We start from the raw sequence: 57,671 nt of genomic DNA, 5'->3' as shown, positions 1-57,671 counted from the left end.
TTTCGTCGACGAACTCACCAGAGCGGATCTGCAGACCGGCACCACGCATGATGCCTATGCGCGAGAACTGTTCGAAGCGAGCTTTATCGAGGCTTGATATCCTCGATCGCGGTGGGTTCAGCGACCTTCCGTTACGGCAGACATATGCCTGACGGCCGCGACGCTGCCCCTTTCGACGAGATGGCAGGCAAGCTCGACCCGCCGCCGCGGCGCCGCAAGGCCGAGCATCATGTCGCGCAAAAGATCGAGCGCAGTGGCGCCAAGTTCGCGCATCGGAATATGCACCGTCGAGAGCGGCGGATTGAGAAAGGCCGACTGCGGCAGGTCGTCTATGCCCATGACCGAGATGTCCTGCGGCACGCCATAACCCATTGCCTGCAATCCGCGCACCGCGCCATTGGCAAGACTGTCGCCCGCCGTCAGTATGGCGGTGAAGGAGAGGCCTTTCTCGCGGACAAGACGGGTAATCGCATCGGCGCCAAGTTCCGGCAGCCAGTCGTCGACCTCAAGCACCAGATCGGCATCGGCGGTCAGCCCATGATGCTGGAGGGCATCGCGCCAGCCCTCGAGGCGCCGCTCGATCGTCCGTCGCCCCGGCCTCAGCATGAACAGGATGCGTTCATGCCCGGCCTTGATCAGCCGCTCGGCGGCAATGAAGGCGGCCGAGCGGTTGCAGGGCGTCACACTGGAAAGCCGCATATAGGGATCGTCGCTGTTGACCAGCACGACGGGCTTTCCGAGATCAGCCGCCGCCGCCAGCATCTCCTCTTCGTCGACGGTCAGGATCAGCATGCCGCCAAAGCTCGGATCGTCACGCATCTCGGCGACGACGCGGGCTTCATCCCCCTTGTCGGCGACCGGGCGCATCGCCAGTTCGATGCCGAGGGCGGCGGCGCGCGCATTCAATCCTTCGAGCACGTAGACCGTAAACTGGTTGCGGACATAGTCGATCATCGCCGCGCCAGAGGCGACGAGCATGACCTTCTTGCCGGCAACGCTCGCCGGCAGGGCGTAGCTGACCGCACTTGCCGTTTCCAGCACCAGCTTGCGAATTTCCGGCCTGACCCCCTTTTCGCCGGCCAGCGCACGCGACACCGTGCTGATCGAGACGCCGCATCGGGCGGCAATGTCGTCGAGGCGCGTGCGCCTGCCTTTTTTCTCTTCCGCCGTCATGTCGTCTCCTCGCGCCCCGCTAGTATGCAAAAATCTTTCAGATTGCGCAAATGGATTGCCTGTGCACAATCGTTGCCTGAGGAGTCCGCGACAAGCGGCAGAGCAGGGAGGCTTTGAAGATGCGGCTTGAGGGTCAATCCGTGCGTCGGCGTTCTGTCCGGCGTACCAAGGCTTGAGCGGGCTGAAGCATGACCGCTGAGCAGCAATCCCATCTCCGCCGTGGAACGGCCAAGGCCAGCCCGATCGTCTACTGGCAGCTCGCCGACCTGTGGCAGCAGCGCTACGATGTCGCCGACCGCCCGATGGAAGGCAGCATGGATCCGTTTTTCTTCGTCACCAAGACGAAGAACTTCATTCCGCATGAATATCCCTGCCGCACCGAATTCAAAAAATCCTTCTCCGACCGTCGGCCGCAACCGGCTGCCGAATTCGAGGCGGTCCGCTGGTGGCTTCCCTTTGCCTCCCCGCGTGTCGATCTCTCCGGCTTCTGGTTTCGCCCGACACGCATCGGCTGCTGGGCGCGCACCTTCCTCGATGCCCGCGCCGCGGGACGTGCCACGCTTCGGCTGTCGACCTGCGGCGGCGCGATCCTCTTCGTCAATGGCAGCGAGCAGGGCTTCATGGCGCCTTACGGGCGCAATCTCGAAGCCGAGCAGCTGTTCGAGGTCGAACTCACGGCCGGCCTGAACGAAATCCGCGTCTATTTCGACGATCTCGCCGAGCGCGACGCCCGCTTCTATTTCCAGCTGGATTATGTCGAAGGGCCGGAAGTTGAAACTGCCGTGCCTGTTCCCATCGCCGCCGGTGATGCGGATGCGCTGGAGGCGATCCTCGAAGGCATGTGTTTCGACCGCACCGCCTATCTCGGCGAAGACGTGACCATCCTTTTTCCCACGCCGCTGCCGGTGGCGCTGAGCTGCCATGTCGAGATCGAAGGCGACTTCATGTCGATCGAGCGCTTCGACTATGATTTCGATCTGGAAGCGGGGGCAACGAAACTGGCGCTCGGCACCTCGGCGGATATGCCCGCCGATTTCCGCCATTTCCGCATCACCTTCAAAGCAGGTACGCTTTCGCTCGGTCGCACGCTCGGTGTCGAGATCTGTCATCCGGAGCGGCAGGGGGAGGCACCCGCCGCCCTTGAAGACCGCGTCGCCGAGGCGCTGGCCGAGGTTGCCGCCCATTCCGAGCCCGACACGGTCTGCGCTTTCGCGCGCCTTGCGCTGGGCCAAGGCGGCGAGGAAACCGAGGCGATGATCTCGGCGATGCTGCCGGTCATCGAGGATTGTCACGACTGCGCCGATTTCGTGCTGGTGCCGCTGCTCTTTGCCTATACGCGCTGGAGCGATCTGCTGTCACCCGCGCTGTGCGACAGGATCGAGCATGCCGTCCTCAATTACCGCTACTGGATGGATGAGCCCGGCAACGATGTTCAGTGGTATTTCTCGGAAAACCACGCGCTTCTCTTCCATACGGCCGCCTATCTCGGCGGCAGGCTTTTCCCCGATGCCGTCTTCGTTCGTTCCGGCCGCACCGGCACCGAGCAGATGAAGGTCGGCGAAGAGCGTGTCCGCGCCTGGCTCGATCATTTCGAGCGCTGGGAAATGGCCGAGTGGAATTCCGTTCCCTATTTCCCGATCGACCTTAAGGGGCTGACGGCGCTGGCCGCCTGCGCGCCGGATGATACGATCCGCAACCGGGCGAGTGCCAGCATCGTCCGCCTGATGGAGATCGTCGCCCGCTCGGCCCATCACGGCATGCTGACTGGCAGCCAGGGCCGCTCCTACGAACATACGTTGCGCCCCGGCCGCTCGGTCGAACTCTCCGCCATTGCCCGGCTGCTCTGGGGCCGCGGCTGGTACGGCCGGCGTGTCCACGCTTTGCCGCAGCTTGCCGTCTGCATCCGCGATCATGGCCTGCGTTTTCCAGAAACGCTGGCCGCGATCGCCGCGCACCAGTCCGACGACGCGCAGGAATGGACCTTTTCCCAGGGCGAAAACCGTTTCGCCGCCCTCTATCACTATAAAACCCGCGACACCGCGCTCGGCACCATCGCCCGTTATCGTCCCGGCGCCTGGGGCTACCAGGAGACGGTGCTGCACCTGCGTCTCGGCAGCCGGCCGGAAGCGCAGATCTGGATCAATCATCCCGGCGAATCCATCCAGTTCGGTTATGGCCGGCCGAGCTTCTGGGGCGGCTGCGGAACGCTGCCGCGGGTACATCAGTATCGCGATCTGGCGATCCTCGATTTCGAGATCCACGAAGGCCAGCCGGATTTCACCCACGCCTGGTTCCCGCTCGAGGCCTTCGACGACACGGTGGTTGACGGCAATCTGGCGCTCGCCCGTTCGGGCAACGGCATTGCGATGCTGATCGGCAACGGCGCACTGGAGCCGGTAAAGCAAGGCCCGACGACGGATATCGAGCTGCGTCTGGCCGGCCGCAACGGCCGCTGGATCGTCCGTCTCTCCGATCTCGGGCGCGAGGGTAGCCTTGAAGAAATGCAGGCGCGTTTCGCCACGCTTTCGGCCCGCCGAGACGACGAGGGCGCATTGCTCGTCGTCGATCCGGATTATGGCCGGGTCGTCTTCGAAGAAGACGGCACTGTGCGCGCCGAAGCCCGTATTCTTCGCCCGACGGACTGGTCGGTGCGGGGAGACGCGGTACATCTGAAGATACCGGCCAGGCAGCCTCGGCGCGCTGCCTCGTAGACGACATGTCCGGCAGGTGGAGGACCGGCCGGGCGCATGAATATATCGGTCAAGAGGAGGAGAAAATGACCAGAATGAAATCGATCGGCGCGGCTTTTGCTGCAATTCTGTTGAGTTCTGTTGCCGCCCATGCCGGCGACGTGCGCATCATGTGGTATTCCGACGGCGGCGAAGGCGAGGTGATCAAGGATCTGCTGTCGCGCTTCTCGAAGGCCAATCCCGACGTCAACGTCATCCTCGACGAAGTCTCCTACGACGTCGTCAAGGAACAGCTGCCGGTGCAGCTCGAAGCCGGGCAGGGGCCGGATATCGCCCGCCTCACCAATCTGAAGGCGCCGGCGCAGCACTGGCTCGATCTTCGCCCCTACCTCACCGACGCGAAATACTGGGAGGATAATTTCGGCGCCCAGGCAGACTGGATGCGTCCGGACGGATCGACTGCCATCACCGGCTTCATGACCCAGCTGACGCTGACCGGCGGCTTCGTCAACAAGACGCTGTTCGAGCAGGCCGGCGTCGAGATCCCCGGCCCGAAAGCCACCTGGGACGACTGGGCGGCGGCGGCCAAGAAGGTTGCCGACAGTCAGAAGGTCTTCGCCATGGCGATCGACCGCTCCGGCCACCGCGTCTCCGGCCCGAATATCTCCTACGGCGCCAACTATATCGCCGCCGACGGCAAGCCGGCGCCGATCGATCAGGGCGCCAAGGACTTCCTCAGCCGCTTCGTCAAGTGGAACGAGGACGGCACCATGAACAAGGATGTCTGGGTCAGTGCTGCCGGCACCACCTACCGCTCCGCCGCAGAGGACTTCATCAATGGCGGCCTTGCCTATCTCTATTCGGGCAGCTGGCAGGTTTCGGGCTTCGCCCAGAAGATCGGCGACAATTTCGACTGGGTGATGGCGGGCAGCCCCTGCGGCACGGCCGCATGCTCCGGCATGCAGGGCGGCGCCGGTCTCGTCGCCGTCAAATACACCAAGAACCCGAAGGACGTCGCCAAGGTGATGGATTACCTGGCAGGTGCCGACGTGCAGAAGGAATTTGCCGAACGCAGCCTGTTCATTCCCGCGCATAAGGGTGTCGCGGCCGGCCAGATGGACTTCAAGACCGACAATCCGCATGTGCAGGCGGCGCTAAAGGCTTTCGTTGAGGCGGCCGGCCAGACGGCGGCACCCGCCATAAAGCTGCCAGGCTGGAAGTGGTCGGATGCCTATTACAGCGCCATCGTCGCCCGCATCAGCCAGGTGATCGCCGGCGAAATGAAGCTCGACGATGCCTATGCCCGCATCGACGAGGACATCAAGGCCAAGGTCGCCGGCAACTGACGGAAGAACAGATGACGGCGAAAACGGTTTCTTCTGAACCACCTGTCAAAACCGGTCTCCGGCAGGCGCTGCTTGCACCTGTCCGGCTTGTCATGGGGATCGTCGACATTCCCATGCGTGGCTGGCAGAAGCTGACCGGGCTTAACGGCATGGCGGGCGTCTTCCTGGCGCCCAACATGCTGATCTTCACCGTCTTCGTGCTGCTGCCGCTGGTCATCAACTTCATCTATTCGACGACGAGCGGCAGCGCCATCTTCCTGCAGAACAGGACCTATATCGGCGCCGACCAATACCGCATCCTCTTCGATTGCGGCAGCTATCTCGACCCTTCGACCTGTGCCGCCGACACCTTCTGGGCGGCGGTGCGCAACACCGCCGTCTTCGTCGTCTTCCAGGTGACGGTGATGCTGATCGCAGCGCTCGCAACGGCTTTGATCCTCAACCGCGAGCTTTCCAATCGCGGCTTCTGGCGCGCCGTCTTCTTCTTTCCGGTGCTGCTGTCGCCCGTCGTCGTCGGCCTGATCTGGAAATGGATCCTGCAGCGTGAGGGCCTGTTGAACTATGCGCTGAGCCCCTTCGGCTTCGAACCCTTCTCCTGGCTCAGCGATCGTTTCTGGGCCTTCTTCTTCGCCGTCTTCGTCTCGGTCTGGGCGCATATGGGCTTTTATGCGCTGATCCTGCTCGCCGGCCTGCAGGCGATCCCGCGCGATCTTTACGAGGCGGCGGCGATGGACAGCGCCCGCCCGACCCGCATCTTCCGGCGCATTACCCTGCCGCTTCTGATGCCGAACCTCATCGTCGTGCTGGTCTTGGCGCTGATCCGCGCCGTGCAGATTTTTGACGAGGTCTTCGTGCTCACCGGCGGCGGACCGGGCACCAGCACCATGTACATCACCCAATATATCTACGAGACCGGCTTTGCGAGTTCGCTGCGCAATCCGGGACTGGCGTCGGCCGCCTCGATCCTGATGGGCATCGTGCTCGTCATCTTGACCCTGGTCCAGCTCGGCGTCAGTAGTCGCAACGAGAAGAAGGGAGCACGCCAATGAGCGCCGTTTCTGCCTTTCTGCTCCGCCGGCGGGGTCGCGGCTGGCATTGGACGGATGTCGTCACCTGGATCTGGCTGATCTCGGGCGTCTTCCTGATGTTCGGCCCAGCCGTCTGGCTGGTCTTCTCCTCGTTCAAGACCCCGGCGGCCCTTGCCGAATTCCCGCCCTCCTTCCTGCCCTATGTCACCGAACAGGCCGTGGTGCCGGGATACGACAAGCCGCTGCCGCTCTATAATGTCGCAATGCCGGATGGCAGCACCCGTGTGCTCGCCGAAGTCCGCCGCATCGGCATCATCGGCCAGATGGTCGATCCGAAACAGCCGGGCGAAATCGTCAAGGCGAATATCAAGGACCGCACGCCGGTGCGCCAGGTCGAATTCGCCGGCGGCAATTACACCGAACCGTTCCAGCGCTTCGATTTCTTCCTGTTCCTGCGCAACTCCGTCTTCGTCACCGTCGTGGCGACGGCGATTACGCTGCTCGTCAATTCCATGGCCGCCTTCGCGCTGTCGAAATACCAGTTCCCCGGCCGCACCGCTGTCATGCTGATGATCCTGGCGACGCTGATGGTGCCGCTCTCGGTCATCGTCGTGCCGCTCTATTCCGTCATCGGCACGCTGAACCTCTTCGACAGCCTCTGGGGTGTCATCCTGCCGACGGTCGCCACGCCGACGGGCGTCTTCCTGCTCAGGCAATACATGCTGACGATCCCCGACGAATTGCTCGACGCCGCGCGTATGGACAAGGCTAGCGAATGGCAGATCTACTGGCGCATCATCCTGCCGCTGTCGGCGCCGGCGCTCGCCGTGCTGGCGATCTTCTCGGTCGTCTGGCGCTGGAACGACTTCCTCTGGCCGCTGATCGTGCTGTCGCGCAAGGAACTCTATACGCTGCAGGTCGGCCTCAACGTCTATGCCGGCGAGCTCAATGTGCAATGGCACTACATCCTCGCCATGACCGTCGTCTCGATGATCCCGGTCGTGCTGATCTTCGTCTTCCTGCAGCGCTTTATCACCACGGGCATTGCCGGCTCGGGGCTCAAATAGGCCAGCTATAATTTGAAAGAGGCCAGCTTACATATGAAACAGGAGAGTGCATGAGCGGGCTTGAGCTCAGGAACATCGTCAAGAACTTCGGCGCCGTCGAGGTCATTCGCGATGTCTCGCTTCATGTCAACGACGGCGAGTTCGTCGCTTTCGTCGGCCCATCCGGCTGCGGAAAATCGACGCTGCTGCGCCTGATCGCCGGCCTCGATAAGCCGACTGGCGGCAGCATCGCCATTGACGGCAAGGATGTTACCGCTATCAGCGCCGCCGATCGCGGCCTGGCCATGGTCTTCCAGTCCTATGCGCTCTATCCGCATATGAGCGTCAGGGAAAACCTCGCCTTCGGTCTCGAGAACACCAAGGTAGCGAAAGCCGAAATCGAAGCGCGCATCACCGACGCCGCGCGCATGCTGGAGATCGAACCTTTCCTGCAGCGCCGTCCGGGCCAGCTCTCCGGCGGCCAGCGCCAGCGCGTGGCGATCGGCCGCGCCATCGTGCGGCGGCCGGATGCCTTCCTGCTCGACGAGCCGCTATCCAATCTCGACGCCGAACTCAGGGTCAGCATGCGTGCCGAACTGGCGGCCCTTCACGCCCGCCTGAAGGCGACGATGATCTACGTCACCCACGATCAGGTCGAGGCGATGACGCTGGCCGACCGCATCGTCGTCTTGAGAAGCGGCAGGATTGAGCAGGTGGGAACCCCGCTGGAACTCTATAACAAACCGGCCAACCGCTTCGTCGCCGGCTTCATCGGCGCGCCGCACATGAATTTCCTCGAAGGTGCGATCGTCGGTCACGACGGCGGTTTCGCTGAGGTCGAAACCGTCGGCGGCCATCGCCTTTCCGTCATTGCCAAGGAGACCCGCCCGGCGGGCGAAAGGGTCAGCATCGGCATTCGGCCGCAGCATATCACCCTTGCCGATGCCGGCTCCGCGAGCAGGCTGGATACAAGCGTCACGCTTGTCGAGGAACTGGGCTCGGAGACCGTCGTGCACGCCGAGGCGGCCGGAAAGAAGCTGATTGCGGTCTTTGCCGGCCAGCAGCGCATGAAATCCGGCGACAGCCTGCCGCTGCATCTCGATCCCGATATACTCCACCTCTTCGGCGAGGACGGCCGGCGCCTGTCTTAACGAATGTCGCGCTAAAGTGGGCAGCGGTTTTCCATTCGAAAAGAGCGGGATGAGGAAGCGGACCGGGCGGGCAGGGAACTCGTCTGCCACTGCGTTGGCCACCGGGAGAAAGCGGAAAAATCCCGATGTTCTCCAGTACCGCTGTGTCCGCTTGGCGTGGCCCGCAACCTCGGTCCGAAAAATACGCATATCGGCGAAAAGGTTCCAGGAAAACAACCGCATTCCCCAATGCCGGAAGCCTCGATGCGGCTCGTCGGCTCTTTCCAAATCGACAGCTCGCTCTAGCTTAAAAGGGACGTGACGAAAGGAGAAAACCATGACCGACGCACCGAATACGGCGACCCCGGCGCGAAGAGTGTTGCGTGGCCGCCCCTACAGCATCGGCGAATTTGCCAGGAAATACCGGTTGGATGACAAGGAGGCAAAGCGCCTCTACGACAAGTTCGGCCCCTCCGCCACCGAACTCGACCTGTTGATGGCGGCAAAGCAGCGCCCGCCGGGCCTGCCGACCAATCTCGACGCCTGACGGTCCGACATGAAAATCCGAACCGGAAGCTGCCTTTGCGGGGCGGTCGCCTACAGGGTGGACGGCGAACCGCTTCGCGTCGGCCTTTGCCACTGCGCCGATTGCCGCAAATCGAGCGGCTCCGCCTTCACCTTTTTCGCGGTCTGGCCGCGCCAGGCTTTCTCCCATAACGGCGAGATCGCCACCTTCGCCGGCCGCAGCTTCTGCCCCGCCTGTGGCAGCAGGCTTTTCTGCCTTAGGGATGACGAGGCGGAAATCCGCCTAGGGTCCCTGGACACTCCGCCGACCGACCTTGCGCCTGGCTATGAAGTCTGGATCAAGCGGCGCGAACCGTGGCTGCATCCTTTGCCGGGCGCGGGCCAATATGCCGAGGACGCGGATTGATAGACGCTTCGGGCGCCTGAACCAGCCTTTCCTTACCAATATTTCATTTCACCCATCCGCAATTCCGTGCCAGTTCGGCGGCACGCTAATCGCCGGTTCATCTGCGTTGTGATTATTTCGCCGCAGAGGCAGCAGGCGGCCACTGACGAATTGAGGACGACATGAACAAAATCGTAAGCGGCAGCGAGACCGGAGCAAAGACAGGCGTAGCGTCCGATCTCGCCGCGGTCCTTGCCGCATCGGGACGGCAGGGCAAGCGGAGCCGCTGGCGCGGACGCCTGCTCATCCTGCTGATCCTCATCGCTGCCGCAGCAGTCGCCGCCTATTTCTATATGGCCCGCGGGCAAAGCGAAGTGAGCTATGCCACCCAGCCGGCAAAACGCGGCGATCTGACGGTGCTCGTCACCGCCACCGGCTCGGTGCAGCCGACCGAGCAGGTGGATATATCGAGCGAACTGTCCGGCACGGTCCGCGACGTCAATGTCGACTACAACAGCACGGTCAAATCAGGCGAAGTGCTCGCCCTCCTCGATACCAACAAGCTCGAGGCGGATGTGAAAAGCTCGCGCGCCAAGCTCAATTCGGCCAAGGCGAACGTCGTCAAGGCCGATGCCGATATGCAATCGGCAAGCACCTCGCTCGAGCGGTTGAAGAGCCTGGTCAGGAGCAATGTCTCCACCCAGCAGAGCCTCGACGACGCCAGCTACAAATATGATTCTGCCGTTGCCGCCAAACAGATCAACGAAGCCGAGGTCCTGGCCTCGGAAGCCGACCTGCAGCTTGCCGAAGTCAATCTCGCCAAGGCGAAGATCATCTCGCCGATCGACGGCGTCATCCTCACCCGCTCCGTCAATCCGGGCGCCACGGTCGCAGCCTCGCTTTCGGCCCCGATCCTTTTCACCATCGCCGGCGATCTGAAGAAGATGGAGCTGCAGGTCGATGTCGACGAGGCCGATGTCGGCCAGATCGCCGTCGGCCAGAAGGCGAAGTTCACGGTCGACGCCTATCCCGACCGGACCTTTCCCGCCGAGATCGAGCAGATCCGTTTCGCCTCCGAAGTGGTCAACAATGTCGTGACCTATAAGGCGGTCCTGTCGGTCGACAATGCCGACCTGCTGCTGCGCCCCGGCATGACGGCGACGGCCGATGTCACCGTCGAGGCCGTCAAGGACACGCTGATGGTGTCGAACGCCGCGCTGCGCTATGCTCCGGCGCAGGCCGAAAGGCGTGGCCGCGGCATTTTCGGCATCTTCGGCCCGCCACGTCAGCGGAACAACAATGCCGGTTCGGCGCTGACGGGCACGCAACGCCGTGTCTGGGTGCTGCGCAACGGCCGCCCGGTGCCTGTTGTCATCCAGGTCGGCTCATCCGACGGCCAGTTCACCCAGGTCGTCTCCGGTGACCTCAAGCAAGACGACGCACTGGTGATCGACGCCACGGCGCGTGCGAACTAGGCGGAGAGACGGATGGCAAGCCCGCCGCTCATCGAATTCAGACAGGTCTCGAAAGTCTATGGCGAGGGCGAGGCGGCGATCCGCGCGCTCGACCACGTCGACCTTGCGATCAACGCCCATGAATTCGTCGCGATCATGGGGCCGTCTGGCTCCGGCAAGTCGACGGCCATGAACATTCTCGGTTGCCTCGACGTGCCGAGTGCCGGCGACTACATCTTCGAAGGCATTCCGACCAGCGGCTTCGACCGCAGCCAGCTGACGCTGCTGCGCCGCCACATGCTCGGCTTCGTCTTCCAGGGCTTCAATCTTCTGTCGCGCACCTCCGCCGTCGAAAATGTCGAGCTGCCGCTGATCTATCGCGGCATGGCGGTGCGCGAGCGGCGCGAGCGGGCCCGCGAGGCGCTAGCGCTGGTCGGATTGACCGGGCGCGAACATCACAAGACACAAGAACTGTCAGGCGGCCAGCAGCAGCGCGTCGCCATCGCCCGCGCCATCGTTACCGAGCCGGCACTGCTGCTCGCCGATGAACCCACAGGCAATCTCGATACGAAGACCAGCGTCGAGATCATGGATCTGATGACGCGGCTGAACCGCGAGCAGGGCATCACCATCGTCATGGTCACCCACGAGCCCGATATTGCCGCCTATGCGCAGCGGCTGTTGCGTTTCGTCGACGGCAAGCTGGAGACGGAAGTCGAGCATCGGAGGAGGGCGGATCATGTTCTTTGAGACGCTGAAGCTGGCGCTGCGGGCCATCAGCCGCAATATGCTGCGCTCGTTCCTGACCGTGCTCGGCGTCGTCATCGGCGTTGCCGCCGTCATCGCGCTGGTGACGATCGGCAACGGCACCACCGCACAGGTCTCGACCGAGCTGTCGCGGCTGGGCACCAACATGCTGTTCGTCCGCCCCGGCCAGTTCGGCCCCGGCCGGGCAAGTTCTGAGGCCAAGCGCTTCAGCGTCAAGGACGTCGCGGCGATCCGCGACCAGATCGGCGGCCTCAGGGCCGTGGCGCCGCTCAACCAGTCCACGGCGACGGTGATTTTCGGCGGCCAGAACCATTCCACCAGCGTCTCCGGCACCACCAACGACTATTTCATCGCACAGGACTGGAACCTGGCGCTCGGCCGCAATTTCACCCCCGCCGAGGAACGCGGCCAGGCGCGCTGCATCATCGGCGAGACAGTGCGCTCGCAGCTCTTCGGCAGCGCCGACCCTACAGGCCAGCAGATCCGCGTCGGCAAGGTCTCATGCCCCGTCATCGGCGTGTTGGCCAAGCGCGGCCAGTCCGGCATGGGCAACGACCAGGACGATGTCGTCATCATGCCGGTCAAGGTGTTCCAGCGGCGCATCAGCGGCAGCAGCAACGTGCCGCAGATCATCATCTCGGCGCGCGACGGCGTCTCCACGGCCAAGGTGCAATCCGATGTCGAAAATCTCCTGCGCGAACGCCGCAAGATCGTGCCCGGCCGCCAGGACGATTTCAACGTCAACGACATGACCCAGATCGCCGCGGCGATGACCGGCACGACGACGTTATTGACCGGCCTGCTCGGCGCCGTCGCGGCCATCAGCCTGCTCGTCGGCGGCATCGGCATCATGAACATCATGCTGGTCTCCGTCACCGAGCGCACCCGCGAAATCGGCATCCGCTTGGCGATCGGCGCGCTCGAAAACCAGGTGCTCACCCAGTTCCTGGTCGAGGCGGTGGCCCTGTCGCTGTTCGGCGGCATCACCGGCATCATACTGGGCCTCGGCCTCGGCTTCGGCACCGTGACGCTCCTGAAAGTCCCCTTCGTCTTCAGCCCCCTAATGGTCGCCGTCGCCTTCCTCTTCTCCGCGGCGATCGGCATGATCTTCGGCTATTTCCCGGCGAGAAGGGCCGCGCAGTTGAACCCTATTGAGGCGCTGCGGCACGAGTGAGAGACGCCGCAAGCGCTATAGCGATGCGAGGGCGCGTGCCATGCGTCCGAGCGCTTCCTTGAGGATTGAGCGCGGACAACCGACGTTTAGGCGGATGAATCCTTCTCCACCCGGGCCATAGACCCGCCCGTCGTAAAGGTTGACCCCGGCCCGGTCGACGAAGAATCGATGGATTCCTTCCACTTTTACGTCCAACTCTCGCGCATCCAGCCACACCAGATATGACGCGTCAGGTCTCATGGGTGTGATACCCGGAAGATTGCTGCCCGCTATGATCGAGACGAGATTGACGTTTTCGCGAATATAAGGTGTAAGGCTGTCAAGCCATTGATCGCCCGAGCTATACGCGACTTCAAGAGCCAGCCGCCCGAAATAGTGAGCGTTCAGCATGAACGATGCTTGCATGACCTGGAACAGTTCCTCGCGGCGCTTCCGGTCAGCAACGGAAACGGTAGCCGCAGGTACGCCGGCCAGGTTAAATGTCTTGGTTGGTGCTGTGCAGATGAAGGATTTTGCCGCAGCGGCTTCATCGAGAGAGGAGAATACGATATGAGGACGATCGCTTAGTCGAATGTCGCAGTGAATGTCGTCGGAGATGACCAGGATGCCGTAGTGCTCACATATGGTGTCGAGGCTCTTCAGCTCCTCACGTGTCCAGGCCTTTCCGGCAGGGTTGTGCGGATTGCACAATAAAAATGCGCGGGCGCCGTTCGCAGCTTGCCGTTCGAAGTCCTCCAGATCGAGCTCGTACGCGCCGTTCGTAAGTCTCAGGCGGTTGATCAGGAGCTTCCTGCTATTCTCGCGGACGACTTGGAAATATGGGGAATAGACCGGTGCCTGGACGATGACGCCGTCACCAGCTTGCGTAAAGGTCCGCAAGATGGCTGCGACGGAGGGCATGATTGCCGGAGCAGGAAGCAGCGTCTCGATATCCACATTCCAGCCGTGGCGGCGCTTGAACCAGGATTTTATGATTTCGTAGTGGTGCGGATCGCGCTTGGTATAGCCATAGATGCCATGATCAACGGCCTCGCGCAGGCGTGCAATCACCGGTTCCGGCGCACGAAAATCCATGTCGGCCGTCCAAAGCGATATCAATCCGTCACCCTCGACGCGGGGAGAGAATTCGTCCCATTGATTGGCCCATTTCGCCGAGCCGAATTGGCTACGGTCGTGGACAACGTCAAAATTCGGCTCCTCGGCGCCCAGTTTCCTGGTCGCCGGTGCACGGGAATGTGTCATCGGTTGGATTCCTAGTGCCAATGTGTGCGCAAGCCGCGCGTTGAATGAGCGGGACAATCGCCTCTGTCGCAGGAACTGCCCAGCGGCTGCTGTGATGTCGCCAGCGGCGTCTACTTCGGATTGTTCAACATCCGCACTTCCTATGATTTGTGACCGCGCGCGAGATGACTTTCCACGGACATGGAATACCGAGACATCCCGAAACAGAAGATCCAGTAGATAACCGCCGCGAAAAGATAACCGGTTGACGAGATAGTCGGTCCCGCCCAGTTCGGATCGATACGGGCGGTTTCGACCGCTCGCAGAAAGTCTGCAATGCCGACGATTGCGACGAGCGTCGTGTCCTTGAATAGTCCAATGAATGTCGAAACGATGCCGGGAATGACGATCGCGAGCGCTTGAGGCAGGATGACGAGCCTCATGCTCGTGAAGTACCCGAGGCCCAGCGCCTGAGCCGCTTCATATTGCCCTTTGGAGATTGCCTGCAGTCCGGCACGAACGACTTCCGCCATGTAAGCCGCCGAGAAGAGGGCGGTGCCGATCATTGGGCGAAGAAGCCTGTCCGGCGTGAGCGCCTCGGGCACAAACAGGGGCATCATGAAGTTCGCCATGAACAGTACGGTGATGAACGGTACGCCTCGCACAACTTCGATATAAAAGACGCAAACGGCCTTGACGATCGGGAGCTCGGAACGTCTGCCGAGTGCGAGAACGATTCCGAGCGGCAGCGAAAACACGATCCCGACGATGGACATCAACAGCGTGATCATCATTCCGCCCCAGAGGGTGGTGTCTACTATCGGTAAGCCCATAGATTCAACGCCACGAAGCAGCGCAAACGTCGCAATGGGATAAATTCCAAAAAACAGCGATGCCGCCATGTTACGATGTGGCGCGCTCCGCCATAGGAGCCACCCGACCAAGGCAGCACCAATCAGCTGCGTTACGTCGACCCGCCAGCGCTCGGTTGCCGGATATGCGCCGTACCGTAGATAGTTCAGTTTAGCGGCGACAAACAACCAGCATGCGCCGTCTGGATTGGCACGGCAGGTTTCGCTGTCACCGCTCCACACGGCATTTATCAAGGCAAAGCTCAGGAATAGCCAAACGAGCCAAACCGCCAGCCCGGTGAAGCACACGGTTAAAAGGCATGAGAAGGGACTCGAGAACAGGTTCGTCTGCACCCAAGTCATAGGGCCGGGCTGGATTCCGGGCGGCGGAGCGACAGCAGGAATGTATTCATGTCGATATGCAGCCGGCGCATGAAGAGCTTCATTCATCTCATCTCTCCACGAGCGCAAAACGTTGGTTAAAGGCGTTCATGGCGGCCGATGTGATCAAAGAGATGACGAGATAGACCGCGAGCGTTATGGCCATCACCTGGACCGCCGCCCCCGTTTGATTGAGGACCGATCCCGCAAAGACCTGAACGAGGTCGGGATAGCCAATAAAAACAGCAAGCGATGAGTTTTTGATCAAGTTCAGATATTGACTGGTCAGTGGCGGAATGATGATCCGCAATGCTTGCGGAACCACAACCAGGCGTAACGTTTTGCCGTCCGGCAGACCGAGCGCATGGGCCGCTTCTGTCTGTCCCTTCGAAACGGCTTGAATGCCGCCGCGGACGATCTCAGCGATAAATGACGCCGTGTAAACAGAAAGGCCGATGAGCAGGGCGGCAAATTCGGGGTAGATTTGCTGGCCACCACGGAAGTTGAAACCCTTCAACTCCGGATAGGTGAAGGTCACGGGACTGCCCATTGCTAAATAAGCAAGCAGCGGTGACCCAACGAGGGCGAGTATGCTGACTAGGAGGATTGGAAGCTGCTTGCCGGTTCGCTTCTGGACGGTCCGGGCGTAGGCCCCGAATGCAACAGCAACAGCTATCCCGACAGCGATTGCGACGCCGACCCAGCTGGCGCCGGCCTGAAGTTCAACCGCTGGCATTATGACCCCGCGATTGTTGAGGTATATTCCCCCTGGAAGGGAGATCGATGCCTTTGGAGCGGGCAGCGGCTTGAGGACTGCGTTGTACCAGAACAGAAGCTGAAGCAGCAGCGGGATATTTCGGATGACTTCGACAAAGGAGGTCGCGACTTTGGCCGCTATCCAGTTGCGGGAAAGGCGTGAAACGCCGATCAGGAAACCGATAATCGTAGCAAAAACGATGCCGAGTACACTTACCAGGAGCGTGTTCGCAACACCTACCCAAAAGGCCTGTCCATAGGTGGACAGGGTGTCGTATGGGATCAGCGTCTGGTTGATCTGAAATCCTGACGTTTGGTTCCAGAAATCAAATGTGAGAGGAATGCCGCGTCGTTTCATGTTGGAAACGGTTTGGGTTGCAACCGCAGCGAGGATCACTGACAGGCTCACCGCCAACGCGGCTTGATAGGCGATGCCACGGACCTTTTTGTCATGCAACGAGAAGGTTTTGCGCACATAAATTGGCTGAGATATGTCAACCATTCGTTCCTCCCAACTAGGAAGAGGCCGCCGATTCTCCTGGCGGCCTCGTATCAACGGATGGGAGGCGCGTACTGAAGGCCGCCGGCGTTCCAGAGAGCATTCACACCACGTTCTATCTTCAAGGGAGATTCCTTGCCGATCGAACGCTCGAAAATGTCGGAATAATTGCCGACCTGCTTGATGATGTCCTGAGACCAGGTCTCACCGAGCCCGACGTCTTTGCCGAAGCTTCCTTCGACGCCCAGGAGACGGCGAATATTCGGATCGTCGGAATTTTTCATCTCGTCGACGTTTTTCGAGGTTATGCCGAACTCTTCTGCAGCGAGCATGACATTGAGAGTCCACTTGGCGATGTTCAGCCAATGGTCGTCACCTTGGCGGACGGCTGGCCCCAGCGGCTCCTTCGAAATGATTTCCGGGAGCACGACGTTCTCGTCGGGCTTCGCCATACGGATACGCGCAGCGTTCAGGCTCGAAGTGTCTGCGGAGAAAACGTCACAACGCCCTTCCTCATAGGCCTTGATAACAGCCTCTTCATCCGCGAAACCGACGGCGCTATAGGTCATGCCGTTGATGCGGAAATAGTCGGCCAGATTCAATTCGGCGGTCGTCCCCTGCGAAACGCAAATCGATGCGCCGTCCAGACCCTTGGCGGACTGAATATTCTCCGACTTGCGAACCATGAAGCCCTGGCCGTCATAAAAATAAACTCCAGCGAAGATGATGCCGAGGGAAGTGTCTCGCGAGGACGTCCAAGTCGCATTGTGAGCCAGGATGTCGATCTCACCGGATTGGAGCGCGGTAAACCGATCCTTGGCGTTGAGCGGGATAAACTTGACCTTCGTTGCATCCCCGAGGATGGCAGCGGCCACGGCGCGGCAGTAGTCGACGACGAAGCCTGTCCACTTCCCATCGTTGTCAGGAACGCTGAAACCCGCCGTTGCCGGGTTCGTCCCGCATGTGAGGATGCCCTTTGCTTTGACATCGTCTAAGGTTCCCGCCGAAACGGGATATGCACAGGCGGCAATTACCGCGCCGAGAATACCAGCCACTAAATTTCGCATAAATGGATCCCCTTTTTTGAATTCTGCCAAAGAGGGTGGCTCGCTGAGGACTAAACTGTCAAATTGGTTGTCGTCATTCGATTTATGAATGAGATTCATACGAACATCAGGCCCCGGTGGATGCGTCAAAGCTGACGACCTAGTTGGCGCTCCTCGTCACGCGATAACGTTGTTTGCCAATATGGCTTCATTTTTTCTGATTTGAGCCGCGTGATACAGTTCAGTTATGAGGCGACGCAACCAAAGGCTTCCCTGATCGGCAGCCATCTGCCGGTGAACCACGAGACTTGCGCTGACGGAAGGAATGGGTATGGGCGGAGAGAGAAGTGTTATCTCGTTTGCTTCGTCAAGAATCTGAAAAATACCGTCGCCACAATGCGTGATCAGGTCCGTCCCCCTGAGCGCCAACGGCATCACTAGGTAGTTCGAAATGGTTGCTACGACCTTTCGCCTAAGCCCACGCTCTTTAAGTGCAGCATCTGCCAAACCCTCAGATAAACCATCGGCGGAAATTTGAAGGTGAGATGCCGAAAGATACTGCTCCAAACCTAATGGAGCCCTGGCGATCTGGCTGCCACTCCAAACAGCGCAGAGGATTCTGTCCTGCCCGAGCTCGGTTTTAGTCAGGTTGGGGTCGTCCTTCAGACTCGCGCCCGTCAAAGTGCAATCAACCTGTCGGAAGTAGTCTGCGCTTTCGGATTCAGCCCGATTTGCAGGTATGACATTCAGGGTCGCATATGGCGCCTGTCTGGAGAATTCTCGAATGAGGCCTGGGATGAAGATCATCGCATGATAGTCAGTGAGCCCCATGCGAAACTTTCGTTCTGTCGTTGCAGGGTCGAAGACATTATACCGCCCAATCAACGTGCGAATTTTTCCGAGAGAGTCAGATAGGTCCCCGATAAGCTCCAATGCGCGAGGCGTGGGCCTCATCAATCCGCCGTCGCGTGTGAACAGCTCGTCCTTAAATACGATGCGCAATTTCGAGAGCGAGTGACTGACTGCGGATTGGGTCCGGCCCAATTGATCGGCAGCGCGCGTAACGCTCCTTTCCCGCATCAGAACATCAAAGACGCGCAGGAGATTAAGGTCAACGTTGTCGGGAGACATTGCGAGCTCCATGAAACCGGTTCATGAGGAGCATCGAAGCATTTCGCCAGGCGCATGACAATCGTAAGGTGACAAGGGACAATTTCTGTTGAGATACGATGGCGCGGACCGCCGGTCCGCGCTGTCACGAAGACGCCCCTTCGTCGGAGCACTCAATCTTGAGAGCGTCCATTCATTTATCTCCGTGGGGATATACCAGTACGGCTTGCCGTGCGTTTTCCAGCATGCCAGAATTTGATATATCAGTGGGGCACGGTTGTTTGCATGCAGACTTCACAAAGCCATCTTGCCTATCTCGCGCTGGAGCATCTGATCGTGACGCTGGCGTTGAAGCCCGGCGCGCTGGTCACTGAAAAGCAGCTGATCGATATGGCGGGCCATGGGCGTACGCCGGTGCGCGAGGCGATCCAGAAGCTTGCCTGGCAGGGGCTGATCCTGGTGAAGCCGCGCGTCGGGCTGCAGATCGCCGAGATCGCGGCTGAGGATCATCGCAATGTCATGCAGGTGCGCCGCGAGCTGGAGCCGATCGCGGCAAGCCTTGTTGCTGAACATGCAAGCGACGAGCATCGCGCGCGCCTCATCGATTGCGCCCGCGCGATGGAGGAATGCGCCGTCACCGGCGATCTCGCCGGCTTCTTCGCCGCCGACAAGGCCTTCGACGAAATCCTTGAAGATGCCTGCCCGAACGGCTTCATCACGGCAGCACTCGGCCCGGTGCAGACGCATTCGCGCCGCCTCTGGTACTCCAAGGCGAGCCCGGAGCGCATGGATCGCGCCATCGCGCTACACGTCGCCGTCATCCGCGCCATCCATCAGGGCAGGTCGGATGAGGCGCGCGCCGCCATGGCGGTCCTGATCGATTACCTCAGCCAGACATAGAAGCCGCTCCGTTTCCGGAGCCGCCACAGGTCTGATTGTCAGAAATGTTTTAGCCGACGAAAGCGCGCTCGATGACGAATTCGGCGGGCTTGCTGTTGGCGCCTTCATCGAGGCCGGCCTTCTCAAGCAGTTCCTTGGTATCCTTCAGCATGGCCGAGGAACCGCAGATCATGCCGCGGTCGATCGCCGGGTCGAGCGGCGGTACGCCGAGATCGGTGAACAGCTTGCCGGAGGAGATAAGGTCGGTGATGCGGCCGCGATATTCGAAATCCTCGCGCGTCACTGTCGGATAGTGGCGCAGCTTGTCGCCGACGACTTCCTTCAGCAACTCGTCGTTCTGGATTTCGTGCACGAGATCGAAGCCGTACTTCAGTTCGGCGACATCGCGTGTCGTATGGGTAAGGATGACTTCCTCGAACTTCTCATAGGTCTCGGGATCGCGGATCAGGCTGGCGAAAGGCGCAATGCCCGTTCCCGTCGAGAACATGTAGAGACGACGGCCGGGCGTCAGCGCATCGAGCACCAGCGTGCCGGTCGGCTTCTTGCGCATCAGCACCTGGTCGCCCGGCTTGATCGCCTGCAGATGGGAGGTGAGCGGACCGTCCGGCACCTTGATCGAGAAGAATTCAAGCTCTTCGGCCCAGGCGGGGCTGGCGATCGAATAGGCGCGGAACACCGGCTTGCCCTCGACCATCAGGCCGATCATCGCGAATTCGCCGGAACGGAAACGGAAGCCCTGCGGCCGGGTCATCGTGAAGCGGAAGAGCCGGTCGGTATAGTGCGTGACATCGAGCACCGTCTCGGCATAGACGCCGGCGGGGATGGACAAGGCGAAGTCTTCGGTCTTTGCAGGCGCGTTCATTTCGGTAGCGGATCCCGTTTCGTCGGATGAACTTTCGAATGCGAGCGAGATATTACAAATCCGGCCGGAATTAAAGGCATTCCATTCCACGCGACGCTTCTAAAGGGAAATATGCATGTCATTGTCAGGATTCAATGGGGAGCAAGGGCAGGCGGGGAATGTCGTATTTCCCGCTGGCGAAGCCCGGCAAAGGATGCATATTAGAGCATCGCGCCGCAAACGGATACCGGTTTTCGACAAAAACGGTGCGACAACAAAGACCTACGGCGTCGAACCCGATTCAGCAACAGGGTCCGGCGATGGTGGCGAAAAAAAAGATGCTTGCCGGGGCGAGCGCGATAGGGCGGTCGGGGAATATGAAGATTTTCAACTACAAGCGAGTTCCTTATGCGGAGATGCGCGCCTTTTCCGTCCATATTCTGACCGCATCCGGCTCCTTTCTTGCGTTTCTCGGCGTCGTTGCCGCCGCCGAGCACCGCTTCATCGACATGTTCTGGTGGCTGGGCCTCGCCCTTCTGGTCGACGGCATAGACGGGCCGATCGCCCGCAAGGTGCGCGTCAAGGAAGTTCTGCCGAACTGGTCGGGCGATACGCTCGACAATATCATCGACTACGTCACCTATGTGCTTCTGCCGGCCTTCGCGCTCTATCAGAGCGGCATGATCGGCGAGCCCTGGTCCTTCCTCGCCGCCGGCATGATCGTCGTCTCCAGCGCCATCTACTATGCCGATATGGGCATGAAGACGGACGAGTATTTCTTCTCCGGCTTCCCCGTGGTCTGGAACATGATCGTTTTCACGCTGTTCGTCATCGATGCCAGCGCCACGACGGCGCTCACCGTCGTCATCGTTTCGGTGGTGCTGACCTTCCTGCCGATCAATTTCCTTCACCCGGTCCGGGTCAAAAGGTTGCGCCCGCTCAATCTCGGCGTCTTTTTCCTGTGGTCGGCGCTCGGCATTTTTTCGCTGCTGATGCATTTCGACACACCCGAATGGGCGCTCATTCTCTTCATCGTAACCGGCGCCTATCTTTACGTCATCGGCGCGGTGCTGCAATTCTTCCCCGCCCTTGGGCGCGAAGCATAGGACAGGCAAGATGACCAAGACGCAGGCGGTTTCATTTTCGAGGACGGGCGGGCCGGAGGTTTTTGACTATGTTGAGATCGATCTTCCGCCGCCATCGACAGGCGAAGTGCAGATCAGACAGGCGGCGGTCGGGCTCAATTTCATCGATGTCTATTTCCGCAACGGCACCTACAAGGCGCCGCATCTGCCCTTTGTCACCGGCAAGGAGGGCGCCGGCACCGTGACATCGGTCGGCCCCGGCGTCGAGGATTTCAAGGTCGGCGACCGTGTCGCCTACGCCAGCGCCGACGGCGCCTATAGCACCGAACGCAATATTGAGACGCGGCATCTGGTGCATGTGCCTGACGGCATAGAACTCGAAACGGCGGCGGCGATGATGCTGAAGGGCATGACCGCCGAATATCTCCTCAACCGCACCTTCAAGGTCGGCCCTGAGACCGTCCTGCTGTTTCACGCCGCAGCCGGCGGCGTCGGCCTGATCGCAGGCCAATGGGCTAAGGCGCTCGGCGCCACCGTCATCGGCACGGCGGGCTCCGAAGACAAGATCGAGTTGGCGCTCGCCCATGGCTACGATCATGTGATCAACTACAAGAGCGACAGCTTCGCCGATCGCGTTCGCGACATCACCGGCGGCAAGGGCGTGGATGTCGTCTACGATTCGATCGGCCGGGATACTTTTCCACAATCGCTCGATTGTCTGAAGCCGCGCGGTCTTTTTGCCTCCTTCGGCCAATCTTCCGGTCCGATCGAAAATTTCACCCTCGCAATGTTGGCGCAGAGGGGTTCGCTCTTTGCGACACGGCCGACGCTCTTCACCTATATCGCCGCGCGTCAGGAGCTGATCGACAGCGCCAAAGCGCTATTTGATATTGTGCAAAGCAACAAAGTGCGTATCAATATCAATCAAACCTATCCGTTGCGTGAGGTTGGGCGGGCTCACGTGGATCTGGAAACAAGAAAAACAACAGGAACGACGCTGCTGATTCCATGAGATCCGAACGGACCGGTTGGCAGAAGAAATGAGGGGAACGTGTCGCCATTGAATGTGCCGGATTCCGGCGCGTTATTATCGGTCCAGAAGCTGACGAAGTTCTTCGGTGGCTTTGCCGCCTGCAATGAAATCGATCTCGATATTGCGCCGGGCGAAATTCATGCGCTTCTCGGCGAAAATGGTGCAGGCAAATCCACCCTGGTGAAGATGCTGTTCGGCGTTCTCGAGCCGACGGGCGGGCAGATCCTCTGGCAGGGTCAGCCGGTCGCGATCACGTCGCCGGGTGAAGCCCGCAAGCTCGGCATCGGCATGGTCTTCCAGCATTTTTCGCTGTTCGAGGCTCTGACGGTTGCCGAAAACATCGCCCTGTCGCTGGATGACGCCATCCCGATCGACAGGATCGCCGAGGAGGCGAGGGCGCTGTCCATCGCCTACGGCCTGCCGCTCGATCCGCATGCCCATGTCGCCGATCTCTCGGTCGGCGAGCGCCAGCGCATCGAGATCGTCCGCGCGCTGCTGCAGAACCCGAAGCTCATTATCCTCGACGAGCCGACCTCGGTGCTGACGCCGCAGGAGGCTGACAAGCTGTTCGAGACGCTGTTCAAGTTGCGCGCCGAAGGCCGTTCGGTTCTCTATATCAGCCACCGCCTGGAAGAGGTGCAGCGCATCTGCGATCGCGCCACCGTCCTGCGTCATGGCCGCGTGACCGGCGCCTGCGATCCGAAGCGGGAAACGCCTGCCTCCCTCGCTCGCATGATGGTCGGCAGCGAAGTGGCGACCGTGACGCATCCGGAGCGCAGCGACAGGGGCGAGGTGCAGCTTGCCGTCGCCAGTCTTTCCGTTGCCGCGCGCACCCCTTTCGCCATGGCGCTGCGCGATGTGTCGATGGCGGTCCGCTCCGGCGAAATCCTCGCCATTGCCGGTGTCGCGGGCAACGGGCAGAGCGAGCTCTTCGACGCACTGTCTGGCGAATATCCGGTCGCCTCAGCCGAGGCGATCGTCATCCGCAAGAAACCGGTCGGCAACCAGGGCATTACCGCCCGCCGTCTTCTCGGCGCCGGCTTCGTGCCGGAGGAGCGCCACGGCCACGCCGCCGTCTCCGCCATGAAACTGTCGGACAATCTCGTCCTTGCCCGCAGCCAGTCCGACCGCAAGGCGTTTCTGGGCCTCTTCGGCATCATCCGCCACGCTGCGGTGAAATCCGCAGCCAGGCGCATTTCAGAAGCGATGGATGTCCGCAAGAGTGGCGAGGATCCCGCCGCCGGCTCCCTGTCCGGCGGGAACCTGCAGAAATTCATCGTCGGCCGCGAGCTCGACCGCCAGCCGGCGGTGCTCGTCGTCAACCAGCCGACCTGGGGCGTCGATGCCGGGGCGGCAAGCCGCATCCGCCAGGCGCTCGTCGATCTCGCAAGAAGCGGTTCGGCTGTCGTCGTTATCAGCCAGGATCTCGACGAAATTTTCGAGGTGGCGACAGATATCGCCGTCATCTCCGAAGGCCGCCTTTCCAGACCTTTCCCGGCGGGCGAACTGACGCGTGAAAAGATCGGCCTGCTGATGGGCGGCCTGCACGAGAGCAGCTCTGCTCCGGAGGCGCCCCATGCGCATTGAACTCGAAAAACGCCCCGACGTCTCGAAGCTCTTCGCTTTCGTCTCGCCGCTCTTGGCCCTTGTCCTGACGCTGGTGTTCGGCGCCATCATGTTCGCCATGCTCGGCAAGGACCCGGTCGCCGCACTCTACGCCTTCTTCGTCGAACCGCTGCTCGAGGTCTGGTCGCTGCATGAGCTGGCGATCAAGGCCGCGCCCCTGATCCTGATTGCCGTCGGCCTCACCGTCTGTTATCGCTCGAATAACTGGAATATCGGCGCCGAAGGCCAGTTCACCATCGGCGCCATCACCGGCTCCTATCTGCCGATCGTCTTCTACGACTGGCATTCGCCGCTGGTGCTGCCGCTGATGCTGATATTGGGTGCGCTCGGCGGTGCGCTCTTCGCCGCCGTTCCGGCGCTGCTGAAGGCGCATTTCAACACCAATGAGATCCTGACATCGCTGATGCTGGTCTATATCGCCCAGCTCTTCCTCGACTGGCTGATTCGCGGCGCCTGGCGCGATCCGAAAGGCTTCAACTTTCCGGTTTCGCGTGATTTCGCGACGGAAGCGGTGCTGCCGGCGATCTGGGAAGAATCGGGCCGCGCCCATTGGGCCTTCATCTTCGCCATCATTGCGGCGGTCGCTGCCTGGTTCATGCTGCGCTACACGCTGAAAGGCTTCCAGATCGTCGTGCTCGGCCAATCCGAACGGGCAGGGCGCTTTGCCGGCTTCTCGTCGAAAAAGATGATCTGGTTCAGCTTTCTCTTCTCGGGCGCTCTTGCCGGCCTTGCCGGAATAGCCGAGGTCTCCGGCTCGATCGGTCACCTGCAGCCGGCGATCTCGCCGGGCTATGGCTTTACCGCCATCATCGTCGCCTTCCTCGGCCGCCTCAATCCGCTCGGCATCATTGCATCGGGCCTGGTGCTGGCGCTGACCTATCTCGGCGGCGAGGCAGCACAGCTTTCGCTCGGCGTTTCCGATAAGGTCACTCGCGTCTTCCAGGGGCTGCTGCTCTTCTTCGTGCTGTCGTGCGATACGCTGATCTATTACAAAATCCGCCTGGTCTGGTCGCGGGTCGGGGGCAGGGCGGCATGAGCATCTTCGAAGCGATTCTGCTGACCGTCATCACCGCCTCCACGCCGCTCGTCATCGCCGCGCTCGGCGAACTCGTGACCGAGCGCTCCGGCGTTCTCAATCTCGGTGTCGAGGGCATGATGATCATGGGCGCGGTCGGTGCCTTTGCCACGGCACAGCTCACCGGCTCGGCCTATATCGGCATTGTCGGCGGCATTGTCAGCGGCGCGCTGTTTTCGCTGCTCTTCGCCTTCCTGACGTTGACGCTCGTCGCCAATCAGGTGGCGACAGGCCTTGCGATGACGATCCTTGGCCTCGGCGCCTCCGGCATGCTCGGCGAGGCCTTCGTCGGAGCGCCCGGCGTCCGTTTGCTGCCGATCGAAATTCCGGTGCTTTCGGCCATTCCCTATGTCGGAACGGTCCTCTTCAAGCAGGATCTGATCTTCTACCTGTCGATCCTGCTCGTTATCGCCGTCAACTGGTTCCTCTTCAAGAGTCGCACCGGCCTGAAGATCCGCGCCATCGGCGATAATCACGCCTCGGCGCATGCGCTCGGCATCGATGTCATCCGCATGCGCTACCTCGCCGTGATGTTCGGCGGCGCCTGCGCCGGCCTTGCCGGCGCGCAGCTGTCGTTGATCTATACGCCGCAATGGACTGAGAACATGTCAAGCGGGCGCGGCTGGATCGCGCTGGCGCTCGTCGTCTTCGCCTCCTGGCGGCCTTGGCGCCTGCTGGCCGGCGGTTATCTCTTTGGGGCGGTAACGATCCTGCAACTGCACGCCCAGGCCTTCGGCATCGGCATTCCCTCGCAGTTCCTCTCGATGCTGCCCTATGCGGCGACAGTTGTGGTCCTCATCATCATCTCGCATAATCGGCGCACGACGTTGATCAATACGCCGGCCTCGCTCGGCAAAGCCTTCGTGCCGGACCGGTGAACGACAACAAACAAGACGGTTTTCGAAACTTCCAACCAACAGGGATCAATATGAAAAAACTTGCACTTGCTCTCGCAGCGACAGCTGCCCTCGTCCTGAGCATCGGTTCGGCTGCCGAGGCGGCTGACAAGACCAAGGTCTGCTTCGTTTATGTCGGCACGCGCACTGACGGCGGCTGGACGCAGGCCCATGAGAACGGTCGCCTCCAGCTCGAGAAAGAATTCGGCGACAATATCGAGACGCCCTACCTCGAAAGCGTTCCGGAAGGCCCGGATGCCGAACGCGCCATCGAGCGCATGGCCCGCTCCGGTTGCTCGCTGATTTTCACCACGTCCTTCGGTTTCATGGACCCGACTATTGCCGTTGCCAAGAAGTTCCCGAAAGTGAAGTTCGAGCATGCGACAGGCTTCAAGGCCGCCGACAATGTCGCGACCTACAATTCCCGCTTCTATGAAGGCCGCTACATCAGTGGCATTATCGCCGGCAAGCTCTCGAAAACCGGCACGGCCGGCTATATCGCCTCCTTCCCGATTCCTGAGGTGGTGATGGGCATCAATGCCTTCGAAACTGGCGCCAAGTCGGTCAATCCAAACTTCAAGATGAAGGTTATCTGGGTCAACACCTGGTTCGACCCGGGCAAGGAAGCCGATGCCGCCAAGGCGCTGATCGACCAGGGCATCGATATCCTCACCCAGCACACCGACACGACCGCTCCAATGCAGGTCGCCGAGCAGCGCGGCGTCAAGGCGTTCGGCCAGGCTTCCGACATGATCAAGGCTGGCCCGAACGTCCAGCTGACCGCGATCATCGACACTTGGGGCAATTATTACGTCAAGCGCGTCAAGGCGCTTCTCGACGGCACCTGGAAGTCAGAGCAGAGCTGGGATGGCCTCAAGGACGGTATCCTGACGATGGCGCCCTACACCAACATGCCCGACGACGTGAAGAAACTCGCCGAGGAGACCGAAGCCAAGATCAAGTCAGGCGAACTGCATCCCTTCACCGGCCCGATCAACAAGCAGGACGGCACGCCCTGGCTGAAGGCCGGCGAGAAGGCCGATGACGGAACGCTGCTCGGCATGAACTTCTATGTCGAAGGTGTCGACGACAAGCTGCCGGGTAAATAGTCGCGCAGCTATCTCGCAGTTGCGAAGAGCGCCCTTCTGGGCGCTCTTTTTTTGCTGCAATGCATCCCAAGATTCCGATTTACAAAAGTAATACTATATGATTTTTTGACCCTGCGCCGCGAGATGCGGCATTGGGAGGAAATCATGAAATTGAAGACTGCACTTTTGAGTGCCACGATTCTGGCTGCCTGCATGTTCGGTTCGGCTTCGGCCGCCGGCCTCACTGTCGGCTTCTCGCAGATCGGCTCGGAATCGGGCTGGCGTGCGGCTGAAACGACCGTGACCAAGGAACAGGCCAAGAAGCGCGGCATCGATCTGAAATTTGCCGATGCGCAGCAGAAGCAGGAAAACCAGATCAAGGCTCTGCGCTCCTTCATTGCTCAGGGCGTCGATGCCATTCTCATTGCTCCGGTCGTCGAAACCGGCTGGGAGGACGTTCTCAAGGAAGCCAAGGAAGCCGAAATCCCGGTCATTCTTCTCGACCGTACCATCAAGGCTCCTGATGATCTCTATCTGACGGCTGTTACGTCGGACCTGGTCCATGAAGGCAAGGTCGCAGGCGACTTCCTGGTCAAGACCGTCGGCGACAAGAAGTGCAATGTCGTCGAGCTTCAGGGCACCACCGGTTCGTCGCCGGCCATCGCCCGCAAGAAGGGCTTCGAAGAGGCTCTTGCCGGCCACGACAACCTCAAGATCGTTCGCAGCCAGACCGGTGACTTCACCCGCACCAAGGGCAAGGAAGTCATGGAAAGCTTCCTGAAGGCCGAGAATGGCGGCAAGGATATCTGCGCTCTCTACGCCCATAACGACGACATGGCCGTCGGCGCTATCCAGGCAATCAAGGAAGCCGGCCTGAAGCCCGGCAAGGATATTCTGGTCGTCTCCATCGACGCCGTTCCTGACATTTTCAAGGCGATGTCCGAAGGCGAGGCCAATGCCACGGTCGAGCTGACGCCGAATATGGCAGGTCCGGCCTTCGATGCGCTCGAAGCCTATCTGAAGGACAAGAAGGCTCCGGCGAAGTGGATCCAGACCGAGTCGAAGCTCTACACGCCTGCAGACGAGCCGATGAAGGTCTACGAAGAGAAGAAGGGTCAGGGCTACTGATCTGATGTGACACCGCTGCATCATTGCTGAAACCGGAATCGATTTCAGGGTAAAATCATGCAGCAATTCAAAGCGCTACAGCGTCCTCTACGCATCTGAAAAGACGAGGCGGCACTGTAGAACCGCACCGGCCCGTCATGGACCGGTGCGGAACTGCCTTTGCCGCCTTGGGACGTCATGTCCGGCCGCGGCGCGGCTTTTGCCGTCAATATCAGGAAAACAAACCCGTATGATTCACGATTTCGAGAACGTTCTCGCGGCCTCCGGAATATCGAAATTCTTTCCCGGCGCAGTGGCGCTGGATAAGGTCGATTTCACGCTCCGCAGAGGCGAGGTGCATGCATTGCTGGGCGAAAACGGTGCCGGCAAGTCGACGCTGATCAAATGCATCACCGGCGCCTATCATCGTGATGAGGGCAGCCTGACGCTGGACGGCCAGGAAATCAATCCGGCCAATACGCTCGCCGCCCAGAAGCTCGGCATCGGCACGGTCTATCAGGAGGTCAATCTCCTTTCCAATCTGAGCGTCGCCGAAAACCTCTTTCTCGGCCGCCAGCCGAGGCGCTTCGGCATGACCGACGTCCGTGCAATGAACCGCAAAGCGCGCGACCTGCTCTCCGGCTACGGCGTCGATATCGACGTCACCGCCGAACTCGGCCGTTTCTCCGTCGCAGTCCAGCAGGTGGTCGCCATCGCCCGTGCCGTCGATCTCTCCGGCAAGGTGCTGATCCTCGACGAGCCCACCGCAAGTCTCGACAATCAGGAAGTGGCGCTGCTCTTCCGCATCATCGACGACCTCAAGAAACGCGGCCTCGGCATCGTCTTCATCACCCATTTTCTCGAGCAGGTCTATGCGATCAGCGACCGTATCACCGTGCTGCGCAACGGCAAGCTCGTCGGCACCCGCGACGTCGCCGATCTGCCGCGCCAGGGCCTGATCGCCATGATGCTCGGCCGCGAACTGGCCCATGTCGAGGAGACGGTGCGGGAACGCAGCCTTGTAGCAGGCGACGTCCGATATCGTTTTTCAGGCTACGGCAAACGCGGCAAGATCAAACCATTCGATCTTGAGGTGCGCGCCGGAGAGGTGGTCGGCGTTGCCGGGCTGCTGGGCTCCGGCCGCACCGAAACCGCCGAACTGCTTTTCGGCATCGAACATGCCGATAGCGGCAGCGCTACGATCGACGGCCAGCCGGTGACGCTTTCGAGCCCGCGCGCCGCGATCGCAAAAGGTTTCGGCTTTTGCCCCGAGGACCGAAAGACCGATGGCATCATCGGCGACCTGTCGATCAGGGAGAACATCGCACTGGCGCTGCAGGCCCGCCGCGGCTGGACGCGGCCGCTGTCGCGCGCTGAGCAGAACACGCTTGCCGACCGCTACATCAAGGCGCTCGATATCCGCACCACCGATCGCGAAAAACCGATCCGGCTACTGTCAGGCGGCAATCAGCAGAAGGCGATCCTCGCCCGCTGGCTGGCGACCAATCCGAAGTTTCTGATCCTCGACGAGCCGACCCGCGGCATCGATGTCGGCGCCCATGCCGAGATCATCCGGCTCATCGAAGAGCTCTGCGCCGGCGGCATGTCGCTGATCGTTATTTCCTCGGAACTTGAAGAGCTTGTCGCCTATAGTTCACGTGTCATCGTACTTCGCGACAGACAGCATATCGCCGAACTGACAGGCGAGCGTATCACCGCTGCCGGCATCGTCGAAGCCATCGCCGCCGCCGAACACAAGATGGAGGATGCATGAGGTCCTCGCTGAAAGCGCTGGCATATCGCCTGGCGCCGCAATTGATTGCGCTGGTTGTCATTCTTCTGTTGAATTTCATCACGTCGCCGCAGTTTTTTAATGTCGTGGTTCAGAATGACCGCCTCTATGGCAGCCTGATCGACGTGCTGAACCGCGGCGCGCCGGTGGCGCTGCTGGCGATCGGCATGACGCTGGTCATCGCCACCAAGGGCATCGACTTGTCCGTCGGTGCGGTCATCGCCATCTGCGGCGCCGTCGCCGCTTCGTCGATTGTGTCAGGAAATTCAGTTGCTTATACTATTATCTTGACGCTAGCGATCGGGCTTGCCTGCGGCGTCTGGAACGGGTTCCTGGTGGCGGTCCTCAATATCCAGCCGATCATCGCCACGCTGGTGCTGATGGTCGCCGGCCGCGGCATCGCCCAGTTGATCACCGAAGGCGCCATCCTGACCTTCAACGATGACGGGCTGACCTTCTTTGGCAGCGGTTCGCTGGCTCTCCTGCCGATGCCTGTCGTCATCTGGTTCCTCGTCGGCCTGCTCGTCATCCTGCTCGTCCGCCGCACGGCGCTCGGCATGCTGATCGAGGCCGTCGGCATCAATCGCCGTGCCAGCACGCTCTCCGGCATTCAAACGCCGGTGCTGTTGATGGCGGTCTACATGCTGAGCGGGATCTGCGCCTCGATTGCGGGCATCATCGTCGCAGCCGACATCAAGGGCGCCGATGCCAACAATGCCGGCCTGTGGCTGGAACTCGACGCGATCCTCGCCGTTGTCGTCGGCGGCAATTCGCTGCTCGGCGGCCGCTTCAGCATTCTCGGATCGCTGATCGGCGCAATGATCATCCAGGCGGTGAATACCGGCATCCTGTCCGCCGGCTTCCCGCCTGAACTCAACCTGATCATCAAGGCCGTCATCATTATCGTGATCCTCGTCATCCAGTCGCCGGCGGTACAATCGCTCGCCATCTTCGCCAGCCGCCGGCAGGGCGGTAGGGAGCAGCCGAAATGAACTCCAAATACCTGCCGCTGCTTGCGACCATCGTCATCTTCGTGCTCGCCTATGCCGGCTGCGCGCTGCAATATCCGAACATTCTGTCGACGCGCGTCATCGGCAATTTATTGACCGACAACGCCTTTCTCGGCATCGCCGCCGTCGGCATGACCTTCGTCATCATTTCGGGCGGCATCGATCTGTCGATCGGCTCGGTCATCGCCTTTACCGGCGTCTTTCTCGCGGTGATCCTGCAGAACACTTCGATCCATCCGCTGCTCGCCTTCGCGCTGGTGCTCGTCATCACGACAGCCTTTGGCGGTATCATGGGCGCGATCATCCACTATCTCGAAATGCCGGCCTTCATCGTCACCCTTGCCGGCATGTTCCTGGCGCGCGGCATGGCCTTCGTGCTCTCCATCGACAGCATCCCGATCAACCACGAATATTATTCGACGCTGACGAGCCTCTATTATCGTCTGCCCGGCGGCGGGCGGCTGACGCTGATCGGCGGCATCATGCTTCTGGTCTTTGCCGTCGGCATCTTCATCGCCCAGCGCACCCGCTTCGGCACCAATGTCTATGCGCTTGGCGGCGGTACGCAGACGGCGCGGCTGATGGGCGTGCCGGTCGGCCGCACGACAATCCAGATCTATGCGTTGTCGGGTTTTCTCGCGGGTCTATCCGGGATCGTTTTTTCGCTGTACACCTCTGCCGGATATTCTCTTGCAGCAGTCGGCGTCGAACTCGATGCCATCGCGGCGGTCGTCATTGGGGGGACGCTGCTGACCGGAGGAGCGGGATTCGTGGCAGGAACCTTGATCGGTATCCTGATCCAGGGGCTCATTCAGACCTACATCACCTTCGACGGCACGCTGTCGAGCTGGTGGACCAAGATCCTGATTGGCCTTTTGCTGTTTGCATTCATCCTGATGCAGAAAGCCATCCTGTTCGTTTCCAGTCTGAACAAGAGGTACGCCTGAGGGGGAGACGGATCGCTTGCGCTACAAATTGGACGAGACACGCAAAACGGGGCGTAGAACCCGGACGAGCCACGCTCAGGTGGTCGACGAACTCGGCAAGGCGATCGTCGCCGGCACCTATCCGGTCGGCTCGATCCTGCCAGGCGATACGGAACTGGCGCAACGCTTCAAAGTGTCCCGCACGGTGTTGCGCGAGACGATGAAGACGCTCGCCGCCAAAGGCATGGTCGTCGCCAAGGCGCGGGTTGGTACGCGTGTGACCGAGAAGAACCTCTGGAACATGTTCGACAGCGAGATCATCGCCTGGCACTTCGACAACGGCGTGACGGAAGAGTTTCTGCTGCAGCTCTACGATATCCGTCTCGCCTTCGAACCTTTCGCCGCCGGTCTCGTCGCCGAGCGGGCGAATGCCGAGGAGATCGAGATGCTGCGCGGGCTGGCGCTCGAGATGGCGGCGGCCGGTCATACGGCCGACAGCCTCGCACTCGCCGACCTTCGTTTTCACCTGGCGATCGCCGAAGCCTCGCACAATCCCTTCATGCGGACACTGGGCAGTCTCATCGAAGCAGCCCTCGTCGGCATGTTCCGGATGAGTACGCCGCCAACCGAAAACGGCTTCGCCAATATCGCCGATACCCATATGCGCATCGTCGATGCGATCGTTTCCGGCGATAACGCCGCCGCGCGCCGTGCGATGGAGGACGTCATCCTCGACGGTCGCATCCATGTGCATGAAGCTTTCGAGGCCCGCGGGTCCGAGGCCGTCACAGGGTCGATTTCGGCCGCAATTTCACCCTTGTGAAGGCTTTGCTTGTCTGCAGCGCCGCACGTCTTTTCGAGAGATGCAAAGGACGCTGCAGCACTTTGAATGGCTGCATAATTTATCCTTAAATCGATTCCGATTTAGGGAATTATGCAGTATGAGGCGATAAAGCCGCCTCATGGCGCGGATTCGCGGAGCAAATCATGGAACGCACTTGTCTTGCCGTCATCCTTGCCGCCGGTGACAGCACGCGGATGAAATCCTCGAAATCGAAGGTCCTGCATCCGGTCGCCGGACGGCCGATGATCGCCCATGTGGTCGAGGCGGTCGCCTCCGCCGGCATCTCGTCCGTCGCCCTTGTCGTCGGCCGTGATGCCGAGGACGTGGCAAAGGCGGCAAGCATTGCCGGAGTCGGCATCGAATCCTATCTGCAGAAGGAACGCCTCGGCACCGGGCACGCGGTGCTTGCAGCGCGCGAAGCGATCGCCAAGGGTTATGACGATATCCTCGTCACCTATGGCGATGTGCCACTCCAGACCGACGGACCGCTCAAGGCCGCCCGCCAGGGCCTTGCCGATGGCAGCGATGTCGTCGTCATCGGCTTCCACACCGACCGCCCGACCGGCTACGGCCGCCTGCTCGTCAAGGACGGCGAACTCATCGCCATTCGCGAGGAAAAGGACGCGACCGATGCCGAGCGCACCGTCACCTGGTGCAACAGCGGGCTGATGGCGATCAACGGCAGAAAGGCCCTCGATCTTCTCTCGCGCATCGGCAACGCCAACGCTAAGGGTGAATTCTATCTGACCGATCTCGTCGAGATCGCCCGTTCGCTCGGCGGACGCGTCACTGCGGTCGATGCTCCTGAGATCGAGATGACCGGCTGCAACAACCGCGCCGAACTCGCCGTCATCGAGCATTTCTGGCAAGAGCGCCGCCGCCACCAGATGATGCTTTCAGGCGTCACCATGATCGCACCGGAAACGGTCTTTCTCGCCTATGATACCGTCATCGGCCAGGATGCGCTGATCGAGCCGAACGTTGTCTTCGGTCCTGGTGCTGTGATCGACAGCGGCGCCGTCATCCATGCCTTCTCGCATATCGAAGGCGCCCATGTCAGCGAGAGCGCGACCGTCGGACCCTTTGCGCGGCTGCGGCCGGGTGCGGATCTCGGTACCGGTTCGAAGGTCGGCAACTTCTGCGAGGTCAAGAACGGCCGCCTCGGCGAGGGCGCCAAGGTCAACCACCTCACCTATATCGGTGATGCCGTCATCGGTGCCGGCAGCAATATCGGCGCCGGCACGATCACCTGCAACTATGACGGCGTCAACAAGAGCGAGACGGTGATCGGCGAAAATGCCTTCATCGGTTCCAATTCCTCGCTGGTCGCGCCGGTGACGATCGGCGACGGCGCCTATATCGCCTCCGGCAGTGTCATCACCGTCAACGTGCCGGCCGATGCACTGGCACTCGGCCGTGCCCGGCAGGAGAACAAGCCCGGCCGCGCGACGCTGCTGCGCGAGCGTGCGCTGGCCATCAAGGCGGCGAAGAAGGCGAAAGCCTGACCGGCCTTGCGTAACCGGCGGAAATTGAAAGTGACCGCCGAGGTGATTGAGAAATAAGCAGGAATTGTTAGGACTGGCCTCGTCATCGAAGCCTTTATGGGGATACTATATGTGCGGCATTGTGGGGATCGTTGGAACTGCGCCTGTTGCCGGGCGCCTGGTCGATGCGCTGAAGCGTCTCGAATATCGCGGTTACGATTCCGCCGGCGTCGCCACCATTCATGATGGCGTGATGGATCGCCGCCGCGCCGAAGGCAAGCTGTTCAATCTGGAAAAGCGCCTCGACAGCGAACCGCTGCCCGGCACTGTCGGCATCGCCCACACGCGCTGGGCGACCCACGGCGTTCCGAACGAGACCAATGCCCATCCGCATTTCGTCGAAGGCGTCGCCGTCGTCCATAATGGCATCATCGAGAATTTTTCCGAGCTTCGCGACGAGTTGACCGAAGAGGGTTCGGTTTTCGAAACGCAGACCGATACCGAAGTCGTTGCCCATCTGATGGCGAAATATTTGCGCGAAGGCCTGGAGCCCCGCGCCGCCATGCTGAAGATGCTGAACCGGGTGACCGGCGCCTATGCGCTGGCCATCATGCTCAAGGCCGATCCCGGCACGATCATGGCCGCCCGTTCCGGCCCTCCGCTCGCCGTCGGCTATGGCCGCGGCGAGATGTTCCTCGGCTCGGACGCGATCGCGCTCTCGCCCTTCACCAACGAGATCACCTATCTCGTCGACGGCGATTGCGCGATCCTTACCCGCGACAGTGTCGCGGTGCTCGATTTCGCCGGGAAGCCGGTCAAGCGCGCCCGGCAGACCTCGCAGGCGACCGCCTATGTCGTCGACAAGGGCAACCACCGCCACTTCATGGAAAAGGAAATCTACGAGCAGCCGGAGGTGATCTCTCACGCGCTCAGCCATTATGTCGATTTCGCCGAGAACACGATCGGCGCCAATGCCGCCGCGATCGACTTCAAGACGGCGACCGGCCTTGCGATCTCGGCCTGCGGCACTGCCTATCTCGCCGGCCTCGTCGGCAAATATTGGTTCGAGCGTTATGCCCGCCTGCCGGTCGAGATCGACGTCGCTTCCGAATTCCGCTACCGCGAAATGCCGCTGTCGCCGTCACAGGCAGCCCTCTTCATCTCGCAGTCCGGCGAGACCGCCGATACGCTCGCATGCTTGCGTTATTGCCGCGACAACGGCTTGAAGATCGGCGCCGTCGTCAATGTCCGCGAATCGACGATCGCGCGCGAATCCGACGCCGTCTTCCCGATCATGGCCGGCCCCGAAATCGGCGTCGCCTCGACCAAGGCCTTCACCTGCCAGCTCGCCGTGCTGGCATCCCTGGCGATCGGCGCCGGCAAGGCGCGCGGCACGGTGAGTGCTGACGAGGAGAGGGCGCTGGTGCGCCATCTTGCCGAAATGCCGCGCATCATGAGCCGGGTGCTTAACCTTATCCAGCCGCAGATGGAAAGCCTGGCGCGCGAGCTGTCGAAGTGCAAGGACGTGCTATATCTCGGCCGCGGCACCAGCTTTCCGCTCGCCATGGAAGGCGCGCTGAAGCTCAAGGAAATTTCCTATATCCACGCCGAAGGTTATGCCGCCGGCGAATTGAAGCACGGACCGATCGCGCTGATCGACGAGAACATGCCTGTTATCGTCATCGCCCCCTACGATCGTTTCTTCGAAAAGACCGTCTCGAACATGCAGGAGGTCGCAGCCCGCGGCGGCCGCATCATTTTCATCACCGACGAGGCCGGCGCGGCGGCCTCGAAACTGCCGACCATGGCGACGATCACCCTGCCTGTCGTCGACGAAATCATCGCACCGATGATCTTCTCGCTGCCGATCCAACTGCTCGCCTATCACACCGCCGTCTTCATGGGCACCGATGTCGATCAGCCGCGAAACTTGGCGAAATCCGTGACCGTGGAATAACCTGTAACGCCGTGACCGTTGCGCCGAAACATATTGTGCGGCGCCCCGAATTCTGGCAATTTTGGTGTGCGGACAAGGGGGAAGGGCCGGCGTTCCGGCCCCGTCCAGGACTGATATGGAGTTCATCAGGAAACGATGGCCGACAACACCCCCAGAATGCCGGTCGCGACGCGGCTGAGGAATAATTTTCTCGCAGGACTGATCATCTGCGCCCCGATCGCGATTACCATCTGGCTGACCTGGACCTTCATCCATTGGTCGGACAGCTGGGTCAGGCCCTATATTCCGGCACGCTGGAATCCGGAAAGCTATCTCAATTTTGCCATTCCCGGTTTCGGCCTGTTGACTGCCGTCGTGCTGATCACTGTCGTCGGCTTTCTCGGCAAGAACCTCATCGGCCAGAGCATCGTCGGTTTCGGCGAATCGATCGTCCAACGCATGCCGCTGGTGCGGACGATCTACAGAAGCGTGAAGCAGATTTTCGAAACCGTGCTGAAGGAGCAGTCCAACTCCTTCAAAAAAGTCGGCCTCATCGAATATCCAAGTCCCGGTCTCTGGGCACTGGTTTTCGTCGCCACCGACGCCAAAGGTGAAATCGCGTCGAAGTTCAATGCCATGGGCCAGGATATGGTGGCGGTCTTCCTGCCGCCGACGCCGGTGCCGACGGCTGGTTTCCTCGTCTTCGTTCCGCGTGAGAAGATCGTCTTGCTCGACATGTCGCCGGAGGATGCCGCCAAGTTCCTGATTTCGGGCGGTCTGGTGGCTCCTGAAACCCCGCAGCCGGAGCCGAAGCAGAAGCATTTGCCGCGGCCGAAGCCGGTGGCGGTTTCCAAGGCTGAATGATGCATGTCGCCCAAAAGTGTTCGGCAGTTTTGGGATGACGACATGCATAGAACAAAGACTTAAAGCGCGCCTCGGGGCGCTTTAACCCGCTCTCAAGAACCCGATCGCCTCGTCGCGGCGGAAAAGATAGAGCAGGGTGCGGATCGCCGTTCCCCTCTCCGTGGTCAATTCCGGATCCCGCTCGATCAGGTAAGCCGCATCCTTGCGGGCGATCTCCAACAGGTCGGCATGCGCCTCAAGGCTGGCGATGCGAAAGCCCGGCGTGCCGGATTGCCGTGTGCCGAGCAACTCGCCTTCACCGCGCAGCTTCAGATCCTCCTCGGCAATACGGAAGCCGTCCTCCGTCTCCCGCATGATCGAGAGCCTGGCATGGCCGGTCTCGCCGAGCGGCCCCTTGTAGAGCAGGATGCAGGTCGAGGCCTCGTCGCCGCGCCCGACGCGGCCGCGCAGCTGATGCAATTGCGCCAGGCCGAATCGCTCGGCATGTTCGATCACCATGATCGTCGCGTCCGGCACGTCGACACCGACCTCGACGACGGTCGTGGCGACAAGCAGCCGGGTCTCGCCGTTCTTGAACGCCATCATCGCTGCGTCCTTCTCCGGCCCGCTCATGCGACCGTGGATGAGACCGATGCCCGGCCCAAGTGCTGCGACCAGCGTCGCATGCCGCTCCTCGGCCGACATCAGGTCGAGCTCTTCGGACTCCTCGACCAGCGGGCAGATCCAGTAGGCCTTTTTGCCCTCGGCGATCGCGCTTTGTAGCCGCCAGACGATTTCACCGGTCCGTTCCATCGGCACGGTGATCGTCTGGATCGGCTTGCGGCCGGCCGGTTTCTCGGTGAGCTTGGAGACGTCCATATCGCCGAAGGCGGCAAGCACCAGCGTGCGCGGGATCGGCGTCGCCGTCATGACAAGCATATGCGGCGAGAGGCCCTTGGCGGTCAGCCGCAGGCGCTGATGCACGCCGAAACGGTGCTGCTCGTCGACGACGGCAAGCATCAGATTGGGGTAGGCGACGCTGTCCTGGAACAGCGCATGCGTGCCGATGATGATCTGGGCAGCACCCGAGGCGATTCGCTCCAGGATTTCCTCCCGTTCGCGTCCCTTGGTGCGCCCGGTCAGCACCTCGATGCCGAGCCCGGCGGAGACGGCGAATTTCGAGATCGTTGCATGGTGCTGCCGCGCCAGAATTTCGGTCGGCGCCATCAGCACGGCCTGGCCGCCGCTCTCGATCACCGCCGCCATCGCCATCAGCGCCACCAGCGTCTTGCCGGAACCGACATCGCCCTGCAGCAGCCGCAGCATGCGCTCGTTGCCGGCCATATCCTTCAAAACCTCGGCGATCGCCTCGTTCTGGCTGCCGGTCAGCGAGAAGGGCAAGGTCTTCAGGATCTTGCTGCTGATGGCGCCGGTGGCATGCACCGGCTGGCCCGCTACCTTGCGCAGCCTTTGCCGCACCAGGCTCAGCGACAGCTGGCCGGCGAGGAACTCGTCATAGGCAAGCCGCCGCCGGGCAGGGGCCTGCGGGTCGATATCCCCAGGATCGTGCGGCTCGTGCAGCATGTGGAAACTGTCGCGGATCGACGGCAGGCCTTGCTTCTCCGTCAGCGCCAGATCGATCCATTCCGGCAGCTCGGGAAAACGCGGCAGGCCGGCGTCGATGATCTTGCGCAGCGTCTTCGGCGAAAGTCCCGCCGTCAGCGGATAGATCGGCTCGACCAGCGGCAGGCTCTCCGCCTCGTCAGCCCTGACGATATAATCGGGATGCACCATCGAGGCGCGGCCGTTGAACCAGTCGATCTTGCCGCTGACCGTCACCTCCGCGTCAACAGGCAGTTGCTTCTCCAGCCATGCCGCCTGTCCACGGAAGAACACCAGCGTCAGTTCGCCGGTCTCGTCATGCAGGAAGACGCGGTAAGGGATATTGCTTTTGCCGCCCGGCGGCACCTGGTGGCGGTCGACGCGCGCCGTGATCGTCACGATCGCACCCTGCGGCGCGCGGGCGATGCCCGGCTGGTTGCGCCGGTCGATCAGCGAAAAAGGCGCGTGGAAGAGCAGGTCGATGACCCGGCAATCCTCCAGCGTCTCGCGCCCGAGCAGCTTGACCAGCAGGTCGGCGATCTTCGGGCCGACGCCGGGAAGGCCCGAAATGGGTGAAAACAGAGGATCGAGAATGGCGGGGCGCATTCGGCCAAAATGCGATAAACAATGCGGCCTTGGCAAGGCTGACAAGCCGCTTTCCAGGGTCTATAGAGGCGCATCAACAGGAAGGTAATGCCATGACAGGTGTCACGCTCACGAGTGCCGGTCTCGACCCGCGCCGCCGCCGGATCCTTTTCCGCTGTTGGCATCGCGGGCTGCGCGAAATGGATCTGGTCTTCGGCCAGTTCGCCGAGGCCGAGATCGCGATGCTGTCGGAAGCCGAGCTCGACGAGTTCGAGACGATCATGGCCGAAGAGGACAATGATCTCGTCCGCTGGGTCATGGGAACATGGCCGGTGCCCGAGCGTTTCCAGACACCGATGTTTGCCCGCATCGCCGCCTACAAGCCCGATTTTGACAAGCCCCTCAGGACGCCGGAATGATCCCTGGTTTCGATGCGAAGAAGCTTGCGGCCATTGCCGAGCCGCTGACGATCGGCAATGTGCCGGCAGGTCTTGAAACGCTGCTGCTCGCCGAGCTCGCCCGAACGGGAGAGCCGGTCGCCTATGTCATGTCCGACGGCCACCGCATGGCTGATCTCGAACAGATGCTGAGCTTCGTCGCCCCCGACATTCCGGTTCTCACCTTGCCGGCCTGGGACTGTCTGCCCTATGACCGCGTCTCGCCGAGCGCCGACACCTCGGCTCGCCGGCTGGCTGCACTCGGCGGCCTCATCGCCCATCGCAAGAAGCCGCATGCGGCAATCGTGCTCGTCACCGCCAATGCCATGCTGCAGAAGGTGGCGCCGCAGGATGTCATCGAAAGCCTGAGCTTTTCGGCTCGCCCCGGCAACCAGCTGCGCATGGACGATCTCGCCGGCCGCCTGGAGCGCAATGGCTTCGAGCGAGTCGCCACCGTTCGCGAAGTCGGCGAATATGCGGTGCGCGGCGGCATTCTCGATGTCTTCGTGCCGGGTTCCGAAGAGCCGGTCCGCCTCGATTTCTTCGGCGACACGCTGGAAAGCATCCGCTCCTTCGATCCGGCCAGCCAGCGCACGATCGGGCAGGTGCGTTCCCTCGATCTCAATCCGATGAGCGAGGTGACGCTGACGCCCGATACGATCAGCCGTTTCCGCAAGAATTACCTCTCCGCTTTCGGCGCGACCACACGCGACGACGCGCTCTATCTCGCCGTCTCCGAAGGCCGCCGTTACCCCGGCATGGAGCACTGGCTGCCGCTTTTCTACGAGAAGCTCGATACCGTCTTCGATTATTTGAGCGGCTTCCGGATCGTCATCGACCATACGGTACGTGAAGCAGCCGAAGAGCGCTCCAAGCTCGTTTTCGACTATTACGATGCCCGCCTGAACTCCGGCCAGCCGGCCAAGGGGATGACGCAGGGCACGCCCTACAAGCCGGTGACGCCGGGCCAGCTCTATCTCGACAGCAAGCTTTTCGGCAAAACCCTCGACGCTCTCGGCGCGATCCGCATCAGCCCCTTCAACGAGCATGAGGGCGAGGCAAGGCGGGTCGTCAATGTCGACGCTCGCCAGGGCCAGCGCTGGGCTCGCTCGAACGCCGAAGGCGGCGGCGATGCCGAACGGATTAACATCTTCGACGTCGTCGTCAAGCATATTGCCGACCGGCGCGCTGCCGGCGCGAAAGTGCTCGTCACCGCCTGGACCGAAGGCTCGCTGGAGCGCCTGCTGCAGGTGTTGAACGAACATGGCCTGGAAAAGGTAAAGCCGATCGAGGCGCTGAAGGATGTCGGCTCGCTGGCGAGAGGTGAGGCTGCTGCTGCCGTACTCAGTCTCGAAGCCGGCTTCGAGGCCGGCGACCTCGTCGTCATCGGCGAGCAGGACATCCTCGGCGACCGCATGGTGCGCCGCTCCAAGCGCCGCAAGCGCGCCGCCGATTTCATCTCGGAAGTCGCGGGCCTCGATGAGGGCTCGATCGTCGTCCACGCCGAACATGGCATCGGCCGCTTCATCGGGCTGAGGACCATCGAGGCCGCAGGTGCGCCGCATGCCTGCCTCGAACTGCAATATGCCGACGAGGCCAAGCTCTTCCTGCCGGTCGAAAACATCGATCTTCTCTCGCGTTACGGCGGCGAGGGCACCGAAGCCCAGCTCGACAAGCTCGGTGGCGGCGCCTGGCAGATGCGCAAGGCCAAGCTCAAGAAGCGCCTGCTCGACATGGCCGATGCGCTGATCCGCATCGCCGCCGAGCGCCTGACGCGCCATGCGCCGATGCTGACGACGCCGGAAGGCCTTTACGACGAATTCGCTGCCCGCTTCCCCTATGACGAGACCGAGGACCAGGAAAACGCCATCGAAGCCGTGCGCTCCGATCTCGGTGCCGGCCGGCCGATGGACCGCCTCGTCTGTGGCGACGTCGGCTTCGGCAAGACCGAAGTAGCGCTGCGCGCTGCCTTCGTCGCGGCGATGAACGGCGCCCAGGTCGCCGTCGTCGTGCCGACGACACTGCTTTCCCGCCAGCATTTCAAGACCTTCTCCGACCGTTTCCGTGGTCTGCCGGTGCGCATCCAGCAGGCCTCGCGCCTCGTCGGCGCCAAGGAACTGGCGCTGACCAAGAAGGAAGTGGCGGAAGGCAAGACCGATATCGTCGTCGGCACCCATGCGCTGCTCGGCGCCGGCATCAAATTCGCCAATCTCGGTCTGCTCGTCATCGACGAGGAACAGCATTTCGGCGTCAAGCACAAGGAGCGGCTGAAGGAATTGAAGAGCGACGTGCACGTGCTGACGCTGTCGGCAACGCCGATCCCGCGCACCCTGCAGCTCGCCATGACCGGTGTGCGCGAATTGTCGCTGATCACCACCCCGCCGGTCGACCGCATGGCGGTGCGCACCTTCATTTCGCCTTTTGACAGCCTGGTCATCCGCGAGACGCTGATGCGCGAGCATTATCGCGGCGGCCAAAGCTTCTATGTCTGCCCAAGGCTTGCCGATCTCGAGGACGTGCATGCCTTCCTGCAGTCGGATTTGCCGGAACTGAAGGTCGCCGTCGCACATGGCCAGATGCCGGCCGGCGAACTCGAAGACATCATGAACGCTTTCTACGAAGGCCGTTACGACGTGCTGTTGTCGACCACCATCGTCGAATCCGGCCTCGACGTACCCACCGCCAATACGCTGATCGTCCACCGCGCCGACATGTTCGGCCTTGCCCAGCTCTATCAGCTGCGCGGCCGCGTCGGCCGCTCGAAGGTGCGCGCTTTTGCGCTCTTCACCCTGCCTGTTAATAAGGTGCTGACGGCCACCGCCGAACGCCGCCTCAAGGTGCTGCAGTCGCTGGATACGCTCGGTGCCGGCTTCCAGTTGGCAAGCCACGATCTCGATATCCGCGGCGCCGGCAATCTGCTCGGCGAGGAGCAGTCCGGCCATATCAAGGAGGTCGGCTTCGAGCTTTACCAGCAGATGCTGGAAGAGGCGGTCGCCGAGGTCAAGGGTGTCGACGAGATCCACGACACCGGCTGGTCGCCGCAGATCTCCGTCGGCACGACGGTGATGATCCCGGAAACTTACGTTCCCGACCTGCATCTGCGCATGGCGCTCTACCGCCGCCTTGGCGAAATCACCGAACTCAAGGAGATCGACGGCTTCGGCGCCGAGATGATCGACCGCTTCGGCCCGATGCCGATCGAAGTTCAGCACCTGCTGAAGATCGTCTACATCAAGTCGCTCTGCCGCACCGCCAATGTCGAAAAGCTCGATGCCGGCCCGAAGGGCGTCGTCGTGCAGTTCCGCAACAAGGAATTCCCCAACCCGGCGAACCTCGTCGGTTATATCGGCAAGCAGGGCACGATGGCGAAGATCCGCCCCGACCACAGCCTGTTCCTGACCCGCGACCTGCCGACGCCGGAAAAACGCCTGCAGGGCGCTGCCGTCATCATGACGCAGCTGGCTGAATTTGCGAAATAGAGCAATTCCAGCAAAACTGTGCCGCAGTTTTGCGTCCGGAATTGTGTGGAAAAAGGAGACAAGGATGGCAACATACGGCGCAACGATTGCCTGGCAGCGCAACGGCGAGACCTTCACCGACAACCGCTACAGCCGCGTCCACCGCTGGACCTTCGACGGTGGCGTCGAGGTGCGGGCGTCTTCCTCCTCGCATGTCGTTCCGCTGCCCCATTCCGCCGAAGATGCCGTCGATCCGGAGGAAGCTTTCGTCGCCTCGCTCTCCAGCTGCCACATGCTCTGGTTCCTGTCGATCGCCGCCAAACAGCGCTTTTGCGTCGACAGCTACACCGATGCCGCCGAGGGCATCATGGAGAAGAATGCCGAAGGCCGCCTCGCCATGACCGTAGTGACCCTCCGTCCGCATGTCGTCTTCAGCGGCGAAAAGCAGCCCTCGCTGAGCGAGCTGGAAGCTCTACACGATCGCGCTCACGGCGAATGCTTCATTGCAAATTCGGTGAAGACTGATGTGCGCTGCGTTCCGGTTCTGGGCTGAACCTGGAGCCGGCAGCGTTAGTTCATGCCCGACCGCGCCTCGGCTTTCGCCTTGGCGATGTCGCGCAACGCATTGGCGAGAACGTCGGGCGTCTGCGCGCCGCTGACGGCATATTGCTGGTCGAAGATGAAGAAGGGCACGCCGTTGACTCCCATCTCCTGGGCCGCCTTGATCTCGGCGACGATCAGATCGCGGTCGGCATCGGAGGCAAGAAGTGAGGTGATGACCGAGCGGTCGAGGCCCGATTTTTCGGCGATATCGAGCAGCACAGCATGGTCGCCGACATTGCGGCCTTCCTCGAAATTCGCCTTGAACAGCGCGGCAACAACCTTGTCCTGCTTCTCGCGGCCTTCGATCATCGCCCAGTGGATCAGCCGATGCGCATCGAGCGTGTTCGGGCCGATCTTGATCGCTTCGAAATTGAAGGCGACACCGACTTCGCGGCCGTAATCGGTGAGCATCTTGTGCGCCTGCGCCACGCGCTCCTCGCCGCCGAGCTTCTCAGCCAGCGCCTTCTTCTGGTCGACGCCCTCCTTCGGATAGTCGGGATTGAGCCGGTACGGCCGCCAGTTGATGTCGACGCCGATCTCGTCTTGCACCTCGGCGATGGCGAGGTCCAGCCGCGCCTTGCCGAGATAGCACCAGGGGCAGACGACATCCGAGACGACGTCGATGGTGATACGCTCCATGATGATTTTCCTTATTCTGTGCGTCTCCAGGGGAGACATTTAAGCCGGGGCGGTTCGGCTGCTTCTTATTGGGCGCTCGTATCCCACCATAGCGGCAGCTGATAGCCATAGAGCGGCACCGCGTCGGGATGGCCGATGCGTTTGCTACGCGCCACCCATTGCTGACCCATATGATAGAGCGGCAGCACGTAATGGCTGGACAGCAGCAGCCGGTCGTAGGAGCGCACCGCCGCGGTGAAATCCTCGGCCGTGCGCGCCCGGAGCAGGTGATCGATCAACGCATCGAGATCCGGGTCGGCAGCGCCCGCGAAACTGTCGCTGCCCTCGCGGGTCTTGGCGGCCGAAGACCAGCGGCCGAGCTGTTCGTTTCCGGGCGACAGCGAGGACGTGTAGGACTTCATGATCATGTCGTAGTCGAAGCTGTTCGTCCGGCTCTGATACTGCGAATCGTCGACGGTGCGGATCGAAACGGCGATGCCGATCGTCTGCAGCGAACGCTGATAGGCGAGGGCGAGCTTCTCCTGGTCGGCATTCTGCGTCATGATCTCGAAGGCGAGCTGGCGGCCGGAGGCGTCGTTCATCTTCCCGCCCTGGATCGTATAGCCGCCCTGTTTCAACTGCTCGACGGCCTGTTTCAGCACATTGCGGTCGCGGCCGGAACCGTCGGTGACCGGCAGCTTGTAGGTGCCGTCGAGAATCTCCGGCGCGATCTTGTCCTTGATCGGCCCGAGCAGGGCAAGCTCGGCCGCGTTGGCGGGAACGCCGAAACTCGACAGCTCGGAATTCTGCCAGAAGCTCTGCGTGCGTTTATAGGCGCCGGAATAAAGGTTCTTGTTCGCCCATTCGAAGTCGAACACCAGCGACAGACCTTCGCGCACCTTGGGATCGGCGAAGATCGGCCGGCGCGTGTTGAACACGAATCCGAGCATGCCGCTCGGCAGTTTCGGTGTGAACACGTCCTTGACCACAACCCCCGAGGTGACGGCGGGGAAATTATAGGCATTGGCCCAATGACCGGGATTGCCGTCGGGATAGATGTCGACATCGCCCTTCTTGAAGGCCTCGAACAGCGTTGTCTCCTGCAGGAAATACTGGACGGTGATCTGGTCGTAATTGTCGGTGCCGACCTTGGCAGGAATGTCCTTGCCCCAGTAATTCGGATCGCGCTCATAGGTGATGCTCTCGCCGGGCTTCACCGTCTTCACCTTGTAGGGACCGGAGCCGACCGGCGCCGTCAGCGACGACCGGTCGAAGGTTGCCGGATCGATCGCATGTCTCGGCAGCACCGGGAACAGGCCGAAGATCAGCGGCGTCTCGCGGTCGGCCTTGTCGTTGAAGGTGAAGCGCACGCTGTGTTCGCCGACCTTCTCCATCTTGGCGACGACGTTGAGGCGGTTGGCAAAGGGCACGCGGCCCTTGTCGCGCATCAGCTCGAATGTGAACATCACATCCTCGGGCGTCACCGGCTGGCCATCGGCCCATTTCGCCTTCGGATTGAGGTTGAACTGGATGAAGCTCCGGTCGTCGTCCCATTCCACCGTCTCGGCCAGCAGGCCGTAGAGCGTGAAGGGCTCGTCCCTGGAGCGCTGCATCAGCGATTCGTAGACGAGATTGCCATAATCAGGATCCCACATGCCGCGCGCCGTCGTGCGCATGCTCTTGAGGATGAACGGGTTGAGGTTGTCGAAGGTGCCGACCACGCCATAGGTGATCTTGCCGCCCTTTTTCACGTCGGGATTGACGTAAGGGAAGTGTTTGTAGTCGGCCGGCAAGGCCGGCTCGCCGTGCATCGCGATGCCGTGCAGCGGCTCGGCAGCGACAGTGCCGCACAGCAGCAGCGAGAGGACGAGGGGGACGACGATCCGGAGCATTCGGCAATCCTTGAGCCGTGAAAAACGGGGCATGATTCACGCCAAGATTATCATGGGGTCGACCGATTCCAACACGGATCGGCGATTTCTTTGGCTTCGCGACGAAATGCACCTCAAATTGCCAAAGAAAAGCTGGATATCTTGAACGCTGCGATGTAACAGGTGAACCCGAAGTTTAGGGGTCATGCATTTGCCTTATTTTTTTAAGAGGTGGAGTGCCGAACGACCCGATGGTTGGGGCGGCAAACCGCTGCCCCGAACGGATATCAGGAGACGGAATTCGTTATGATGTTCAAGTCTGAAAAGAAAATGCGGGCAGCACTGTCCGTTCTGGCAGTGGTGTTCGGCGCTTCGGCTCCGGTCTCCTCCTTCGCACAGGATGCGGCGGCACAGGCTCCGGCCGATGCCCCGGCACAGGCCGCAGGAGCGCCGAAGCTCGGCTGGTACAAGACCTGCAGCAAGCAGGAAGACAACGACATCTGTGTTGTCCAGAACCTGATCCTCGCCAATGGCGGCCAGCTCGTCACGGCCGTCGGCCTGATCTCGGTTTCCGGCAAGATCAACCGCAAGCTCCTGCAGGTCTCGGTTCCCACGGCACGCCTCGTTCCTCCCGGCGTCATCATGCAGATCGACGGCGGCAAGGGCCAGAAGCTCGATTACGCCGTCTGCCTGCCGGACAAGTGCACCGCCGAAATTCCGCTGACCGACGCGATGATCGCCAGCCTCAAGAAGGGCAGCGACGTGATCTTCACTTCGATCAACTTCCGCCGCGCCCCGAACCCGATCAAGATTTCGCTTGAAGGCTTCACCGGCGCTTACGACGGCGAACCGGTTTCCGAATCCAAGCTCGCCGAAAGCCAGCGCAGCCTCCAGGAAGGCATGCAGAAGAAGGCCGAAGAAGCCCGCAAGAAGTTGGAAGACGCCCAGAAGGCAGCCAAGGCGCAGTAATCCTGCCACTTTCTTTGAAACAGAAACCCGGCTTCGCGCCGGGTTTTTTGTTTCGCAAAGAAAAGGCCTCGCCGGGAGAAGCGAGGCCTTGATTCAACGATCGGCACGAGTGGGTTAGTGGGCGAAGCTCATCTTGGGTTTGAACTGCCCTGACGGGGCCTGATCGAAAATCTGGTAGATCTGCGGGTTGCGAAGCGGCGTACCGCTTTCGTCGTTCGTCAGGTTTTGCTCGGAGACGTAAGCGACATATTCGCTTTCGTCATTCTCGGCGAGCAGGTGATAGAAGGGCTGGTCCCTGCTCGGACGCACCTCGGCGGGAATGGAATTCCACCATTCCTCCGTATTCGCGAACTCCGGATCAACGTCGAAGATGACGCCGCGAAACGGAAAAACCTTGTGCCGAACCACTTCGCCGATACTGAACTTTGCTACTCTTTCTTTCATGGTACGACTTCCTTTCATCACCAAATTTGGTGATTGGTGCCGCGCAAATCAAGATTTGTGCGCGAGTTCGTCACATGAACGTCATATCCTCCTTCTGCATAACTCCTTAAATCGGAACCGATTTAAGGACAAAATTATGCAGCACTCCAAGTTCTACAGCGTCCTTTGCGCGTCTGATAGACGCGCGGCGCCGTAGTGGCGTCCATGACCTGGGAGGCGAGAGCCCCGGCGGGCCGGGACTTTCTGTGTTTGCGGCCGATCAGGCCGAATAGTACATATCGTATTCGACCGGATGCGGCGTCATTTCGAAACGCATCACCTCAGCCATCTTCAGCTCGATGAAGGCATCGATCTGATCGTCGTCGAAGACGCCGCCGGCCGTCAGGAACTTGCGGTCCTTGTCGAGGCTTTCGAGTGCTTCGCGCAACGAGCCGCAGACGGTCGGGATCTTCTTCAATTCCTTCGGCGGCAGGTCGTAGAGATCCTTGTCCATGGCCTTGCCGGGATGGATCTTGTTCTTGATGCCGTCGAGGCCGGCCATCAGCATGGCGGCAAAGGCGAGATAGGGGTTGGCGGTCGGATCCGGGAAACGGACTTCGACGCGCTTGGCCTTCGGGTTGGAGCCGAACGGAATGCGGCAGGAAGCCGAGCGGTTGCGGGCCGAATAGGCCAGCAGCACAGGGGCTTCGTAACCCGGGACGAGGCGCTTGTAGGAGTTCGTCGACGGATTGGTGAAGGCGTTGATCGCCTTGGCATGCTTGATGATGCCGCCGATATAGAACAGGCAGCTCTCGGAAAGGCCGGCATATTCGTCGCCGGCAAAGGTCGGCTTGCCGCCCTTCCAGATCGATTGGTGCACATGCATGCCCGAGCCATTGTCGCCGAAGATCGGCTTCGGCATGAAGGTCGCCGTCTTGCCGTAGGCGTTGGCCACCTGGTGCACGACGTATTTGTAGATCTGCATCTTGTCGGCGTTGCGCACCAGCGTATCGAACTTGATGCCGAGTTCGTGCTGGGCGGCCGCGACTTCATGGTGATGCTTTTCGACGACGACGCCCATTTCGGAGAGCACCGTCAGCATTTCCGAACGCATGTCCTGGGCGCTATCGACGGGGGGAACCGGGAAATAGCCGCCCTTGACGCGCGGGCGATGGCCGAGGTTGCCTGTTTCGTAATCGGTATCGTCGTTCGACGGAAGTTCGGTCGAATCGAGCTTGAAGCCGGTATTGTAGGGATCGGCCTTGTACTTGACGTCGTCGAAAACGAAGAATTCGGCTTCCGGGCCGACGAAGACCGTATCGCCGATGCCGGATGCCTTGAGGTAGGCTTCGGCCTTCTTGGCAGTGCCGCGTGGATCGCGGTTGTAGGCCTCGCCGGAAACCGGATCGAGGATGTCGCAGACGATAACCATGGTCGACTGGGCGAAGAATGGGTCCATATGCACCGTTTCGGTATCGGGCATCAGCACCATGTCGGACTCGTTGATGGCCTTCCAGCCGCCGATCGACGAGCCGTCGAACATCACGCCATCAGCGAACATGTCTTCATCGACGCAGACAACGTCCATCGTCACATGCTGCAACTTGCCCTTCGGGTCGGTGAAACGCAGATCGACGAACTTTACGTCGTTCTCCTTGATCTGCTTCAGAATTTCGCTTGCGGTCGCCATTAAGTAGTTTCCTCCGATTTGCGATGACGGTGTAGGTCGGCGGTGACGGTAACGGACTTTGCGCGATTGGCAAAGTGGTCAGATGGCATCGATACCGGTCTCGCCGGTTCGGATGCGGATAACCTCTTCGACATTGGAGACGAAGATCTTTCCGTCGCCGATTCGGCCGGTCTGCGCCGCCTTACGGATCGCATCGATAACGGCCTCCGCGTTCTCGTCGGCCAATACGACCTCGACTTTGACCTTCGGCAGGAAATCGACGACGTATTCGGCTCCACGGTAGAGTTCCGTGTGGCCTTTCTGACGGCCGAAACCCTTGGCTTCCGTGACCGTGATACCCTGCAGGCCAACTTCCTGAAGGGCTTCCTTCACTTCGTCCAGCTTGAAAGGCTTAATGATCGCTTCGATCTTTTTCATGAGAAAATGTCTCTCCGCTTCTCTTGTTATGGCAGGAATTTTCCCGCTCGCGGGATATGATGCAGATATCGTGCCAGTTTGAAATCCATCCTGTCGAAAAAAGACGTCGATTCTTCCAAAACCGGCGAGTTTGTAGGGAATTCTGTGTGGTTTTGGCGACGGCCAGATGGAAAAACATCGTCTCCCGATCAAAATCCCATCGGAAACGGAAAAACTCATGTATTTTCGCAACTGCGAATACGCGTCACGTTGAGATGAAAATGTAGGCAAATGCCTAAATTGAGTCCTTCTCTTTGGTATTTCAGACGGTTGTTTTTTAGGCGTTTTTTGATTTGAATAGGATGATGAGCAAACATCTGTCCGACCTTCTTCTCACTCCTGCCGAAATGGCCGCCGTCGACGCGGCCGCTGCCGCATCCGGCATCGACTCTTTTGGCCTGATGGAGAGGGCAGGTGCCGCGGTCGCAGCTGCTGCTCTGCGCCTTCATCCCGGAGCGTTGCGTTTCGTCATACTCTGCGGACCCGGCAACAATGGCGGCGATGCCTATGTCGCAGCCCGTCATCTGCAGGAGAGCGGGGCGAAGGTGGCGCTCTTCCACCTCGGCGATCCCTTGAGGTTGAAGGGTGATGCCGCCCGCGCCCGCATGGGCTGCGCGCTCAGTGGACAGGAACTCGGCCTCTATCGGCCGGAAACCGGCGACGTCGTCATTGATGGTCTGTTCGGGGCAGGGCTTGGCCGCGCGGTGTCGGCCGATGTGTGCGCGCTGATCGAGGGCGTCACCGAGGTCGCTATTCCCGTGCTCGCCATCGATCTGCCCTCCGGCCTCGATGGCCGTACCGGCAAGGTGCTGGGTGCCGCTTTCCGGGCCTGCAACACCATCACCTTCATGACCCGCAAGCCCGGCCATCTGCTGATGCCGGGCAGGGAGCTTTGCGGTGAATTGGAGGTCTTCGACATCGGTATCCCGGCCCGCATCGTCAGGGCTGAGGCAGGCGGCGCCATCGCCGAGAACACGCCGGATGCCTGGAGGAGTGCGCTGCCGGCCGAGCAGTTGGAAACCCATAAATACAAGCGCGGTCATCTGGTCGTCTTCTCAGGTGAGGCCGACAAGACCGGTGCGGCGCGCATGTCGGCGATCTCGGGCCTGAAGGCCGGCGCCGGCCTGGTGACGATCGCCGCCCCCCACGCGGCGATGGCCGCCAATGCCGCGCATCTGACCGCCGTCATGCTGCATGCCATCGACGACGAGGCCGACCTCGGCGACTGGCTCTCCGACAAGCGGCTGCAGACCTTCGTCCTCGGCCCCGGTTTCGGCATCGGCACCAGGGCGCGCGGCTTCGTCTCGGCCCTTGCCGATCGTCATCTGGTGCTCGATGCCGATGGCATCTCCTCGTTCAAGGACGATCCGCAACAGCTGTTTGATCTTTTCCGGGGTGAGCCGCGTCTGGTGCTGACACCGCACGAGGGCGAATTCGCGCGGCTCTTTCCCGATATTGGTGGCGACGACGCGCTCGGCAAGGTGGATAAGGCGTTGGCGGCCGCCCGCCGCGCCAATGCCGCGATCATTTACAAAGGTGCCGATACCGTCATCGCCGCGCCTGATGGACGTGCGCTCATCAATACCAACGCTCCCGTCTGGCTTGCCACCGCCGGTTCCGGCGACGTGCTTGCCGGCATCATCGGCGGCTTGCTCGCCCAGGGCCTGCCGGCCTTCGAGGCCGCCGCCGCCGGCGTCTGGCTGCACGGCGAGGCCGGGCAACGCGCCGGCAAGGGGCTGACGGCAGAAGAGCTTGCAGCCGAGGTATTGCCGGTTTAACGCCGCCGCATCCGCTGCACCTCGAACGCAGATGCAATCCGCACCGTCCCGGACATGTCTGGCCGTGGCGCGGGCTGCGTTGTTTTATCATTGTAAATGCGGCCGATGTGTCAATTGAGTGACGGTTTTATTTCGAATTTTTAGAGCGACATCGATCAGACAAAGAATGTCCTGCGCCGAGAATCAGCAACCCGCAAAACTAAACTGTCATTAAAATGTTAATGAATGGAAATACTTAGTCGTGTCAGGAATTCCTGTCGGCTGGAACACGAGTTCGCACAGTGGGTCCTGAGCTGATCTGGCTTGAATTCTGATCGAAGTACGCAGTCAACGGTTGCGAGGGGAAGCGCCGATGGAACGTTTTTTTCGGCAAGTCCACAGAGTGACGACCACCGCCGGCTTTACCGGACTTGTGGCAGTTGTCGGCTCACTTTTCATCGCTCCTGCAGCCATGGCCGAGCCCATTCGCGGCGCCGGCTCCACATTCGCGGCACCCATCATCGCGAAGTGGGCGGAAATCTACGAGAAGGCGCGGATGGATGACGGCGATTTCAGCTCACCCGACTGGACGGTGGACTACGAGCTTGTCGGTTCGCTGGCAGGCCTGATGCGCCTTGATCAGCCGGAGCTGGATTTCGCTGCGACCGATGTGCCTGTCTCCCACGACGAGCTTTTGAAGCATGGCCGCCAGCAGTTTCCGATCGTGCTCGGCAGCGTGGCGATTGCCGTCAACCTTGACGGTATCGACAAGGGCCGTATCAACCTGACTGGCCCGCTGCTTGCGAATATCTATCTCGGCAAGATCCAGTCGTGGGCTGACCCTGCCATCAAGGCGATCAACCCGGAGATCAGCCTTCCCGATCAGAAAATCAGCCCGGTTAGCCGCAAGGATGGATCAGGCACCACCTTCATGTTCACCGAATTCCTGTCCTCGGCAAGCCCGGAATGGAAGGCGGCACATGGAGCGGATACGCTGATCGCCTGGCCTGTGGGGACGAGTGTCGAGGGAACCGGGGATCTCATTCGCGCGGTGCAGGCAACCAAGGGGGCGATCGCCTATGCCGATTTTGGCCAGGTCGAGCGTGCAAACCTGCCCTATGGCGCTGTTCAGAACAAATCCGGCCAGTTCGTAAAACCGGGACCGGATGGCGTGCGGGCTGCCGCCAGCACCGCCTCATGGGATGAAGCGAAGGATTTTTCGGTATCGCTCGCGGATCAACCGGGGGAGGCGGCCTATCCGATCAGCGGCGCAACATTTGCTGTCGTTCCAATCACGGGACAGGCGCCCAATCGCTATCGCCGCGTGCATGATTTTTTCCGTCTGGCGTTCGAGGCGGGCAGTAAGGACGCCGAGGCGCTGGGTTATGTGCCTTTGCCGCCGCAGCTCGTCAGTCAGATCGTCAAATACTGGCTGAAGCAGGATGCATCCGCGAGCCAGTAAATCGTTCGGGCGCGCATGATACGCGGTCGGGGCATCCCCGACCGTATCAAATCGGGCATGTGAGACGCGGGGGCGTCGTTGAAGCGCGCCATTTTGGCGCCAAGGGGGTAAGGCGTAATGAACATCGACATTTTCAAGGATATTCTTGTGCCTGTTATTGGCGGGCTGGGGATATTCATGCTCGGTCTGGAGTTCATGTCGAACGGCATCCAGGCACTCTCCGTCAACAAGATGCGCGCATTTCTCGCGAGAGCCGCAGGCACGCCGATCAAGGGCGTCATCGCGGGAACGCTCATCACCGGTGTCATCCAGTCATCCACGGCAATGACGGTCATGGTCGTCGGCCTCGTCAATGCCGGCGTTGTCGGCTTGCGTCCGGCGATCAGCGTCATCATGGGCGCCAACATCGGAACGACGCTCGGAAACGGCCTGATCGCCTTGCCGCTCGGACCTCTTGGCCTGATCTTTGCGGGTGTTTTTTCACTGGTCTACTGCTTTGCCAAGAGCGAGCGCATCCGCAACGTCGCGCTTGCCTGCATGGGCTTCGCGCTGATTTTCTACGGTCTCAATCTGATGACCGGCGGCCTTCGGCCGCTGCGCAACATACCGGAGGTCATGGACGTTCTGTCGACGCTGACCGCCGACTCCTATTACAACCTGATCAAGTGCGTGCTGATCGCCGCCGGCGTCACTGCGATGATCCACTCCTCGTCGGCGACGATCGGTATCGTCATGGGGCTCGGCGCGGCCGGTGTCCTTGACTGGACGACGGCGGTTGCCTTCTCGCTGGGTGCGGATCTCGGAACCACGATCACCTCCTGGATTGCCTCGCTCAATCTGTCGAAGAACGCCAAACGCGCTGCCTACGCCCATATGTCCTTCAACATTATCGGCGTCTGCATCACGGTGCCCTTGTTCTTCGTCTCGATCGACGTTCTGGCATGGGCGATGCAGTGGTTCGGCGGCGATCCCGGCGTTCCGGTCGTGGTCGAGGGCAAGGAGACATTTCCGCTGGTTCCGGTCGCTGTCGGTCTCTATTCGACCTTCTTCAACGTTTTCAACACGGCGTTGCTGTTTCCCTTCGTCAGCGTCTTCGAACGTGTCTTGTCGCGCATCGGCCGTATCGACGCCGAGGATGTTGAAGATTATTCGACGCCGAAATTCCTCGACCGCAGGCTCACAAGCGATTTCGCGCGGGCCGTTCCGGCGGTCCAGCAGGAGACCGCGCGTCATCTGCAGGCCGGCGCGATGTTCCTGGATATTGCCCGGTCGGCCAAGTCGGCGCCATCCGATCCGGGCGAACACTATCTCGCCACCGATATCCTCAGCCGCGACATTCGCGACTACACCGCCTCGCTGATGAAGGAGGATCTGCCTTACGAGCAACTCGATCTGGTCGCCAGCCTGATCGAGGAGGCGGATTTCACCGCTGCCTTGACGGAATCGATGCATCAGGTCGCCCGGCGTGTGAAGCGTGAAAAATTCAGCGAGCCTGCTTTGGCGATCGTCAATCTGGCACTGAGCAAGCTCGATGCCTCTCTGCAGGATATCATGCCCGACTATGACGTGGTTCGTCCCTCCATGCCGGCCGGCCATGTCAGCCTTCCCAATGTCACTGAACTGCGGGAACAGACACTGGCACTTGGCCCGAATGCCGGCGCGGCCGAACGCGGCACGATCCTGGCGCTTCTCGGCTCGGTCGAGCGCGCGGAGATCCTGATCCGCCGCATCGACGAGGAGCGCAAATCCGTGAACCGGCAGAGCGTTCTGTCGCGGGTTTCGCAGAAACGGGAACGACAGGCGCGTCCGCCGCTGGACGAGGGTGGGTTGAGCCCGATGCCGGCTGAATAACGGCCATCGTCGTCGTGATCCTTGCGTGGCATCTTCCCGGCGGAGGATGCCACGTCTCGTTGACGGGCCTTCCGTTTTTGCTGCATAAGTCTGTCTTCCCGACGGAGGCTCGAATGAGTGTTGGCCTGATCGCCCTTCTTGATGATATCGCGGCTTTGGCCAAGGTGGCTGCGGCATCGCTCGACGATATTGCCGGCCAAGCGGCCAAGGCGGGCGCGAAAGCGGCCGGCGTCGTCATTGACGATGCGGCGGTCACGCCGCGTTACGTCACCGGATTCTCGGCAGCGCGCGAATTGCCGATCATCGGCAAGATCGCGCTCGGCTCGCTGAAGAACAAGCTGCTGATTCTGCTTCCGGCTGCACTGATCCTGAGTCTTGTCGCCCCGCAGGCGATCACGCCGCTGCTGATGATCGGCGGACTTTATCTCTGCTACGAGGGTGTGGAAAAAGTCTACGGGCTGGTGCTGCCGCATGCAGCTCACGCCCATGAATCGGCACTCGAGACGGCAAGCCTCGATGCCAAATCGGTAGAAGACGAAAAGGTCGCCGGTGCGATCAAGACGGATTTCATCCTGTCGGCCGAAATCATGGCGATTACGCTCGCCGCGGTTCCGTCAGGCGGCATGTTCACCCAGGCCGTCATCCTTGCCGTCGTGGGACTGGGCATCACGTTCTTGGTCTATGGCGGCGTTGCGCTTATCGTCAAGGCCGATGATCTCGGTCTGATGCTGGCGCGCGTGCGGGCGGCATCGGCGATGGGCACCTTCTTGCGATCGATCGGGAAGGGGCTTGTCACAGGCATGCCTTACTTTCTGAAAGTGCTCGGCATTGTTGGAACGGCCGCCATGATCTGGGTCGGCGGCGGCATCATCGTTCACGGCCTCGAATCCTATGGTATCGGTGGCCTTGCACATCTGATCCATGATGCCGGGGAGGCGACCGCGCATGCCATTCCCGCTCTGGCATCCGTGCTCAGCTGGATCGTCGAGGCCGCAGGAGCGGGCATCGTCGGTATCGTCGCCGGCTTGATCGCTATTCCGGTCGCCGGCTACATCGTCTCGCCGATCTGGCGGTACCTCAAATCGCTCCTGCCGCGCCGCCGCAAAGAGGCGCTGGCGGACGGGAAGAAATGAAGCCCGAGTCCGTTGACGAGCAAGGCGTCATATCCAGCGGGCGCGCTTGAAACGGATGAAAAGTGCAATGCACATGATGGCGATGACTGCCAGGACGATAAAATAACCGTAGCTGGTTTTCAGCTCGGGCATATTGTCGAAATTCATGCCGTAGATGCCGGCGATTGCCGTCGGAACGGCGAGAATAGCAGCCCAGGCCGCCAGCTGCCGGGTGATCGTGCCCTGTCTTTGCTGTTCAAGCAGATTGCTCGCTTCAAAAACCGATGTGATCACGTCGCGCAAGCTTGCAACCATCGTCTCGACACGGTGCATGTGCTGAAGCGCATCGCGAAAATAGGGCTTCGCTTCCCTGTCGAGCGACGGCAGGTCGAGATGGTAGAGCTTGCCGCAAAGGTCGAGCATCGCGTCCAGCACCCGCTGAAACAGAATGACTTCCCGCCGCAACTTGAAAATCCGGGTGATCTGGCTGCGGTCGAGAAACGCATCCAGCATCTTTCTTTCCATATCGAGAACGGCATCCTCGATCGTACGCACTATGGGAAGATAGCCGTCGATAATGAAATCGAGAATGGCATGCAGAATGTAGTCGGTGCCATGGCAGAGCGTCTTCGGCGAAGCCTCCAGCCGGCCGCGCAGCTCTCCGTGCCCGCGCTCCGACCCATTGCGGACGGTGATGATATAGCGCTTGCCGACGAAAATTGCGGTTTCCCCGTAGGTGATTTGGTCTCCCTCGAGCTGCGCCGTCTTTGCGATGACGAACAGCTGGTTGTCATAGACGCTGAGCTTCGGCATCTGCAGGGAACTGAGCGCATCGGCGATCGAGAGTTCGTGAAGGCCAAAACGGCTTTGCAGCAGCAGGAGTTCGTCCCGGCTGGGCTTGTGCAGCCCGATCCAGATGAATTCGTTGTCCGTCGACGGAATGGAGGCAGCCTCGAAAGGGACAGCCTCGACCCGCCGCCCGTTGCGATAGAGATAGGATGCGGCAACGCTCATACGGGCTCCCGGGTTACCGCGCTCACGATGCGCTCATGCAACGCTTGACTGACGATGTGATACCCACAAGGTCACGATCCTTTTGTGACTATCGAGCCCGGCCTATTTCGCCAACGCCTGCTGCAGGGCGATCGCCCCGTGCGGCGCATTGACCTTGCCTTCATGGATCATGAAGGCGAAGACGTCGCGCGGCTCGGTCTTCACCTTGCGATCTTCATCGATCAGCGGCAGGTCATCGGGAACCTTGCCTTCGGCCCAGGTCTCCAGCCGGCCTGCCCAGGCCTTCAGGTCCTTTTCCGGATAGCAGGTCGGAATGTCGTCCGAGCCCTTCTGCAGCCTGGCATAGACGAAATCGGCCGTCACGTCGGCGATCATCGGATATTCGAAATGTTCAGCGCAAACAGGAGCCACACCGTATTTCGAAAGCAGCGCCACGAACTCCGGCACCTTGAAGGAATCGTGCCGCACCTCGACCACGTGGCGGAGCGCCAACCCATCCTGTTTTGCCGGCAGCAGCTTTAGGAAGGCCTCGAAATCGTCCGAATCGAACCTCTTCGTCGGTGCGAATTGCCAGAGCAGCGGCCCCAGATGATCGCCGAGTTCGCTGATGCCCGATGACAGGAACCGTTCCATCGATTCACCGGCTTCGGCAAGCACCCGCCGATTGGTGACGAAACGCGTCGCCTTCAGCGAA

Annotated in this window: 49 protein-coding genes (2 of these 49 cut by a window edge); 34 read left to right on the top strand and 15 right to left on the bottom strand. The window is 61.0% G+C overall.

The genetic code is table 11. The features are described from left to right. Positions 1 to 97, top strand: partial view of an ABC transporter ATP-binding protein gene (locus BS630_RS34350; protein WP_077981042.1) — the end only. 647 nt of this gene lie to the left of the window's left edge; the window shows 97 of its 744 coding nt (coding positions 648-744); the start codon falls outside the window, past its left edge; it ends in the stop codon at positions 95 to 97. 20 nt (positions 98 to 117) lie between these two features. Here the strand turns inward: BS630_RS34350 and BS630_RS34345 are convergent, their stop codons facing one another. Then, positions 118 to 1,173, bottom strand: coding sequence for a LacI family DNA-binding transcriptional regulator (locus tag BS630_RS34345; protein ID WP_077981041.1), 1,056 nt, complete (start codon positions 1,171 to 1,173; stop codon positions 118 to 120). 188 nt (positions 1,174 to 1,361) lie between these two features. Here BS630_RS34345 and BS630_RS34340 point away from each other — a divergent pair, with 188 nt between their 5' ends. From BS630_RS34340 to BS630_RS34295, 10 genes are all read left to right on the top strand, one after another. Continuing rightward, a complete protein-coding gene (locus BS630_RS34340) occupies positions 1,362 to 3,884 on the top strand; it encodes a hypothetical protein (RefSeq protein WP_077981040.1) in 2,523 nt (840 codons plus the stop codon). A gap of 65 nt (positions 3,885 to 3,949) precedes the next feature. Further along, entirely contained in the window at positions 3,950 to 5,209 is a 1,260-nt protein-coding gene (locus BS630_RS34335) for an ABC transporter substrate-binding protein (RefSeq protein ID WP_077981039.1), read from the top strand. A gap of 11 nt (positions 5,210 to 5,220) precedes the next feature. Then, positions 5,221 to 6,258: a carbohydrate ABC transporter permease gene (locus BS630_RS34330; RefSeq protein ID WP_077981038.1), complete on the top strand. Its 1,038-nt coding sequence runs from the start codon at positions 5,221 to 5,223 to the stop codon at positions 6,256 to 6,258. Beyond that, complete coding sequence (locus BS630_RS34325; protein ID WP_003539547.1) at positions 6,255 to 7,304, top strand: carbohydrate ABC transporter permease; 1,050 nt, start codon at positions 6,255 to 6,257, stop codon at positions 7,302 to 7,304. The genes BS630_RS34330 and BS630_RS34325 overlap by 4 nt, the downstream gene beginning before the upstream one ends. Before the next feature lie 50 nt (positions 7,305 to 7,354). Further along, positions 7,355 to 8,434 carry an ABC transporter ATP-binding protein gene (locus BS630_RS34320; protein WP_077981037.1) on the top strand — a complete coding sequence of 360 codons (1,080 nt, stop codon included), beginning with the start codon at positions 7,355 to 7,357 and terminating at the stop codon, positions 8,432 to 8,434. Positions 8,435 to 8,750: 316 nt separating this feature from the next. Then, positions 8,751 to 8,960, top strand: a complete 210-nt coding sequence (locus BS630_RS34315; RefSeq protein ID WP_077981036.1) for a hypothetical protein — start codon at positions 8,751 to 8,753, stop codon at positions 8,958 to 8,960. Between the two features lie 9 nt (positions 8,961 to 8,969). Beyond that, positions 8,970 to 9,344, top strand: coding sequence for a GFA family protein (locus BS630_RS34310; RefSeq protein ID WP_077981035.1), 375 nt, complete (start codon positions 8,970 to 8,972; stop codon positions 9,342 to 9,344). Between the two features lie 161 nt (positions 9,345 to 9,505). Further along, positions 9,506 to 10,798, top strand: coding sequence for an efflux RND transporter periplasmic adaptor subunit (locus BS630_RS34305; RefSeq protein ID WP_077981034.1), 1,293 nt, complete (start codon positions 9,506 to 9,508; stop codon positions 10,796 to 10,798). A gap of 12 nt (positions 10,799 to 10,810) precedes the next feature. Next, positions 10,811 to 11,527, top strand: a complete 717-nt coding sequence (locus BS630_RS34300; RefSeq protein WP_025394513.1) for an ABC transporter ATP-binding protein — start codon at positions 10,811 to 10,813, stop codon at positions 11,525 to 11,527. After that, positions 11,517 to 12,719, top strand: a complete 1,203-nt coding sequence (locus BS630_RS34295; protein ID WP_072638506.1) for an ABC transporter permease — start codon at positions 11,517 to 11,519, stop codon at positions 12,717 to 12,719. The genes BS630_RS34300 and BS630_RS34295 overlap by 11 nt, the downstream gene beginning before the upstream one ends. 15 nt (positions 12,720 to 12,734) lie before the next feature. Here BS630_RS34295 and BS630_RS34290 read toward each other — a convergent pair whose 3' ends face one another. From BS630_RS34290 to BS630_RS34270, 5 genes are all read right to left on the bottom strand, one after another. Continuing rightward, positions 12,735 to 13,961: a MalY/PatB family protein gene (locus BS630_RS34290; RefSeq protein ID WP_077981033.1), complete on the bottom strand. Its 1,227-nt coding sequence runs from the start codon at positions 13,959 to 13,961 to the stop codon at positions 12,735 to 12,737. A gap of 140 nt (positions 13,962 to 14,101) precedes the next feature. Continuing rightward, entirely contained in the window at positions 14,102 to 15,241 is a 1,140-nt protein-coding gene (locus tag BS630_RS34285; RefSeq protein WP_077981032.1) for an amino acid ABC transporter permease, read from the bottom strand. A 1-nt stretch (position 15,242) separates the two neighbouring features. Further along, the gene (locus tag BS630_RS34280) at positions 15,243 to 16,430 is read right to left on the bottom strand and encodes an amino acid ABC transporter permease (protein ID WP_077981031.1); all 1,188 of its coding nucleotides are present in this window, start codon (positions 16,428 to 16,430) and stop codon (positions 15,243 to 15,245) included. Positions 16,431 to 16,480: 50 nt separating this feature from the next. Continuing rightward, positions 16,481 to 17,494 (bottom strand): amino acid ABC transporter substrate-binding protein, encoded by a 1,014-nt coding sequence (locus BS630_RS34275; RefSeq protein WP_077981030.1) that lies wholly within the window; start codon positions 17,492 to 17,494, stop codon positions 16,481 to 16,483. 156 nt (positions 17,495 to 17,650) lie between these two features. After that, a complete protein-coding gene (locus BS630_RS34270; RefSeq protein WP_158081442.1) occupies positions 17,651 to 18,604 on the bottom strand; it encodes a LysR family transcriptional regulator in 954 nt (317 codons plus the stop codon). A gap of 264 nt (positions 18,605 to 18,868) precedes the next feature. On the opposite strand from BS630_RS34270, the gene BS630_RS34265 reads away from it, so the two are divergent. Then, positions 18,869 to 19,483, top strand: a complete 615-nt coding sequence (locus BS630_RS34265) for a GntR family transcriptional regulator (RefSeq protein WP_077981028.1) — start codon at positions 18,869 to 18,871, stop codon at positions 19,481 to 19,483. Between the two features lie 49 nt (positions 19,484 to 19,532). Here BS630_RS34265 and BS630_RS34260 read toward each other — a convergent pair whose 3' ends face one another. After that, positions 19,533 to 20,345, bottom strand: a complete 813-nt coding sequence (locus BS630_RS34260) for a ferredoxin--NADP reductase (RefSeq protein ID WP_018069601.1) — start codon at positions 20,343 to 20,345, stop codon at positions 19,533 to 19,535. Positions 20,346 to 20,701: 356 nt separating this feature from the next. On the opposite strand from BS630_RS34260, the gene pcsA reads away from it, so the two are divergent. The 14 genes from pcsA to BS630_RS34190 all read left to right on the top strand — a co-directional run bounded on the left by pcsA (position 20,702) and on the right by BS630_RS34190 (position 37,090). Further along, positions 20,702 to 21,430, top strand: a complete 729-nt coding sequence (gene pcsA, locus BS630_RS34255) for a phosphatidylcholine synthase (protein WP_077981270.1) — start codon at positions 20,702 to 20,704, stop codon at positions 21,428 to 21,430. Between the two features lie 10 nt (positions 21,431 to 21,440). After that, entirely contained in the window at positions 21,441 to 22,421 is a 981-nt protein-coding gene (locus tag BS630_RS34250; protein WP_077981027.1) for a quinone oxidoreductase family protein, read from the top strand. Positions 22,422 to 22,460: 39 nt separating this feature from the next. Beyond that, a complete protein-coding gene (locus BS630_RS34245) occupies positions 22,461 to 24,029 on the top strand; it encodes an ABC transporter ATP-binding protein (protein WP_038614171.1) in 1,569 nt (522 codons plus the stop codon). Then, complete coding sequence (locus BS630_RS34240) at positions 24,019 to 25,104, top strand: ABC transporter permease (protein ID WP_077981026.1); 1,086 nt, start codon at positions 24,019 to 24,021, stop codon at positions 25,102 to 25,104. Before BS630_RS34245 ends, BS630_RS34240 begins: the two co-directional genes overlap by 11 nt. Continuing rightward, positions 25,101 to 26,021 carry an ABC transporter permease gene (locus BS630_RS34235; protein WP_077981025.1) on the top strand — a complete coding sequence of 307 codons (921 nt, stop codon included), beginning with the start codon at positions 25,101 to 25,103 and terminating at the stop codon, positions 26,019 to 26,021. Before BS630_RS34240 ends, BS630_RS34235 begins: the two co-directional genes overlap by 4 nt. 50 nt (positions 26,022 to 26,071) lie before the next feature. Continuing rightward, positions 26,072 to 27,148, top strand: a complete 1,077-nt coding sequence (locus BS630_RS34230) for a BMP family ABC transporter substrate-binding protein (protein WP_077981024.1) — start codon at positions 26,072 to 26,074, stop codon at positions 27,146 to 27,148. Between the two features lie 144 nt (positions 27,149 to 27,292). Continuing rightward, on the top strand, positions 27,293 to 28,255 hold the full coding sequence (gene ytfQ / locus BS630_RS34225) for a galactofuranose ABC transporter, galactofuranose-binding protein YtfQ (RefSeq protein ID WP_077981023.1): 963 nt from the start codon (positions 27,293 to 27,295) through the stop codon (positions 28,253 to 28,255). Positions 28,256 to 28,484: 229 nt separating this feature from the next. Further along, entirely contained in the window at positions 28,485 to 30,008 is a 1,524-nt protein-coding gene (ytfR, locus tag BS630_RS34220; RefSeq protein ID WP_077981022.1) for a galactofuranose ABC transporter, ATP-binding protein YtfR, read from the top strand. Beyond that, the gene (locus BS630_RS34215) at positions 30,005 to 31,018 is read left to right on the top strand and encodes an ABC transporter permease (protein WP_077981021.1); all 1,014 of its coding nucleotides are present in this window, start codon (positions 30,005 to 30,007) and stop codon (positions 31,016 to 31,018) included. The genes ytfR and BS630_RS34215 overlap by 4 nt, the downstream gene beginning before the upstream one ends. Next, entirely contained in the window at positions 31,015 to 31,983 is a 969-nt protein-coding gene (gene yjfF, locus BS630_RS34210; RefSeq protein ID WP_011651949.1) for a galactofuranose ABC transporter, permease protein YjfF, read from the top strand. The genes BS630_RS34215 and yjfF overlap by 4 nt, the downstream gene beginning before the upstream one ends. Positions 31,984 to 31,999: 16 nt before the next feature. After that, positions 32,000 to 32,785: a FadR/GntR family transcriptional regulator gene (locus tag BS630_RS34205; protein ID WP_025394525.1), complete on the top strand. Its 786-nt coding sequence runs from the start codon at positions 32,000 to 32,002 to the stop codon at positions 32,783 to 32,785. 164 nt (positions 32,786 to 32,949) lie between these two features. Further along, a complete protein-coding gene (gene glmU / locus BS630_RS34200; RefSeq protein ID WP_077981020.1) occupies positions 32,950 to 34,311 on the top strand; it encodes a bifunctional UDP-N-acetylglucosamine diphosphorylase/glucosamine-1-phosphate N-acetyltransferase GlmU in 1,362 nt (453 codons plus the stop codon). 109 nt (positions 34,312 to 34,420) lie between these two features. Beyond that, positions 34,421 to 36,247 carry a glutamine--fructose-6-phosphate transaminase (isomerizing) gene (glmS, locus tag BS630_RS34195; RefSeq protein ID WP_077981019.1) on the top strand — a complete coding sequence of 609 codons (1,827 nt, stop codon included), beginning with the start codon at positions 34,421 to 34,423 and terminating at the stop codon, positions 36,245 to 36,247. 135 nt (positions 36,248 to 36,382) lie between these two features. Beyond that, a complete protein-coding gene (locus BS630_RS34190; protein ID WP_025394528.1) occupies positions 36,383 to 37,090 on the top strand; it encodes a DUF502 domain-containing protein in 708 nt (235 codons plus the stop codon). A gap of 81 nt (positions 37,091 to 37,171) precedes the next feature. Here the strand turns inward: BS630_RS34190 and recG are convergent, their stop codons facing one another. Continuing rightward, positions 37,172 to 39,277: an ATP-dependent DNA helicase RecG gene (gene recG, locus BS630_RS34185; RefSeq protein ID WP_077981018.1), complete on the bottom strand. Its 2,106-nt coding sequence runs from the start codon at positions 39,275 to 39,277 to the stop codon at positions 37,172 to 37,174. Between the two features lie 92 nt (positions 39,278 to 39,369). Here recG and BS630_RS34180 point away from each other — a divergent pair, with 92 nt between their 5' ends. The 3 genes from BS630_RS34180 (at position 39,370) to BS630_RS34170 (ending at position 43,704) form a co-directional block, all read left to right on the top strand. After that, positions 39,370 to 39,675: an FAD assembly factor SdhE gene (locus tag BS630_RS34180; RefSeq protein ID WP_003539598.1), complete on the top strand. Its 306-nt coding sequence runs from the start codon at positions 39,370 to 39,372 to the stop codon at positions 39,673 to 39,675. Next, complete coding sequence (gene mfd, locus BS630_RS34175) at positions 39,672 to 43,172, top strand: transcription-repair coupling factor (RefSeq protein WP_077981017.1); 3,501 nt, start codon at positions 39,672 to 39,674, stop codon at positions 43,170 to 43,172. The genes BS630_RS34180 and mfd overlap by 4 nt, the downstream gene beginning before the upstream one ends. Before the next feature lie 64 nt (positions 43,173 to 43,236). Next, positions 43,237 to 43,704: an OsmC family protein gene (locus BS630_RS34170; protein ID WP_077981016.1), complete on the top strand. Its 468-nt coding sequence runs from the start codon at positions 43,237 to 43,239 to the stop codon at positions 43,702 to 43,704. A gap of 17 nt (positions 43,705 to 43,721) precedes the next feature. Here BS630_RS34170 and BS630_RS34165 read toward each other — a convergent pair whose 3' ends face one another. Together BS630_RS34165 and BS630_RS34160 are read right to left on the bottom strand one after the other, a co-directional pair. Beyond that, on the bottom strand, positions 43,722 to 44,393 hold the full coding sequence (locus BS630_RS34165) for a DsbA family oxidoreductase (RefSeq protein ID WP_077981015.1): 672 nt from the start codon (positions 44,391 to 44,393) through the stop codon (positions 43,722 to 43,724). Between the two features lie 65 nt (positions 44,394 to 44,458). Next, positions 44,459 to 46,264 (bottom strand): extracellular solute-binding protein, encoded by a 1,806-nt coding sequence (locus tag BS630_RS34160; protein ID WP_077981014.1) that lies wholly within the window; start codon positions 46,262 to 46,264, stop codon positions 44,459 to 44,461. Between the two features lie 285 nt (positions 46,265 to 46,549). On the opposite strand from BS630_RS34160, the gene BS630_RS34155 reads away from it, so the two are divergent. Next, positions 46,550 to 47,212 carry an invasion associated locus B family protein gene (locus tag BS630_RS34155; protein ID WP_020049906.1) on the top strand — a complete coding sequence of 221 codons (663 nt, stop codon included), beginning with the start codon at positions 46,550 to 46,552 and terminating at the stop codon, positions 47,210 to 47,212. Positions 47,213 to 47,326: 114 nt separating this feature from the next. On the opposite strand, the gene hspQ is transcribed toward BS630_RS34155, so the two are convergent. The 3 genes from hspQ to BS630_RS34140 form a co-directional block, all read right to left on the bottom strand. Next, positions 47,327 to 47,656 (bottom strand): heat shock protein HspQ, encoded by a 330-nt coding sequence (hspQ, locus tag BS630_RS34150; RefSeq protein WP_020049907.1) that lies wholly within the window; start codon positions 47,654 to 47,656, stop codon positions 47,327 to 47,329. 259 nt (positions 47,657 to 47,915) lie between these two features. Continuing rightward, complete coding sequence (gene glnA / locus BS630_RS34145; protein ID WP_011651961.1) at positions 47,916 to 49,325, bottom strand: type I glutamate--ammonia ligase; 1,410 nt, start codon at positions 49,323 to 49,325, stop codon at positions 47,916 to 47,918. Between the two features lie 78 nt (positions 49,326 to 49,403). After that, on the bottom strand, positions 49,404 to 49,742 hold the full coding sequence (locus tag BS630_RS34140) for a P-II family nitrogen regulator (protein WP_003539626.1): 339 nt from the start codon (positions 49,740 to 49,742) through the stop codon (positions 49,404 to 49,406). A 344-nt stretch (positions 49,743 to 50,086) separates the two neighbouring features. Here BS630_RS34140 and BS630_RS34135 point away from each other — a divergent pair, with 344 nt between their 5' ends. The 4 genes from BS630_RS34135 (at position 50,087) to BS630_RS34120 (ending at position 55,984) form a co-directional block, all read left to right on the top strand. Then, positions 50,087 to 51,559, top strand: a complete 1,473-nt coding sequence (locus BS630_RS34135; protein WP_077981013.1) for an NAD(P)H-hydrate dehydratase — start codon at positions 50,087 to 50,089, stop codon at positions 51,557 to 51,559. 352 nt (positions 51,560 to 51,911) lie between these two features. Further along, positions 51,912 to 53,000: a phosphate ABC transporter substrate-binding protein PstS gene (gene pstS, locus BS630_RS34130; RefSeq protein WP_077981012.1), complete on the top strand. Its 1,089-nt coding sequence runs from the start codon at positions 51,912 to 51,914 to the stop codon at positions 52,998 to 53,000. A gap of 117 nt (positions 53,001 to 53,117) precedes the next feature. Then, positions 53,118 to 54,851 carry a Na/Pi cotransporter family protein gene (locus BS630_RS34125; protein WP_077981011.1) on the top strand — a complete coding sequence of 578 codons (1,734 nt, stop codon included), beginning with the start codon at positions 53,118 to 53,120 and terminating at the stop codon, positions 54,849 to 54,851. 113 nt (positions 54,852 to 54,964) lie between these two features. Further along, positions 54,965 to 55,984, top strand: coding sequence for a DUF808 domain-containing protein (locus tag BS630_RS34120; RefSeq protein ID WP_077981010.1), 1,020 nt, complete (start codon positions 54,965 to 54,967; stop codon positions 55,982 to 55,984). Positions 55,985 to 56,011: 27 nt separating this feature from the next. Here the strand turns inward: BS630_RS34120 and BS630_RS34115 are convergent, their stop codons facing one another. Beyond that, entirely contained in the window at positions 56,012 to 56,977 is a 966-nt protein-coding gene (locus tag BS630_RS34115; RefSeq protein ID WP_077981009.1) for a magnesium and cobalt transport protein CorA, read from the bottom strand. A 102-nt stretch (positions 56,978 to 57,079) separates the two neighbouring features. Further along, positions 57,080 to 57,671, bottom strand: the 3' portion of a protein-coding gene (locus BS630_RS34110) for a DUF72 domain-containing protein (protein WP_077981008.1). Its footprint extends 215 nt past the window's final position; the window shows 592 of its 807 coding nt (coding positions 216-807); the start codon falls outside the window, past its right edge — the gene reads right to left on this strand; its stop codon occupies positions 57,080 to 57,082.

The organism is Rhizobium laguerreae (assembly GCF_002008165.1).
Lineage (GTDB): Bacteria > Pseudomonadota > Alphaproteobacteria > Rhizobiales > Rhizobiaceae > Rhizobium > Rhizobium laguerreae.
This window is presented reverse-complemented; position numbering and strand designations above follow the sequence as displayed.

What these genes read in the sequence shown, in the direction of transcription:
- BS630_RS34290 (WP_077981033.1), bottom strand. Translation starts at nt 13,961, where the DNA reads ATGACACATTCCCGTGCACCGGCGACCAGGAAACTGGGCGCCGAGGAG.
- yjfF (WP_011651949.1), top strand. Translation starts at nt 31,015, where the DNA reads ATGAACTCCAAATACCTGCCGCTGCTTGCGACCATCGTCATCTTCGTG.
- BS630_RS34115 (WP_077981009.1), bottom strand. Translation starts at nt 56,977, where the DNA reads ATGAGCGTTGCCGCATCCTATCTCTATCGCAACGGGCGGCGGGTCGAG.
- BS630_RS34315 (WP_077981036.1), top strand. Translation starts at nt 8,751, where the DNA reads ATGACCGACGCACCGAATACGGCGACCCCGGCGCGAAGAGTGTTGCGT.
- BS630_RS34125 (WP_077981011.1), top strand. Translation starts at nt 53,118, where the DNA reads ATGAACATCGACATTTTCAAGGATATTCTTGTGCCTGTTATTGGCGGG.
- BS630_RS34330 (WP_077981038.1), top strand. Translation starts at nt 5,221, where the DNA reads ATGACGGCGAAAACGGTTTCTTCTGAACCACCTGTCAAAACCGGTCTC.
- BS630_RS34260 (WP_018069601.1), bottom strand. Translation starts at nt 20,345, where the DNA reads ATGAACGCGCCTGCAAAGACCGAAGACTTCGCCTTGTCCATCCCCGCC.
- BS630_RS34155 (WP_020049906.1), top strand. Translation starts at nt 46,550, where the DNA reads ATGATGTTCAAGTCTGAAAAGAAAATGCGGGCAGCACTGTCCGTTCTG.
- BS630_RS34140 (WP_003539626.1), bottom strand. Translation starts at nt 49,742, where the DNA reads ATGAAAAAGATCGAAGCGATCATTAAGCCTTTCAAGCTGGACGAAGTG.
- BS630_RS34300 (WP_025394513.1), top strand. Translation starts at nt 10,811, where the DNA reads ATGGCAAGCCCGCCGCTCATCGAATTCAGACAGGTCTCGAAAGTCTAT.
- ytfR (WP_077981022.1), top strand. Translation starts at nt 28,485, where the DNA reads ATGATTCACGATTTCGAGAACGTTCTCGCGGCCTCCGGAATATCGAAA.
- BS630_RS34325 (WP_003539547.1), top strand. Translation starts at nt 6,255, where the DNA reads ATGAGCGCCGTTTCTGCCTTTCTGCTCCGCCGGCGGGGTCGCGGCTGG.
- pstS (WP_077981012.1), top strand. Translation starts at nt 51,912, where the DNA reads ATGGAACGTTTTTTTCGGCAAGTCCACAGAGTGACGACCACCGCCGGC.
- glmU (WP_077981020.1), top strand. Translation starts at nt 32,950, where the DNA reads ATGGAACGCACTTGTCTTGCCGTCATCCTTGCCGCCGGTGACAGCACG.
- BS630_RS34345 (WP_077981041.1), bottom strand. Translation starts at nt 1,173, where the DNA reads ATGACGGCGGAAGAGAAAAAAGGCAGGCGCACGCGCCTCGACGACATT.
- BS630_RS34250 (WP_077981027.1), top strand. Translation starts at nt 21,441, where the DNA reads ATGACCAAGACGCAGGCGGTTTCATTTTCGAGGACGGGCGGGCCGGAG.
- BS630_RS34170 (WP_077981016.1), top strand. Translation starts at nt 43,237, where the DNA reads ATGGCAACATACGGCGCAACGATTGCCTGGCAGCGCAACGGCGAGACC.
- BS630_RS34215 (WP_077981021.1), top strand. Translation starts at nt 30,005, where the DNA reads ATGAGGTCCTCGCTGAAAGCGCTGGCATATCGCCTGGCGCCGCAATTG.
- BS630_RS34120 (WP_077981010.1), top strand. Translation starts at nt 54,965, where the DNA reads ATGAGTGTTGGCCTGATCGCCCTTCTTGATGATATCGCGGCTTTGGCC.
- BS630_RS34230 (WP_077981024.1), top strand. Translation starts at nt 26,072, where the DNA reads ATGAAAAAACTTGCACTTGCTCTCGCAGCGACAGCTGCCCTCGTCCTG.
- BS630_RS34135 (WP_077981013.1), top strand. Translation starts at nt 50,087, where the DNA reads ATGAGCAAACATCTGTCCGACCTTCTTCTCACTCCTGCCGAAATGGCC.
- BS630_RS34310 (WP_077981035.1), top strand. Translation starts at nt 8,970, where the DNA reads ATGAAAATCCGAACCGGAAGCTGCCTTTGCGGGGCGGTCGCCTACAGG.
- BS630_RS34275 (WP_077981030.1), bottom strand. Translation starts at nt 17,494, where the DNA reads ATGCGAAATTTAGTGGCTGGTATTCTCGGCGCGGTAATTGCCGCCTGT.
- BS630_RS34190 (WP_025394528.1), top strand. Translation starts at nt 36,383, where the DNA reads ATGGCCGACAACACCCCCAGAATGCCGGTCGCGACGCGGCTGAGGAAT.
- BS630_RS34180 (WP_003539598.1), top strand. Translation starts at nt 39,370, where the DNA reads ATGACAGGTGTCACGCTCACGAGTGCCGGTCTCGACCCGCGCCGCCGC.
- BS630_RS34165 (WP_077981015.1), bottom strand. Translation starts at nt 44,393, where the DNA reads ATGGAGCGTATCACCATCGACGTCGTCTCGGATGTCGTCTGCCCCTGG.
- glnA (WP_011651961.1), bottom strand. Translation starts at nt 49,325, where the DNA reads ATGGCGACCGCAAGCGAAATTCTGAAGCAGATCAAGGAGAACGACGTA.
- glmS (WP_077981019.1), top strand. Translation starts at nt 34,421, where the DNA reads ATGTGCGGCATTGTGGGGATCGTTGGAACTGCGCCTGTTGCCGGGCGC.
- BS630_RS34240 (WP_077981026.1), top strand. Translation starts at nt 24,019, where the DNA reads ATGCGCATTGAACTCGAAAAACGCCCCGACGTCTCGAAGCTCTTCGCT.
- BS630_RS34335 (WP_077981039.1), top strand. Translation starts at nt 3,950, where the DNA reads ATGACCAGAATGAAATCGATCGGCGCGGCTTTTGCTGCAATTCTGTTG.
- pcsA (WP_077981270.1), top strand. Translation starts at nt 20,702, where the DNA reads ATGAAGATTTTCAACTACAAGCGAGTTCCTTATGCGGAGATGCGCGCC.
- BS630_RS34305 (WP_077981034.1), top strand. Translation starts at nt 9,506, where the DNA reads ATGAACAAAATCGTAAGCGGCAGCGAGACCGGAGCAAAGACAGGCGTA.
- ytfQ (WP_077981023.1), top strand. Translation starts at nt 27,293, where the DNA reads ATGAAATTGAAGACTGCACTTTTGAGTGCCACGATTCTGGCTGCCTGC.
- BS630_RS34320 (WP_077981037.1), top strand. Translation starts at nt 7,355, where the DNA reads ATGAGCGGGCTTGAGCTCAGGAACATCGTCAAGAACTTCGGCGCCGTC.
- BS630_RS34160 (WP_077981014.1), bottom strand. Translation starts at nt 46,264, where the DNA reads ATGCTCCGGATCGTCGTCCCCCTCGTCCTCTCGCTGCTGCTGTGCGGC.
- mfd (WP_077981017.1), top strand. Translation starts at nt 39,672, where the DNA reads ATGATCCCTGGTTTCGATGCGAAGAAGCTTGCGGCCATTGCCGAGCCG.
- BS630_RS34265 (WP_077981028.1), top strand. Translation starts at nt 18,869, where the DNA reads ATGCAGACTTCACAAAGCCATCTTGCCTATCTCGCGCTGGAGCATCTG.
- BS630_RS34280 (WP_077981031.1), bottom strand. Translation starts at nt 16,430, where the DNA reads ATGGTTGACATATCTCAGCCAATTTATGTGCGCAAAACCTTCTCGTTG.
- BS630_RS34285 (WP_077981032.1), bottom strand. Translation starts at nt 15,241, where the DNA reads ATGAATGAAGCTCTTCATGCGCCGGCTGCATATCGACATGAATACATT.
- BS630_RS34270 (WP_158081442.1), bottom strand. Translation starts at nt 18,604, where the DNA reads ATGTCTCCCGACAACGTTGACCTTAATCTCCTGCGCGTCTTTGATGTT.
- BS630_RS34295 (WP_072638506.1), top strand. Translation starts at nt 11,517, where the DNA reads ATGTTCTTTGAGACGCTGAAGCTGGCGCTGCGGGCCATCAGCCGCAAT.
- BS630_RS34340 (WP_077981040.1), top strand. Translation starts at nt 1,362, where the DNA reads ATGACCGCTGAGCAGCAATCCCATCTCCGCCGTGGAACGGCCAAGGCC.
- recG (WP_077981018.1), bottom strand. Translation starts at nt 39,277, where the DNA reads ATGCGCCCCGCCATTCTCGATCCTCTGTTTTCACCCATTTCGGGCCTT.
- BS630_RS34235 (WP_077981025.1), top strand. Translation starts at nt 25,101, where the DNA reads ATGAGCATCTTCGAAGCGATTCTGCTGACCGTCATCACCGCCTCCACG.
- hspQ (WP_020049907.1), bottom strand. Translation starts at nt 47,656, where the DNA reads ATGAAAGAAAGAGTAGCAAAGTTCAGTATCGGCGAAGTGGTTCGGCAC.